Source organism: Citrobacter sp. RHBSTW-00859 (assembly GCF_013729795.1).
Classification (GTDB): Bacteria; Pseudomonadota; Gammaproteobacteria; order Enterobacterales; family Enterobacteriaceae; genus Citrobacter; species Citrobacter braakii.
Genome location: NZ_CP056284.1, coordinates 2,063,331 through 2,121,001, shown reverse-complemented (window position 1 = coordinate 2,121,001; position 57,671 = coordinate 2,063,331). Strand labels below are relative to the sequence as shown.

Annotated in this window: 57 protein-coding genes and 1 pseudogene (2 of these 58 cut by a window edge); 18 read left to right on the top strand and 40 right to left on the bottom strand. The window is 51.7% G+C overall.

Annotation, left to right across the window (positions count from 1 at the left end; genetic code table 11):
• The 8 genes in view from HV302_RS10530 to cmoB are tightly spaced (at most 55 nt apart) and all read left to right on the top strand, a layout consistent with a single transcriptional unit that may run on beyond the window.
• Window positions 1-161, top strand: the 3' portion of a protein-coding gene (locus HV302_RS10530) for a hypothetical protein (protein ID WP_121540172.1). Its footprint begins 151 nt before the window's first position; the window shows 161 of its 312 coding nt (coding positions 152-312); its start codon lies beyond the left edge, outside the window; the stop codon is at window positions 159-161.
• Complete coding sequence (locus tag HV302_RS10525; RefSeq protein ID WP_191212345.1) at window positions 158-307, top strand: hypothetical protein; 150 nt, start codon at window positions 158-160, stop codon at window positions 305-307. The genes HV302_RS10530 and HV302_RS10525 overlap by 4 nt, the downstream gene beginning before the upstream one ends.
• 9 nt (window positions 308-316) lie before the next feature.
• Window positions 317-553, top strand: a complete 237-nt coding sequence (locus tag HV302_RS10520; RefSeq protein ID WP_019077032.1) for an excisionase family protein — start codon at window positions 317-319, stop codon at window positions 551-553.
• Between the two features lie 55 nt (window positions 554-608).
• Window positions 609-1,922, top strand: a complete 1,314-nt coding sequence (locus tag HV302_RS10515) for a tyrosine-type recombinase/integrase (protein WP_181627306.1) — start codon at window positions 609-611, stop codon at window positions 1,920-1,922.
• Window positions 1,901-2,674, top strand: a complete 774-nt coding sequence (locus tag HV302_RS10510) for a DUF72 domain-containing protein (protein ID WP_181627453.1) — start codon at window positions 1,901-1,903, stop codon at window positions 2,672-2,674. The genes HV302_RS10515 and HV302_RS10510 overlap by 22 nt, the downstream gene beginning before the upstream one ends.
• A gap of 52 nt (window positions 2,675-2,726) precedes the next feature.
• Window positions 2,727-3,122, top strand: a complete 396-nt coding sequence (locus tag HV302_RS10505; protein WP_016153418.1) for an MAPEG family protein — start codon at window positions 2,727-2,729, stop codon at window positions 3,120-3,122.
• Window positions 3,123-3,162: 40 nt separating this feature from the next.
• Window positions 3,163-3,906, top strand: a complete 744-nt coding sequence (gene cmoA / locus HV302_RS10500) for a carboxy-S-adenosyl-L-methionine synthase CmoA (RefSeq protein WP_016153419.1) — start codon at window positions 3,163-3,165, stop codon at window positions 3,904-3,906.
• A complete protein-coding gene (gene cmoB / locus HV302_RS10495) occupies window positions 3,903-4,871 on the top strand; it encodes a tRNA 5-methoxyuridine(34)/uridine 5-oxyacetic acid(34) synthase CmoB (RefSeq protein ID WP_181627305.1) in 969 nt (322 codons plus the stop codon). Before cmoA ends, cmoB begins: the two co-directional genes overlap by 4 nt.
• Window positions 4,872-5,037: 166 nt before the next feature.
• Here cmoB and cutC read toward each other — a convergent pair whose 3' ends face one another.
• The gene (gene cutC, locus HV302_RS10490; protein ID WP_046275030.1) at window positions 5,038-5,784 is read right to left on the bottom strand and encodes a copper homeostasis protein CutC; all 747 of its coding nucleotides are present in this window, start codon (window positions 5,782-5,784) and stop codon (window positions 5,038-5,040) included.
• Window positions 5,785-5,786: 2 nt separating this feature from the next.
• Window positions 5,787-6,353 (bottom strand): VOC family protein, encoded by a 567-nt coding sequence (locus HV302_RS10485; protein WP_016153422.1) that lies wholly within the window; start codon window positions 6,351-6,353, stop codon window positions 5,787-5,789.
• Between the two features lie 238 nt (window positions 6,354-6,591).
• On the opposite strand from HV302_RS10485, the gene argS reads away from it, so the two are divergent.
• Together argS and mrdA are read left to right on the top strand one after the other, a co-directional pair.
• A complete protein-coding gene (argS, locus tag HV302_RS10480) occupies window positions 6,592-8,325 on the top strand; it encodes an arginine--tRNA ligase (RefSeq protein WP_016153423.1) in 1,734 nt (577 codons plus the stop codon).
• A 183-nt stretch (window positions 8,326-8,508) separates the two neighbouring features.
• Window positions 8,509-10,428, top strand: coding sequence for a penicillin-binding protein 2 (mrdA, locus tag HV302_RS10475; RefSeq protein ID WP_016156805.1), 1,920 nt, complete (start codon window positions 8,509-8,511; stop codon window positions 10,426-10,428).
• Here the strand turns inward: mrdA and bglB are convergent.
• The 15 genes from bglB to tar all read right to left on the bottom strand — a co-directional run bounded on the left by bglB (window position 10,400) and on the right by tar (window position 28,883).
• Entirely contained in the window at window positions 10,400-11,539 is a 1,140-nt protein-coding gene (gene bglB, locus HV302_RS10470; RefSeq protein ID WP_131379505.1) for a beta-galactosidase BglB, read from the bottom strand. The two genes, mrdA and bglB, sit on opposite strands and share 29 nt — an antisense overlap.
• Window positions 11,540-13,126 (bottom strand): MFS transporter, encoded by a 1,587-nt coding sequence (locus HV302_RS10465; RefSeq protein WP_181627303.1) that lies wholly within the window; start codon window positions 13,124-13,126, stop codon window positions 11,540-11,542.
• A gap of 262 nt (window positions 13,127-13,388) precedes the next feature.
• Window positions 13,389-13,781: a flagellar protein FlhE gene (flhE, locus tag HV302_RS10460; RefSeq protein WP_016153427.1), complete on the bottom strand. Its 393-nt coding sequence runs from the start codon at window positions 13,779-13,781 to the stop codon at window positions 13,389-13,391.
• Entirely contained in the window at window positions 13,781-15,859 is a 2,079-nt protein-coding gene (flhA, locus tag HV302_RS10455) for a flagellar biosynthesis protein FlhA (RefSeq protein WP_016153428.1), read from the bottom strand. Before flhA ends, flhE begins: the two co-directional genes overlap by 1 nt.
• The gene (flhB, locus tag HV302_RS10450) at window positions 15,852-17,003 is read right to left on the bottom strand and encodes a flagellar biosynthesis protein FlhB (protein ID WP_016153429.1); all 1,152 of its coding nucleotides are present in this window, start codon (window positions 17,001-17,003) and stop codon (window positions 15,852-15,854) included. The genes flhA and flhB overlap by 8 nt, the downstream gene beginning before the upstream one ends.
• 140 nt (window positions 17,004-17,143) lie before the next feature.
• The gene (locus tag HV302_RS10445; RefSeq protein WP_181627302.1) at window positions 17,144-19,810 is read right to left on the bottom strand and encodes an alpha-L-rhamnosidase; all 2,667 of its coding nucleotides are present in this window, start codon (window positions 19,808-19,810) and stop codon (window positions 17,144-17,146) included.
• Window positions 19,811-19,834: 24 nt separating this feature from the next.
• Window positions 19,835-21,085: an MFS transporter gene (locus HV302_RS10440; RefSeq protein ID WP_326928707.1), complete on the bottom strand. Its 1,251-nt coding sequence runs from the start codon at window positions 21,083-21,085 to the stop codon at window positions 19,835-19,837.
• Window positions 21,086-21,242: 157 nt separating this feature from the next.
• Complete coding sequence (locus HV302_RS10435) at window positions 21,243-21,902, bottom strand: helix-turn-helix domain-containing protein (RefSeq protein WP_239670072.1); 660 nt, start codon at window positions 21,900-21,902, stop codon at window positions 21,243-21,245.
• Entirely contained in the window at window positions 21,902-22,180 is a 279-nt protein-coding gene (locus HV302_RS28265; RefSeq protein ID WP_326928800.1) for a hypothetical protein, read from the bottom strand. The genes HV302_RS10435 and HV302_RS28265 overlap by 1 nt, the downstream gene beginning before the upstream one ends.
• A 398-nt stretch (window positions 22,181-22,578) precedes the next feature.
• Window positions 22,579-23,223, bottom strand: coding sequence for a protein phosphatase CheZ (gene cheZ / locus HV302_RS10430; protein WP_029139578.1), 645 nt, complete (start codon window positions 23,221-23,223; stop codon window positions 22,579-22,581).
• A 13-nt stretch (window positions 23,224-23,236) separates the two neighbouring features.
• Complete coding sequence (gene cheY / locus HV302_RS10425) at window positions 23,237-23,626, bottom strand: chemotaxis response regulator CheY (RefSeq protein WP_016153434.1); 390 nt, start codon at window positions 23,624-23,626, stop codon at window positions 23,237-23,239.
• A gap of 18 nt (window positions 23,627-23,644) precedes the next feature.
• Entirely contained in the window at window positions 23,645-24,694 is a 1,050-nt protein-coding gene (locus HV302_RS10420; RefSeq protein WP_016153435.1) for a protein-glutamate methylesterase/protein-glutamine glutaminase, read from the bottom strand.
• On the bottom strand, window positions 24,691-25,563 hold the full coding sequence (cheR, locus tag HV302_RS10415; RefSeq protein WP_016153436.1) for a protein-glutamate O-methyltransferase CheR: 873 nt from the start codon (window positions 25,561-25,563) through the stop codon (window positions 24,691-24,693). The genes HV302_RS10420 and cheR overlap by 4 nt, the downstream gene beginning before the upstream one ends.
• Window positions 25,564-25,582: 19 nt before the next feature.
• Window positions 25,583-27,184, bottom strand: a complete 1,602-nt coding sequence (gene tap, locus HV302_RS10410; protein ID WP_181599170.1) for a methyl-accepting chemotaxis protein IV — start codon at window positions 27,182-27,184, stop codon at window positions 25,583-25,585.
• Between the two features lie 43 nt (window positions 27,185-27,227).
• A complete protein-coding gene (gene tar, locus HV302_RS10405; protein ID WP_181627300.1) occupies window positions 27,228-28,883 on the bottom strand; it encodes a methyl-accepting chemotaxis protein II in 1,656 nt (551 codons plus the stop codon).
• Between the two features lie 406 nt (window positions 28,884-29,289).
• Between tar and HV302_RS10400 the strand changes: the two genes are divergently transcribed.
• Complete coding sequence (locus tag HV302_RS10400; RefSeq protein ID WP_016153439.1) at window positions 29,290-30,549, top strand: dicarboxylate/amino acid:cation symporter; 1,260 nt, start codon at window positions 29,290-29,292, stop codon at window positions 30,547-30,549.
• A gap of 75 nt (window positions 30,550-30,624) precedes the next feature.
• Here HV302_RS10400 and cheW read toward each other — a convergent pair whose 3' ends face one another.
• From cheW to flhD, 6 genes and pseudogenes are all read right to left on the bottom strand, one after another.
• Window positions 30,625-31,128: a chemotaxis protein CheW gene (gene cheW, locus HV302_RS10395; protein ID WP_003034638.1), complete on the bottom strand. Its 504-nt coding sequence runs from the start codon at window positions 31,126-31,128 to the stop codon at window positions 30,625-30,627.
• A 20-nt stretch (window positions 31,129-31,148) separates the two neighbouring features.
• Window positions 31,149-33,202 (bottom strand): annotated as a pseudogene (gene cheA / locus HV302_RS10390) (chemotaxis protein CheA).
• 4 nt (window positions 33,203-33,206) lie between these two features.
• Window positions 33,207-34,136 carry a flagellar motor protein MotB gene (gene motB, locus HV302_RS10385; protein WP_016153441.1) on the bottom strand — a complete coding sequence of 310 codons (930 nt, stop codon included), beginning with the start codon at window positions 34,134-34,136 and terminating at the stop codon, window positions 33,207-33,209.
• A complete protein-coding gene (motA, locus tag HV302_RS10380; RefSeq protein ID WP_016153442.1) occupies window positions 34,133-35,020 on the bottom strand; it encodes a flagellar motor stator protein MotA in 888 nt (295 codons plus the stop codon). The genes motB and motA overlap by 4 nt, the downstream gene beginning before the upstream one ends.
• A 124-nt stretch (window positions 35,021-35,144) precedes the next feature.
• Window positions 35,145-35,729, bottom strand: coding sequence for a flagellar transcriptional regulator FlhC (gene flhC / locus HV302_RS10375; protein ID WP_085951062.1), 585 nt, complete (start codon window positions 35,727-35,729; stop codon window positions 35,145-35,147).
• Window positions 35,726-36,067: a flagellar transcriptional regulator FlhD gene (gene flhD / locus HV302_RS10370; RefSeq protein WP_016153444.1), complete on the bottom strand. Its 342-nt coding sequence runs from the start codon at window positions 36,065-36,067 to the stop codon at window positions 35,726-35,728. The genes flhC and flhD overlap by 4 nt, the downstream gene beginning before the upstream one ends.
• A gap of 792 nt (window positions 36,068-36,859) precedes the next feature.
• Here flhD and uspC point away from each other — a divergent pair.
• Complete coding sequence (uspC, locus tag HV302_RS10365) at window positions 36,860-37,288, top strand: universal stress protein UspC (RefSeq protein WP_016153445.1); 429 nt, start codon at window positions 36,860-36,862, stop codon at window positions 37,286-37,288.
• Window positions 37,289-37,305: 17 nt separating this feature from the next.
• Here the strand turns inward: uspC and otsA are convergent, their stop codons facing one another.
• The 6 genes from otsA to HV302_RS10335 all read right to left on the bottom strand — a co-directional run bounded on the left by otsA (window position 37,306) and on the right by HV302_RS10335 (window position 44,174).
• Entirely contained in the window at window positions 37,306-38,727 is a 1,422-nt protein-coding gene (gene otsA, locus HV302_RS10360; protein WP_016156814.1) for an alpha,alpha-trehalose-phosphate synthase, read from the bottom strand.
• Window positions 38,702-39,505: a trehalose-phosphatase gene (gene otsB, locus HV302_RS10355; protein WP_016156815.1), complete on the bottom strand. Its 804-nt coding sequence runs from the start codon at window positions 39,503-39,505 to the stop codon at window positions 38,702-38,704. Before otsB ends, otsA begins: the two co-directional genes overlap by 26 nt.
• A 175-nt stretch (window positions 39,506-39,680) precedes the next feature.
• The gene (araH, locus tag HV302_RS10350; RefSeq protein WP_016153448.1) at window positions 39,681-40,667 is read right to left on the bottom strand and encodes an L-arabinose ABC transporter permease AraH; all 987 of its coding nucleotides are present in this window, start codon (window positions 40,665-40,667) and stop codon (window positions 39,681-39,683) included.
• Between the two features lie 14 nt (window positions 40,668-40,681).
• Window positions 40,682-42,196, bottom strand: coding sequence for an arabinose ABC transporter ATP-binding protein AraG (gene araG / locus HV302_RS10345; protein WP_181627299.1), 1,515 nt, complete (start codon window positions 42,194-42,196; stop codon window positions 40,682-40,684).
• Between the two features lie 115 nt (window positions 42,197-42,311).
• Window positions 42,312-43,301: an arabinose ABC transporter substrate-binding protein gene (locus tag HV302_RS10340; protein WP_003034602.1), complete on the bottom strand. Its 990-nt coding sequence runs from the start codon at window positions 43,299-43,301 to the stop codon at window positions 42,312-42,314.
• Window positions 43,302-43,616: 315 nt separating this feature from the next.
• A complete protein-coding gene (locus HV302_RS10335; protein ID WP_019077051.1) occupies window positions 43,617-44,174 on the bottom strand; it encodes a DJ-1/PfpI family protein in 558 nt (185 codons plus the stop codon).
• Between the two features lie 553 nt (window positions 44,175-44,727).
• Here HV302_RS10335 and HV302_RS10330 point away from each other — a divergent pair.
• On the top strand, window positions 44,728-45,231 hold the full coding sequence (locus tag HV302_RS10330; RefSeq protein ID WP_016153451.1) for a non-heme ferritin-like protein: 504 nt from the start codon (window positions 44,728-44,730) through the stop codon (window positions 45,229-45,231).
• A gap of 138 nt (window positions 45,232-45,369) precedes the next feature.
• On the opposite strand, the gene HV302_RS10325 is transcribed toward HV302_RS10330, so the two are convergent.
• Entirely contained in the window at window positions 45,370-45,621 is a 252-nt protein-coding gene (locus HV302_RS10325) for a DUF2766 family protein (RefSeq protein ID WP_016153452.1), read from the bottom strand.
• Between the two features lie 128 nt (window positions 45,622-45,749).
• Between HV302_RS10325 and HV302_RS10320 the strand changes: the two genes are divergently transcribed.
• Complete coding sequence (locus HV302_RS10320; RefSeq protein WP_181627298.1) at window positions 45,750-47,171, top strand: MFS transporter; 1,422 nt, start codon at window positions 45,750-45,752, stop codon at window positions 47,169-47,171.
• 33 nt (window positions 47,172-47,204) lie between these two features.
• Here HV302_RS10320 and HV302_RS10315 read toward each other — a convergent pair whose 3' ends face one another.
• Window positions 47,205-47,843 carry an RpiB/LacA/LacB family sugar-phosphate isomerase gene (locus HV302_RS10315; RefSeq protein ID WP_047416570.1) on the bottom strand — a complete coding sequence of 213 codons (639 nt, stop codon included), beginning with the start codon at window positions 47,841-47,843 and terminating at the stop codon, window positions 47,205-47,207.
• 268 nt (window positions 47,844-48,111) lie between these two features.
• Here HV302_RS10315 and HV302_RS10310 point away from each other — a divergent pair, with 268 nt between their 5' ends.
• Entirely contained in the window at window positions 48,112-48,447 is a 336-nt protein-coding gene (locus HV302_RS10310; RefSeq protein WP_016153455.1) for a YecR-like lipofamily protein, read from the top strand.
• A gap of 194 nt (window positions 48,448-48,641) precedes the next feature.
• Window positions 48,642-49,139 (top strand): non-heme ferritin, encoded by a 498-nt coding sequence (gene ftnA / locus HV302_RS10305; protein ID WP_016153456.1) that lies wholly within the window; start codon window positions 48,642-48,644, stop codon window positions 49,137-49,139.
• A gap of 45 nt (window positions 49,140-49,184) precedes the next feature.
• Here ftnA and HV302_RS10300 read toward each other — a convergent pair whose 3' ends face one another.
• Entirely contained in the window at window positions 49,185-49,424 is a 240-nt protein-coding gene (locus HV302_RS10300) for a YecH family metal-binding protein (protein ID WP_016153457.1), read from the bottom strand.
• A 225-nt stretch (window positions 49,425-49,649) separates the two neighbouring features.
• Here HV302_RS10300 and tyrP point away from each other — a divergent pair, with 225 nt between their 5' ends.
• On the top strand, window positions 49,650-50,861 hold the full coding sequence (gene tyrP / locus HV302_RS10295) for a tyrosine transporter TyrP (RefSeq protein ID WP_016153458.1): 1,212 nt from the start codon (window positions 49,650-49,652) through the stop codon (window positions 50,859-50,861).
• A 28-nt stretch (window positions 50,862-50,889) separates the two neighbouring features.
• Here tyrP and HV302_RS10290 read toward each other — a convergent pair whose 3' ends face one another.
• The 5 genes from HV302_RS10290 to HV302_RS10270 all read right to left on the bottom strand — a co-directional run bounded on the left by HV302_RS10290 (window position 50,890) and on the right by HV302_RS10270 (window position 54,196).
• Entirely contained in the window at window positions 50,890-51,555 is a 666-nt protein-coding gene (locus HV302_RS10290) for a YecA/YgfB family protein (RefSeq protein WP_019077057.1), read from the bottom strand.
• A 209-nt stretch (window positions 51,556-51,764) separates the two neighbouring features.
• A complete protein-coding gene (locus tag HV302_RS10285; RefSeq protein ID WP_016153460.1) occupies window positions 51,765-52,046 on the bottom strand; it encodes a heavy-metal-associated domain-containing protein in 282 nt (93 codons plus the stop codon).
• Window positions 52,043-52,399: a mercuric transporter MerT family protein gene (locus HV302_RS10280; RefSeq protein WP_047416569.1), complete on the bottom strand. Its 357-nt coding sequence runs from the start codon at window positions 52,397-52,399 to the stop codon at window positions 52,043-52,045. Before HV302_RS10280 ends, HV302_RS10285 begins: the two co-directional genes overlap by 4 nt.
• Complete coding sequence (locus HV302_RS10275; RefSeq protein ID WP_029139580.1) at window positions 52,377-53,519, bottom strand: transglutaminase-like domain-containing protein; 1,143 nt, start codon at window positions 53,517-53,519, stop codon at window positions 52,377-52,379. Before HV302_RS10275 ends, HV302_RS10280 begins: the two co-directional genes overlap by 23 nt.
• A gap of 206 nt (window positions 53,520-53,725) precedes the next feature.
• Window positions 53,726-54,196: an SRPBCC family protein gene (locus HV302_RS10270; RefSeq protein WP_181627297.1), complete on the bottom strand. Its 471-nt coding sequence runs from the start codon at window positions 54,194-54,196 to the stop codon at window positions 53,726-53,728.
• 396 nt (window positions 54,197-54,592) lie between these two features.
• Between HV302_RS10270 and HV302_RS10265 the strand changes: the two genes are divergently transcribed.
• Window positions 54,593-54,934 (top strand): hypothetical protein, encoded by a 342-nt coding sequence (locus HV302_RS10265; protein ID WP_016156827.1) that lies wholly within the window; start codon window positions 54,593-54,595, stop codon window positions 54,932-54,934.
• A gap of 333 nt (window positions 54,935-55,267) precedes the next feature.
• Here the strand turns inward: HV302_RS10265 and HV302_RS10260 are convergent, their stop codons facing one another.
• The 3 genes from HV302_RS10260 to HV302_RS10250 all read right to left on the bottom strand — a co-directional run.
• Entirely contained in the window at window positions 55,268-55,849 is a 582-nt protein-coding gene (locus HV302_RS10260) for a YrbL family protein (protein WP_016156828.1), read from the bottom strand.
• Between the two features lie 281 nt (window positions 55,850-56,130).
• Window positions 56,131-56,556, bottom strand: a complete 426-nt coding sequence (gene arsC / locus HV302_RS10255; protein ID WP_016153466.1) for a glutaredoxin-dependent arsenate reductase — start codon at window positions 56,554-56,556, stop codon at window positions 56,131-56,133.
• Between the two features lie 12 nt (window positions 56,557-56,568).
• On the bottom strand, window positions 56,569-57,671 hold the 3' portion of the coding sequence (locus HV302_RS10250) for an arsenic transporter (protein ID WP_016156830.1). 187 nt of this gene lie beyond the right edge of the window; 1,103 of the gene's 1,290 nt are visible here — the last part of the coding sequence; its start codon lies beyond the right edge, outside the window; it ends in the stop codon at window positions 56,569-56,571.

Here is a 57,671-nt window from a genome sequence, read left to right as displayed (position 1 = left end):
ATGTCAGCAAGAAAGGTATTCCCCGCTCTTTGTGCGCCTCAGTCGCACGCTGCGAACGTGAAGGTGGATACGGACTCAGGTATGACAAGGCTATTTTTCTGATAAAGCCCAAGGCGCGCCAGCATGTAATTGTGACGACGTTATCTGCGGAGGTGGAATGATGCACAAGGCATTTGAAATATGGGTGCGCCAGCGGTACGGAAACCACTACGACCTCTCGAGGGATCAGGAAGGATTCTACTGCCGGGAAGTGGTTAAACGAATGTTCGAAACGTGGTGCCACTGCCGTGGCCTGAACGTGGTGTGAGGCGGGTATATGAGCAATGTTATTCAGTTAGCTCCTAACGATTGGGTTTGTGAAAGTGTTCTGATCGCGGTGACCGGGCTCAAGCCCGGTACCATCCTCCGGGCCAGAAAAGAGTGCTGGATGGTTGGGAGGGAGTATATCCACGTATCACCTGACGGGAATCCAAAACCTTCCAGTGAGTGCATGTATAACAGAAAGGCTGTAGATGCCTGGGTCGCTTCAATGAAAAGCAAGCAGCCAGGATGATTTGATGCCATGAAAAAGGTAAGCTCGTATTGCTCTTGGGCGTCTGGAGGTATTAATGGATAAAATCACATATCCAACAGGCGTCGAAAACCACGGTGGCAGTCTGCGCATCTGGTTTAATTTTAAAGGTAAGCGCGTCAGGGAAAACCTCGGTGTCCCTGACACCGCTAAGAACAGGAAGATCGCCAGGGAACTGCGGGTGTCGGTATGCTTTTCCATCCGCACGGGAAGCTTTGATTATGCTGAACGGTTTCCAGATTCACCTAACCTTAAAATTTTTGGGTTGGGCAAGAAAGAAATCACAGTGAAAGAACTCGAAGAGAAGTGGCTGGATCTGAAAAAGATGGAAATCAGCGCGAACGCGCACAAACGGTACGAGTCGGTCGTGGCAGTTGTTGTACCGCTGATCGGGGCTACCCGACTGGTGACAGCGATTGAGAAAGAAGAGTTGCTGTACATCAGGAAAGAGCTTTTGATGGGTTATCAGTGCGCGGCAAAGGGCAGGATCCCTGTTAAGGGCCGGAGCGCGGTCACCGTCAATTACTACATGACGACTATCGCCGGAATGTTCCAGTTCGCCGCCGATAATGGGTACATAAAGGCAAATCCCTTTGATGGAATAAAGCCATTAAAAAGGGCCAGGGTGGAGCCAGATCCGCTCAGCCGTGATGAATTCATCCGTCTGATAGATGCGTGCCGGCATCAGCAGACGAAAAACATGTGGTCACTGGCGGTGTACACAGGTGTTCGTCACGGAGAACTGGTTTCCCTGGCATGGGAAGATATAGACCTTGAAGCGGGTACAATAACAATTCGCCGTAATTATACAAAACTGGGCGAGTTCACACTACCGAAAACGGACGCCAGTACGGATAGAGTGATACACCTCATTCAGCCAGCCATCGATGCGTTAAGGAATCAGATGGAAATGACTAGACTCGGGCAGCAGTATCACATCAACGTGCAATTGCGTGAATATGGTCGAACAACGCAGCACAGCTGTACATTTGTCTTTAACCCTAAGATAGTCCGTCGAAGTAAGGATGTGGGGGTTATCTACAAGGTTGATTCGTTTGGTGACTCGTGGGACGCAGGGTTAAAAAAGGCGGGGATCAGGCATCGAAAAGCTTACCAGTCGCGCCACACTTACGCGTGCTGGTCACTGGCTGCTGGCGCCAATCCAAGCTTTATAGCCAGTCAGATGGGGCACGCTAGTGCGCAAATGGTTTTCAATGTGTACGGCGCATGGATGGCAGACAATAACGCAGAGCAGATCGCAATGCTGAATCAGAAGCTGGGTGATTTTGCCCCATTGATGCCCCATAGACCACAAACTAGCAGTAGAGGATTATTAAAATCAGCAAGTTAACCACTAACGCCCGTCATGTTAACTGTGTGGAGGGCAATACCACGCTGTACGCGCTGCCAAAAGCCGACATTGTGGCCCGCTGGCATGCGCAGACTACCGATGCGTTTCGATTTTGTTTTAAGTTTCCGGCCACCATTTCGCATCAGGCCGCGCTGCGTAATTGCGATGACCTGGTACAAGAGTTTTTCACGCGCATGTCGCCACTTGAATCACGCATTGGGCAATACTGGCTGCAATTACCCGCGACTTTTGGCCCGCACGACCTGCCTGCCTTGTGGCAGTTTCTTGATGCGCTCCCCAAATCCTTTACCTACGGTGTGGAAGTTCGCCATCCGGACTTCTTTGCCAAAGGCGAAACAGAGCAACGATTCAATCGAGGCCTACATGAGCGCAGGGTAAATCGGGTGATTCTGGACAGTCGACCGGTACATGCCGCAATACCACATACTGAAGCGATACGTGACGCCCAGCGCAAGAAGCCAAAGGTTCCGGTGCATGCAGTGGTGACGGCAAACCATCCGATGGTACGCTTTATCGGCAGCGATAATATGGCACAAAACAGCGCGCTTTTTGCCGTCTGGCTGACCAAGCTGTCGCAATGGCAACAAACCACAACGCCGTATCTGTTTTTACATACCCCGGATATCGCGCAGGCCCCGGAGCTTGTCGATACGCTATGGGCAAATTTACGCAGCGCCCTGCCAGAGATCGGATCAGCTCCGTCTATTCCACAGCAATCTTCTCTTTTCTGAAAATGCCACCTATCATAGTCAATGCCATCAGCCATTTTAAAAGGGAGTTTGTATGGTAAGCGCGCTTTATGCCGTATTGGGTGCGTTATTGTTAATTAAGTTCTCCTTTGACGTCGTTCGCCTGCGCATGCAATACCGCGTTGCATATGGTGACGGAGGTTTTAGCGAACTACAAAGCGCTATCCGCATTCACGGTAATGCGGTGGAATATATTCCCGTCGCATTGGTGCTGCTGTTATTTATGGAAATGAACGGCGCAGAAACGTGGATGGTGCATATTTGCGGGCTGATTTTGATTGCCGGGCGACTGATGCATTATTACGGATTCCACCACCGGCTTTTCCGCTGGCGCCGTTCAGGCATGAGCGCGACCTGGTGTTCGCTGTTGCTAATGGTGCTGGCGAATCTTTGGTATATGCCCTGGGAGTTGGTTTTCTCCCTGCATTAGCGCACAATACGCCACTTTATTTTTCCCGGATTTTTACGTTATGTCTCACCGCGACACGCTTTTTTCTGCGCCTATCGCCAGTCTGGGTGACTGGACCTTTGATGAACGGGTAGCTGAAGTCTTCCCGGATATGATCCAACGATCCGTTCCTGGCTATTCCAATATCATTTCTATGATTGGGATGTTGGCCGAACGTTTCGTACAGCCCAACACACAGGTCTACGATCTGGGCTGTTCTCTGGGCGCGGCGACGCTCTCGGTGCGTCGCAATATTCATCACGAGAATTGCAAAATTATTGCCGTTGATAACTCCCCGGCCATGGTTGAGCGCTGCCGCCGTCATATTGACGCCTATAAAGCGCCGACACCGGTTGACGTTGTCGAAGGCGATATTCGCAACATTACTATCGAAAACGCCTCGATGGTGGTGCTGAATTTTACCCTGCAATTCCTTGAGCCACCTGAGCGCCAGGCATTGTTGGATAAGATTTATCAGGGGCTGAACCCCGGCGGCGCGCTGGTACTGTCTGAAAAATTCAGTTTCGAAGACGCTAACGTTGGCGAACTGCTGTTCAACATGCACCACGATTTCAAACGGGCAAATGGCTATAGCGAGCTGGAAATCAGCCAAAAGCGCAGCATGCTGGAGAACGTGATGCTGACCGACTCGGTCGAAACGCACAAAGCGAGACTGCATCAGGCGGGCTTTGAACACAGCGAATTGTGGTTCCAGTGCTTTAACTTTGGTTCTCTGGTGGCACTGAAAGCTGAGGTTAGCGCATGATCGACTTTGGTAACTTTTATCAACTGATTGCCAAAAATCACCTTTCCCATTGGCTGGAAACGCTCCCGGCGCAAATCGCGACCTGGCAGCGCGATCAGCACGGCTTGTTTAAGCAGTGGTCAAATGCCGTCGAGTTTCTGCCCGAGCTGACGCCGCATCGCCTGGACTTACTGCATAGCGTTACCGCCGAAAGCGATGAGCCGCTCAGCGACGGTCAGCTCAAACGTATCGACCCCCTGATGCGTAACCTGATGCCATGGCGTAAAGGGCCGTACTCGTTGTACGGCGTCAATATAGATACCGAGTGGCGCTCGGACTGGAAATGGGATCGCGTTCTGCCGCACTTGTCTGACCTCACCGGGCGCACCATTCTTGATGTCGGCTGCGGGAGTGGATATCACATGTGGCGCATGATTGGCGCGGGGGCGCATCTGGCGGTTGGCATCGATCCTACCCAGCTGTTTCTGTGCCAGTTTGAGGCAGTACGTAAACTGCTGGGCAATGACCAGCGCGCTCACCTGCTGCCGCTGGGTATTGAGCAGCTTCCGGCGCTCAACGCCTTTGATACCGTATTCTCCATGGGAGTGCTTTATCACCGCCGTTCACCGCTGGAACACCTGTGGCAGTTGAAGGATCAGTTGGTGAAAGATGGCGAACTGGTACTGGAAACGCTGGTCGTCGAAGGTGATGAAAATACCGTACTGGTGCCGGGCGATCGCTACGCGCAGATGCGTAACGTTTACTTTATTCCTTCTGCGCTGGCGTTAAAAAACTGGCTGGAAAAATGTGGGTTTGTTGATGTGCGCATTGCTGATGTCTGCGTCACCACCACCGAAGAGCAGCGCCGCACCGAGTGGATGATAACCGAATCACTGGCCGACTTCCTCGACCCGAACGATCACAGCAAAACGGTGGAAGGCTACCCGGCCCCATTACGCGCGGTATTGATTGCACGTAAGCCGTAATCATTTTGCCTGATAGCACACTTTCTGCAAAATAGTTCAACTTGCAGCAAGGCAGACAACTACGCTGCGGCTTGAAATATGCAGGATAAAAAAAGGCCCCTGTTGAAATTGCAGGGGCCTGGTACGAGCAAGCATCATATTGGGCGACATGATGCAACGGTAAAAATCAGTTGGCCTGGTGGTGTGCAATGATTGCTTTCATTTCCGCAACCGCCGCCCCGTCTACTGCATAGCGTGAATACTCATCCGCCTGTGCATCCGAAGACATCGACAACCCCGAATTGCGATAACGCATGGGGGAAGCCAGCCATACTCCGGCAGAACTGTGGACTTCCTGCACTCCAGCATCAAGGAACAGGGACAAATTCGAGGCGCGAACCCCCGCTCCGGCCATAATGATTGGAGCATCCCCCTGCGCAATAAGTTCCATAATTTTTGTTAAACCTTGCGCCGCATCTGATTTTTGCCCGGAAGTCAGCACTCTGGCGATGCCCAAATCAGCTAATTTTTTTAGCGCATTGAGTGGGTTAGCGCACATGTCAAAGGCCCGATGAAAAGTGACGTGCAGCGGTCCCGCCGCGATCATTATTTTCTCCATGCGCGGCATATCGACATCACCCTCTGCATCTAAAATGCCGGTTACCAACCCTGAGAACCCCAGATCTCTTACCATTGCAATATCATCCAGCATTGCAGCGAATTCACCGTCGGTGTAACAAAAGTCGCCCCCGCGCGGGCGAATAATGGGATTGACCGGAATCGAGATATACTGGCGAACCGAACGCAAGACGCCCAGGGACGGCGTTAAGCCCCCTTCTTTGGGCGCCGAGCAAAGCTCAATGCGATCCGCGCCGTTTTGCTGCGCCGTGCGCGCGCACTCCATGCTGTAACAGCAGATTTCCAGTAATGCCATACTCACTCCTGACGTTCGCTTGCCACAATGGCTTCAATCGACCACGGATGGAATTTTATCGTCACGCTGCCATCGCTGACCGCCAGCGTTGGATTCGGTAAACGTTCGCGCTCGCCTTTTGGCGAACTGGTTTTTACAAATATGCCCGGCTGGCTCAGCCCGTGATCTGAAAGCAGCGCCAGCGCTCGTGCATTCAGCGTCTCCACCTCACCCGGCAGAACAATTTCAACATGCTCCCAACCTTCATGCGGATAACGCTTTTCGCCCGGCCACGGCAGTTCTACGATAGTAAATTGCCAGTGTTGCACACAAACTGGCTCATCGAGTTTGAACAAGCAAATCGGTCGGCCATTGATGATATTTTCTGACAACAATTCGCCGCACTGTTCAAACCCACGACGCCAGCGCTCTGCGGTGGTATTTTGATGACAACGCAGAGAAATGTGATCGGCTTCAAGCGATGAGATATCCAGCCCAAGGCGAGTGGAAAGATCCGTTAACGCCTGAATGAAATGCGGTAAATCTGCGGAAATATCATGCAGTTCTGCAACTGTTTGCCAGTTCGCCATAATGAAAGCTCATATCCATATTCAAAGCCGCTAATTTACCCTGTTGCGCAGCCCCAACCAACTGCTGATTTTCTTAAGCGCAATATGAATAATTATACGTAATGACAATGTTTATATTTCAGGCTGCTGGCGATACTCGCAATGCTGACGGCAACGGGCATTTGCAGTATACTCCCGCCCTTAATTCTTAAACTGGTGCGGTGCATTTTAAGCCGCTTCATAAATGTAAGGTATTCCGGTGAATATTCAGGCTCTTCTCTCAGAAAAAGTCAGTCAGGCCATGATTGCTGCAGGCGCGCCTGCAGATTGCGAACCGCAGGTTCGTCAGTCAGCAAAAGTACAGTTCGGCGACTATCAGGCTAACGGCATGATGGCTGTCGCTAAAAAACTGGGTATGGCGCCGCGACAACTGGCTGAGCAGGTGCTGACTCATTTGGATCTCAACGGGATCGCCAGCAAAGTTGAAATTGCAGGCCCGGGCTTTATCAATATTTTTCTCGATCCGGCATTTCTGGCGCAGCACGTTCAGCAGGCGCTGGCTTCCGATCGTCTGGGCGTCACCCAACCGGCTAAACAAACCGTTGTGGTTGATTACTCCGCACCTAACGTAGCGAAAGAGATGCACGTTGGTCACCTGCGTTCCACCATCATCGGTGACGCTGCGGTGCGTACGCTGGAGTTCCTCGGTCACAATGTTATCCGCGCCAACCACGTCGGCGACTGGGGTACTCAGTTCGGTATGCTCATCGCATGGCTGGAAAAACAGCAGCAGGAAAATGCTGGCGAGATGGCGCTGGCTGACCTTGAAGGTTTCTACCGTGATGCGAAAAAACATTACGACGAAGATGAAGCCTTCGCGGAACGTGCCCGGAGTTATGTCGTGAAGCTGCAAGGCGGCGACGAGTACTTCCGTGAGATGTGGCGCAAACTGGTCGACATCACCATGTCGCAAAACCAGTTAACCTACGATCGCCTGAACGTCACCCTGACCCGTGACGACGTCATGGGTGAAAGCCTGTACAACCCGATGCTGCCTGGCATCGTGGCCGATCTCAAAGCTAAAGGCCTGGCTGTTGAAAGCGAAGGCGCTACCGTCGTATTCCTTGATGAGTATAAGAACAAGGAAGGTGAACCGATGGGCGTTATCATTCAGAAGAAAGATGGCGGCTATCTCTACACCACGACCGATATCGCCTGCGCCAAGTACCGTTATGAAACGCTGCATGCCGACCGCGTACTTTATTACATCGACTCCCGTCAGCATCAGCACTTAATGCAAGCCTGGACCATCGTGCGTAAAGCCGGTTATGTGCCGGATTCTGTGCCGCTGGAACACCACATGTTCGGTATGATGCTGGGTAAAGACGGCAAGCCGTTCAAAACCCGCGCGGGCGGCACGGTTAAACTGGCCGATCTGCTGGATGAAGCGCTGGAACGCGCACGCCGTCTGGTAGCGGAGAAGAACCCGGACATGCCTGCCGACGAGCTGGAAAAACTGGCGAATGCGGTCGGTATCGGCGCGGTGAAATATGCCGATCTGTCCAAAAACCGTACCACCGACTACATCTTCGACTGGGACAATATGCTGGCGTTCGAAGGGAATACTGCGCCGTATATGCAGTACGCTTACACCCGCGTACTGTCCGTGTTCCGTAAAGCGGATATCGACGAAAGCGCGCTGGCAAATGCGCAGGTGATTATCAGTGAAGATCGCGAGGCTCAGTTGGCTGCGCGTCTGCTGCAGTTTGAAGAAACGCTGACCGTTGTTGCACGTGAAGGTACGCCGCATGTGATGTGTGCTTACCTGTACGACGTTGCCGGTCTGTTCTCCGGCTTCTACGAGCACTGCCCAATCCTTAGCGCTGAAAACGAAGAGATTCGTAACAGCCGCCTGAAACTGGCACAGTTGACGGCGAAAACCCTGAAGCTGGGTCTGGATACGCTGGGTATCGAAACCGTAGAACGTATGTAAATCAGCTCACCTATCAGGCCTGACTCCGAAATTCGGACTCAGGCCTTTTTTATTTCTGTAACAGGCCATCTGTAACAACTCACAAGGAATGACACATTTCCGTAGAGATATGGAACATTTTTTGCCTGTCATCCCGTTTAAGCCTCCGTATCATGAGGCGGCGAATTAATCGGGTACGGGTCAATGACATTCAGAGATTTTGAGGCGGAGGAAAAACTCTTCCAGCGGCGTGTATTGGTGGCCTTTGGCCTGGTGGTCATCTGCTTTGGCATCCTGATTTACAATCTCTACAACTTACAAATCTGTCAGCACCAGTATTACACCACCCGCTCGAATGCAAACGACATCAAAATGCTCCCCGTGGCCCCGACGCGTGGCATGATTTACGATCGCAACGGCATCCCGCTGGTACGCAACGTAACCTGGTACGACATTTCCGTTACGCCTTATAAAATCAGTGATATGAATGCCCTGATCAGGCAGCTCACGCCTATCATTGACCTCACTCCTGATGACATTGACCAGTTTCGCCATGCGCTGAAAGCCAGCAGCCGCTATCGCCCGGTCGTGCTAAAAAATGCGCTGACCGATGTGGAAATCGCCCGCTTCTCGGTTAACCAGTTTCATTTCAGCGGCGTCAATATCAATAGCTATGAAGACCGCCAGTACCCTTATGGCGCAGCGCTGGCGCATGTCCTTGGCTATGTGTCAAAAATCAATGACAACGACCTGAAAGCGCTGGATCAAAAAGGCCTGACAGAGAACTACGCCGCCGATCACAACATCGGTAAGCAGGGTATTGAGCACTACTATGAAAATGAACTGCATGGGAAAACCGGTTATCAGGAGGTCGAAGTTGATAACCACGGACGCATCGTACGCCTGATCAAAGATGTGCCGCCCGTTGCCGGAAAAGATATCCATCTGACGCTGGACCTCCATTTACAGCAATATATTGAGAGTCTGTTGGTGGGCCAGCGGGCCGCCGTTTTGGTTGAGGATCCGCATGACGGTTCCGTGCTGGCAATGGTTTCGAACCCCAGCTATGACCCCAACCCGTTTGTCAAAGGTATCAGCTATCAGGACTATAACAAGCTGCTTCAGGATAAGGACCTGCCGTTAATCAACCGCGTCACGCAGGGGTTGTATCCTCCCGCCTCCACGGTCAAACCGTATATGGCGATGTCAGCATTACTGGACGGAGTGATCACGCCGCAGACCCGTTTCTTCGGCGCCCCCACCTGGACGCTCCCCGGCACGGAGCGACATTACCGTGACTGGAAAAAAACGGGCCACGGTATGCTGGATGTCACCAAAGCAATTGAAGAATCTGCCGACACGTTCTTTTATCAGGTGGCGTATATGATGGGGATCGACCGTATTAACAGCATGCTCAGCCAGTTTGGCTATGGCAAGCCGACCGGCATCGATCTTGGTGAGGAGTATAACGGCCTGCTCCCGAGCCGCGAATGGAAGCAGAAAGTACATAAAAAAGCCTGGTATCAGGGAGATACCATTTCGGTTGGCATCGGCCAGGGCTACTGGATTGCCACGCCGATCCAGATGGTTAAAGCCATGGTCGCGCTGATTAACAACGGCAAGGTTATCGCCCCTCACCTGCTACGTGATGAAGAGAGCGGAAAAGTCATCACGCCGTACCAGGCACCCGAAGCACCGTCACAAATTGCCTCTGCTTCGTCCCCCTACTGGGGACTGGTGCGTCAAGCGATGTTCGGCATGGCGAATGAGCCAAACGGTACCGGTTATAAGTTCTTTCACACCGCGCCTTACGGCATTGCAGCGAAAAGTGGCACATCACAGGTCTTTAGCCTGAAAGAAAATCAGACCTACGATGCGAAAATGATCCCCGTACGTCTGCGCGACCACGTGTTCTATACCGCATTTGCGCCATATAAGAACCCAAAAGTCGCCATAGCGTTAATTCTGGAAAACGGCGGCAGCGATGGCGTCACCGCCGCACCAGTCATGCGTCAAATCATGGATCATCTGTTTGCTGCGCAGGACGACGACGCACAAGCGGGTCCGATAGCCGCAACGCCATCGGACACCGATATCAAAAATACTTACGCAAGTATTCGGTAAGGCATAGCATCGCCATCGCCTGACCGTAAGGCATGGAGGTCCGTGGGATGTTGCGGTAGAAATCGAGATTGTGGCCCATCCCGGTACCAAACGAGGTATGCAGCAATTCACCTTCCGGCGAAATATGTTGCACAATGCCTCTGATGGCTTTTTCGGCTACAGCCGCATAGTCTTGTCCGACATAGCGTTTACGTACCGCTTTGAGGATCCCATAGGCAAATCCGGCGGTTGCCGAGGCTTCAAGATAGGACTGCGGGTCGTCCAGCAAGGTGTGCCACAGTCCGCTTTCATCCTGGCACTTCGCCAGCGCCGCGATTTGCGCGTTCAAAACTTGCACCAGATAGCGGTGCACTGCATTGTTTTCCGGCAAATCAAGTAATTCGAGGAAATCCGGGATGACTATAGTTAGCCAGCTGTTGCCACGCGCCCAGCGAGCGTTGGCGAAGTTATGCTGTCCTTCATAGCTCCAGCCGTGGAACCACAGCCCCGTTTCTTTATCCATCAGGTTTTGCACGTGCAGCAGGAACTGATAGGTTGCCTCTTCAATATACTCGGGACGGTTGAGCAACTTGCCAATCTTCGCCAGCGGTAAGACCGTCATCATCAACGTGTCATCCCACATCTGCTGGTGATTTTCTTCCGCCAGCGTAATGTGCTGCATACCGCCGAATTGGGTACGCGGCATGTCATGCATTGCCCACTCAGCCCAGCTGTCGAGCCACGGCAGATACGCGGGATTACGCGTCTCTTCATAGCGATATGCCAGCGTTAAAAACGGCGCCATGGTGTTGACGTTTTTGGTCGTTGCACCTTCCGCAAAGCGATCGGCAAACCAGCTGTCGATAATATCGCGCATCGTGGCATCGCCGGTTTGCTGATAATACTGATACATCCCGTACAAGCCGATGCCGTGCGTCCACTCCCATCCCGCCCAGCCTTTGGTATCAATAACGCGTCCGTCATCCAGACGTAGCAAGAACTCGCCGGTCTCGTCATGAATATTGACCAGGTTATGCGTCACCTTTTTGATCAACGCTTTTAATTCATCCCTGGCAATAAAATGTTCTGGCTGGCGCAACAATGGACTGTGTTTAACCGGATAAACAATCATTTACTTAACCTCTGTCAATGTCGAATTCAATACAGCACCCTTTTCCAGTTTTGGTGCCGCTGGTTTATTACGATTCAGGTAACCAATATTGTTGTTACCCCAAAGTGATTCATAAGGCATGCCCGATAGCATCTCTACGGTCGCGCGTCCTTTAGCAGAAAGTCCTTCCAACACGGGTTGCCCGGACTCACGCATTTTTGCTGTCTCTTCGCGCAGGGTGCTGTGCGTTTGCAGGTTCAGTTTGAAGCGCAAGGAAACCAGGAAACCCAGCGCCAGAACAATCAGCGTTCCGCAGCTCAGAATTAACAGGATGGTATGGCTGACCGCCGCGGGCTGTGCGCTCTGACCGGAGACAAAACCAGACAACTGCATCACAATCCCCACCAGCATCACCGCTCCCGCCTGCGACGCTTTTCGCGTTAACGTCATAATGCCGGCGAAGATCCCTTCCCGACGCTGACCGGTGATCACTTCATCAACATCGGCAATATAGGTGTAGATATTCCAGGGAACGTAGTTGATACCACCGCGTCCCAAGCCCGCAACGGCGGAAACCAATAGCAACAGAGAATAAACATCGCTTAATCCGGCGTAATACAGCCCCGCATAGGAGAGTGAACTGAGGCCAAACAGGACGACCACCATGCGATAAGACGGCGCAGGTCCGAAACGGATGCACAATGGGATCATGGCGATAACGGCAATAAACTGGAAGATAGCCATCGTACCCAGCAGGTTTGACGCCATCGATGCTTCCTGCATCAGCACAAACACCACATAGTAAGTAAAGACGGCGTTAAAGACGTCCTGGGCAATATAGCCGCCAAGATACATTCCTAAATGCTGGCGAAAGATACGGATGCGCAGTGTTGAACTCAGTTCCACAAATAAACGGTTCATACTCTGACTCAAGGTCAGGCTTTTCTTCTCTTCTTCGGCTCGCAGCGCCGCCTCAGTCCACTCTTCCCGTGGGCGTTCCCAGGTAAAGAACCAGACGAAGGTCAGCATCAGTGCACACAGCACAGAAAACACCAGGCTGGCGTAGAAAAAAGAGACGGGGTTGTCCTTGCCAAACAGCGTCAGCAGAACGCCAGGTAATAATGAGGCCAGAATGGCAGACATTTGCGCCATCGAAATGCGCGCGCCGGAGAATTTGGTTTTCTGTTTAAAGTCATCGGTCATTTCGGGTACCAGCGTTTCGTATGGCACCAGAATCATGGTGTAGACCACGTCAAAAATCAGATAGGTGAGCAGGTAGTACCAGAACCCCATATCACCCACCCACATTAGTGAGTAGCTAAAGACACAGGGTATCCCCAACAGAATAAAAAACTTGCGTCGCCCAAAGCGTTTTCCGAGCCAGGTGGAGCCAAAGTTATCGGTTAAAAAACCCATTAATGGGCTAACAACGGCATCCAACACTCTGGCGGTAGCGAAGATAAAGGTTGCTTCGATTGGCGTCAGGCCACAGAACGTCGTGTAAAAATAGAGTAGCCAGGCCGCGGTTAACGCCGTGGTGCCTGCGCCTAAAAAATCCCCCGAACCGTAGGCAAAATAGTTAACCAACCCAATTTTACGTGTATTCATTGCCGTTACCCCTGCACATTATTGGGAGGCCCCGCAATCCTCGCTTTGACATTGGGCCTCCTTACAGGGCCACAGTAAAAGCTAACAGCAAGTGAAACCTTTCTATTTTTGCCAGGGGTATTCGTGAAATGGCAACAGCACAAAGAGTCCGGCAACGTATGTCACCTATTTTATAAAACAGCGTTTCTATTTAATCAAAGAGGCGGACTAGAATTGCGAAGCAGCCAGCAGTTTCTGCTGCTGGCCGGAATGAAGGGAGGCGTTAACGATAGTTCACAATCACCTGATTGCTCTGAACCTGTAAGGCGGGGATCAGGCGACCGCCACCGGGTACTTCCCAGACAAAATGCATCGGTTCGATGGCGGGAACATTATTGAATCCGTTGGTGGTCCCGCTTTGCCCGTCCAGCTCAACACAGCGGGACTGAGAACATAAACGCACCCGTAAACCCGCGGGCGTTGGGCCATTGAGCTCATAGCGCCAGGCCACCAGCGTCATCAACCCCGAGACCGGCTGGCTGGGCGTCAGAGGTGAAGACGAGGCTGACTGGCCGCGGTGATTTAAAGTAATCCCCATACCGCTGGCCTGCCAGGCGCCTTCTCCGGCAGCCTGCGCTACCAGAGGAAAAAACAACAACCACAGTAATTTACGCATTACTTACCTCCAATAGTCGCCGTCATACGGATATGGCGGTTGTCAGACAGCTCCATGTTCGATAACACCACCAGTTGCGGAATGCTGCGACGTAAAAAGCGTGCCAGTAACGGACGCAACGCGTGGTTGACCAGCAAGACCGGCGGCGCACCCAACATTTCCTGACGGGACAGCGCTTCCTGAGTCTGGGCCAGCAGTCGGTCTGCAAGACCCGGCTCCAGACCGCCGCCGCCCTGCAGCGCCTGCAGAAGCAAACGTTCGAGCGGAGTATCAAGGCCGATAACCTGAACTTCTTCATTACCCGGGAACCACTGCTGAGTGATGGCGCGTCCCAACGCAACACGTACCACCGCGGTAAGCTCATGCGGATCGTTTTGCAGCGGTGCATGTTCAGCCAGCGTTTCGAGAATGGTGCGCATATCGCGAATCGGTACTTTCTCATCCAGTAAGTTCTGCAGCACTTTATGCAGCGTAGTGAGCGTCACGACGCCCGGGACCAGGTCTTCTGTCAGTTTTGGCATCTCCTGCGAAACGCGGTCCAGTAGCTGTTGCGCCTCCTGACGGCCAAACAGCTCAGCAGCGAACTGCCCAATCAGGTGATTAAGGTGCGTGGCGACAACGGTACTGGCTTCAACAACCGTAAAGCCCTGAATCTGCGCCTGTTCCTTCAATGCGCTTTCAATCCAGATAGCGTCCAGACCGAAAGCCGGATCGACCGTTTTCTCGCCCGGCAGCGACCCGGCGGCGGTACCAGGGTTAATGGCCAGCCAGCGTCCCGGATAGGCGTCACCGCTGCCAATTTCCACCCCTTTCATCAAAATACGATAGCGGGCCGGCTGCAGATCCATATTGTCGCGGATATGTACCACCGGCGGCAGAAAGCCCATATCCTGGGCAAATTTCTTACGAATACTGCGGATTCGCCCCAGCAACTCGCCATCTTGCTGAAAGTCCACCATTGGGATCAGTCGGTAGCCTACCTCCATCCCCAGGGAATCCTCCAGCTGTACATCATTCCATGTTGCTTCCACCACGGAGTTGTTTTCCGGCATTTTCACCGGCTGCGGCTCATCGGGAGCTTTTTGCTCACGACCACGCATCCACCAGGCCAGACCCAGTAACGCGGCGGTAAACATCAAAAACACCAGGTTCGGCATCCCCGGAACCAGACCCAAAAGACCAAGCACCGCCGCACTAAGCAGCATGACACTAGGATTACTGAACAGTTGGGTCACCATCTGTTCGCCTACATCCTGGTCGGTACTCACGCGGGTCACGATAACCCCCGCCGCGGTGGAGATTACCAGCGCAGGAATTTGCGCCACCAGCCCGTCACCGATGGTCAGCAGGGTATAACTTTCCGCTGCGCTACCCATGCTCATACCATGCTGCAACACCCCGACTAACAGACCGCCGACCACGTTGATCACCATGATCAAAATACCGGCGATGGCATCTCCACGTACGAATTTACTCGCACCGTCCATAGAGCCGTAGAAATCCGCTTCCTGCGTCACCTCCGAGCGTCGTTTTTTGGCTTCATCTTCGCCAATCAGACCCGCATTCAAATCCGCATCAATCGCCATCTGCTTGCCGGGCATACCATCCAGCACAAAGCGCGCGCCAACCTCGGCGATACGTCCGGCACCTTTGGTGATAACCATAAAGTTGATAATGACGAGAATAACGAAGACCACGATACCGATCGCAAAGTTACCGCCCACCAGGAAGTGACCAAAAGCTTCAACCACCTTTCCCGCCGCCGCCGCGCCGGTATGCCCTTCCATTAAAATGATACGCGTCGACGCAACGTTCAGGGCGAGGCGTAATAATGTGGTAAACAGCAAAATCGTCGGGAATGCGGCAAACTCCAGCGTACGCTGGGTGAACATCGCCACCAGCAGCACCATGATCGACAGCGCAATGTTAAACGTGAACAGCAAATCGAGGACGAAAGCCGGCAACGGCAACACCATCATCGACAGGATCAGCAGGATAAGGATCGGTCCGGCAAGGATTTGCAGTTGCGTGGATTTCAGGTTGCTGGGCAAACGCAACATCGCGACCAGATTAGCCATCAGTATTCTTCTCGTTCATGAAATCCAGTGCTTCAGGCACCGGAAGGTTTTCAGGTTGTGGTGGACGCTTGCCGCCGGCGAGACGCCAGCGTTTTAGCTGCCATACCCATGCCAGCACTTCGGCAACGGCGGCATATAATTGACCCGGTATTTGTTGACCAATCTCAGCATGACGGTATAGCGCACGCGCCAGCGGCGGCGCTTCTAACGTAGGGACTCGATGTTCAGCGCCAATCTCACGAATGCGCAGCGCCACCAGCCCCGCGCCTTTGGCAACAACTTTCGGCGCACTCATTTTGTTCTCGTCATACTTCAACGCCACCGAATAGTGCGTGGGGTTGGTAACAATCACGTCCGCTTTCGGCACATCCGCCATCATGCGACGCTGCGCGGCCGCGCGCTGCATTTGGCGTATTTTGCCCTTAACGTGCGGGTCGCCTTCGCTTTGCTTAAATTCGTCACGGATATCCTGACGCGACATGCGCAGCTTTTTCAGATGGCTGTAAATCTGGAAAAAAACGTCGAACCCCACCATCGGAATAACGCCAAGCACCACCAACAGCGCGCACATACCAACTAAATCCAGGGCGTTGCCCATCGCCGTAATCGGCGATTCCGCCATCAAACGCATCATCGCCGGCCAGTTATGCCAGAGATAAAATCCGGCCACGCTCCCCACCAGCGTGGATTTCAGTATCGCTTTGAGCAGTTCCGCTCCGGTTTGCGCTGAAAACATGCGTTTAATGCCCGGCAACGGATTCAGCTTAGAGAACTTGGGCTGCAGAGATTTACCGCTGAAAATCAAGCCGCCAAGCATCACCGGGGAGATTAATGCCACCAGAACGACGCCGGTAATCAACGGTAACAGCGCAATCATCGCGTCTTTAATCAGCAGGATGATTTGGCTGAGGATCAGGTTAGGGTCATTGACCATACTGTGGTCAAAACGTAATCCGGCCGACAGCATACCGGCCAGTCTGCGGGCAAGCGACTCCCCGCCAATCCAGATAATGCACACGCCCACCAGCAAAATAAGCAGTGAGGTCAGCTCTTTGGATCGGGGGACCTGCCCTTCTTCCCGTGCTTTTTCAAGTCGGTGGGGTGTGGGGGCTTCTGTTTTGTCGTCGTCGCTTTCTTCTGCCACGGCATTACTCTCGTCGTCACGGTCACGAGTATTATCGCGACCGCAACCATTGCCAATGCGTCGAATAGCGAAACGAAAACAGAGGAATTCGAGCGTTCGTTTGCCACGACAGCGCGAAAGCTGCCGTGACAACCGCGCGGTTAGCGCTGCCAGATAACGCGATAATGGCCCGATCCCACCTGCGCGCTATAGCCGCCGTCTACTGGCGCGAAGTCGAGGCCATCGGTATCGAGCAGCGTTTGTGCGCCATCGAGGATCACCATTGAGTGAGTATTCGGCGGAATATCTACCTCAAGGGTGATGGACTGTAAGCCATCGCGCGCCGGTTCCTGCGTCCAGTGGACGGCAATATCACCATATACCGAGCCGTATCGCGCTTTCAGCCATGTCAGGCCACCGCCCGGAATAGGCCGCAGTACCGAAGATTTAAAGCCCGGCGCGTGTTCTTCGGTATTTATTCCCGCCGCCACGCGATACAGCCATTCACCGATCGCCCCGTAGGCATAATGGTTGAAAGAGTTCATGTCCGGGCTCCACATTGTGCCATCCGGTTTCACGCCATCCCAGTGTTCCCAAATCGTCGTTGCCCCGGCCTTTACCTGATACAACCAGCTTGGGAAGTCCTCTTTCATCAGTAATTGCCACGCCGCGTCGGCCTGTCCGTTTTCGCTCAATGCGTGACAGAAATAGGGGGTGCCGACAAACCCCGTCACCAGATGACCGTCATTTTCCGCCAGCAGTTCCAGCAGCGTTTGCACGGTGCGCTCGCGGTGCGCGTCCGGCACTAACTGGAAGTAAAGCGCCAGAATATGCGCCGTTTGCGTGCGCGCCGCCAGCCGCCCGGTGGCGGTAAAAAACTCATTGCGGAAGCTTTCGACAATCGCGGTATGCAGCGCCTGATAATGAGTGTGGTCAACGTCATTTCCCAGTGCTTTGGCTGATTTCGCCAGCAGCAACGTGGACAACGCATAGTAGGCCATGCAGGTCAGTTCATTCGGCGTTGCACCAAAATAGCTGCCCTCTTTGGCATCCAGCGCAACCCAATCGCCAAACTGCAGTTTCCACGACCACTGGTTCTCAACAGCGTTGTCATGCATAAACTCCACCCAGGCTTTCATGCTTTTGTACTGGCGGGCCAGCGTCTGTTTATCGCCGTACATCAGGTACAGCGTCCACGGGTTAATCACCGCCGCATCGGCCCAGGCTGCGGCGGAATGGGTGCGCCCGTGGGATAAAAAGCGGTCGTTGTCGCATTTGCCGGTGAGGATATCGGGAATGACGTGCGGCACACCGCCCTCCGGCGTTTGGTCATGCTGAAGATCGGTCAGCCATTTGGCAAAAAAAGTGCGCGTCTGCATCAGATAACTCGCAGTGCGGCAGAAAATTTGCGCATCGCCCGTCCATCCCAGACGTTCATCGCGCTGCGGGCAGTCGGTTGGGATATCGACGAAATTGCCCTTAAGCCCCCACATGATGTTGTGATGCAGTTGGTTGAGATCCGCGTTTGAGGTTTCAATGTGACCCGTCGGCATCATCGCGGAATGCAGCACGACCGCGACAAAATCATCCCGCGTCGGCGTACCAGGCCAACGTTCAATCAGCACATAACGGAAACCCTGAAAGGTAAAATGCGGGTGATAACATTCTTCACCCTCGCCGCGTAAGGTGTAATCAATGCACTGTTTGGCGGTGCGCAGGTTCGCCAGATAAACATTGCCTTCGGCATCCAGCACTTCAAAATGGCGCAGCACCACGCGCTCACCTGCCGCACCGCGCACCCGAAACTCCACCCAGCCGCTGAGGTTCTGGCCAAAATCAAGCACCGTCTCACCTTTTGGCGTCGTGATGATTGAGCACGGCGCAAGCCGTTCTATTTCTTGTACCGGGCAGGCCGTTTGCGGTTGCAGCACCGACGTCTCTGCCGCAAGCGTCGTCACCGCGCGCCAATGCCCGGCGCTAAACGCAGGCTCGCTCCAGCCGCGCAGCTCCCGACGTGCGTCATACACTTCGCCATCATAAATTTCAGCAAACAAAATGGCGTCATCGCTGCCCTGCCAGTGTGCATCCGTGGCGATTATCCGCTGGCTACCATCGCGGAGCTTCACCACCATATGGCAAATAAACCCCGTCTGCTGGCCGTAATAGTTGCGATAGCGGTTGAAGCTCATATCCCCTTTATACCAACCCGCCCCCACCATCGCGCCAATCACGTTTTCGCCTTCTCGCAGGTGCTCGGTCACATCCCAGGTTTGATACAACAGATGGTGGTGGTAGCTCGTCCAGCCGGGCGATAACTCATCACGCCCGACTTTTTCGCCGTTGACCCACAGTTGGTACAACCCCAGCGCGCTGGCATGTACCACCGCCGAAACAATGTCATCACCGTCGGGCAAACTGAACGCATGGCGCAACAACGTGCCTTTTGAGTTGTCTTTATCCTGCGGCGTTTCAGCCGAGATAAACACCCCTTGCCACGCTTGCGCTGGCAGGCCGGTAATAAACGTTGCCGCCGGGCTCCAGCCGCTCTCTTCACCGTGGTTGTCGGTAATATGCACCCGCACAAAATAGCGCGTCGAGTGCTGGCAGGCGACGTCGGGCAATTCGATATTACTGGAGCGGTCATCGTGCATTTCGCCGCTGTCAAACAGGCATTGGGCAAAATCTTCTTGCGCTGACAGCTGCAAACGCCAGCTACGCTGCTGTACGTCGCGCAAGGTACTGGTGATTATCCAGCCGAAAACCGGCAACGTTTCGCAGCCCGTCAGCGTGGTTTCATAGTTGAGCGTAATCTTTTCTACTGCCAACATAATTTTTCCCTCAGTGGCTCATATTCAGGCTTTGGCCCGCAAAGTATCGTGCGATGCCTGTCCGTTATCAGGCGTCGCCACCATTTCTGTTTCTGCATTAAATTCATTACGTTGCTTGCCGTGGAAGCACAGCCAGCCGATAACCATGCCTATCGCCACAATCGCCGTCAGCAGGCAATAAAGAACCACTGGCCCCGCGCTCAACAGCACAGGAGTGACGAACGCCAACAAGCCGCAGGTCAGACGGGCGACACCGACAATCACTCCTTGCGCGGTGGCGCGTAGCATGGTGGGGAATGACTCTTGCGCCCACACTTTCATGATGCCTTCGAAGGCAAATCCTGTGCCGATATTGGTAAACAGCAGGCAGCAGAACCAGGAGAGCGGTGAGAAATCAAACAGTACCGGCACGAAATAACCACCGGACATCATCACCGCGCCAAAAATAAAGAATGGAACCCGTTTTGAGGTATCAACGACGCGCATAAACATCAACCCAGACGCCACGCTCACTGGCAGAATCAACAGCCCCCACAGCGAGTGCGTGCTGACCGAAATGCCCACCACATTTACCGCTACATAAGCCCCAAACTGCCCGCCGGTATTGGCCGCCAGATTGGTGAAGGTATAAAAGATGCACAGCGAGATAAACGGCCACAGGTATTTGCCTTCGAGCAGATCGCGCCAGCCGGTTTTCTGCGCCCGCACGGTGGCGATGCCACGACGCAGTTCATCCTTTGCCGCCAACCACAGCGGCGACTCAGGGATAGACCAACGCAGGATCATCAGCACAACCGCCACCAGCCCAACGTGCATATACATGATTTGCGCGCCAATCAGCCCCCAGTCGCCGACGATAGCGGAGATCCCCATCGTGGCGCCAATTCCCACCAGCCAGAGTAAATTGGACAAGCCGATAATCTTGCCGCGGTTTTCATCGTTCGCCGCTTCGGAGATAGTCGCCAGAGAGACAGGTAAATCAGCCCCTGTCGCCAGCCCCACCAAGAGTGTGCCCAGCACCAGGAACGGGAAGTTCAAACCAAAGGCCAGCGCCAGCGTGCCGATAAAAATCATCGCCATCGTAATAATAAAAACATTACGACGACCAATACGGTCTCCAAGACGACCGCCACCAAAAGCCCCAGCGGCAATACTCAGCGTTAATAATCCAGATAAAATGCCAATTTGTAGTGCAGTAATACCCATTGTTTTTTGATAAATGACTAAGGCTGTACCACTGGAAACAATAGCCGCCGAATCAATATATGATGCCATTCCAGACACCCCCCCAATATACCAGGGGTTAGGTGTTTTATTTTTTGACATAACGATTCCCTTAAATTTACAGACAGTATGGCGAGAAATAAGCGTATGGCCTACCCCCGTCACGATGGATAGTAGTAATAATTTTTTATTGTTATTAACCTAACAATTAAATCGCTATTAAAACTCGTGAATGAAGTTCACGTTCATGGCTTGGAGGATAATGAAAATACCGTCGGTACGATTCAGTCAACCTGATCGCATTCATAAAACCACAACGTGCCGCAATTTCACTGATGGTTTTATCCGTAGTGCGCAGTAATTCTTGAGCTTTTAATACACGATATAACATCTGGAATTTAACCGGAGTATAACCGGTCACTCGCTTAATTAAGCGATACATCGTGCGCCTGGCGACACCGTTATCATCACTCAACACATTCCAGTCTAAATGACGCAAGCTACTGGTCTTGAGCATACGGATCAGGTTGGCTCGCCCTCGCTCATCAGGGCTAAGCGCCTCGGTTTGGCGGTCGCACTGGCAAAGCGTGTTGATGATGTTCAGCAAAGCGACTTCACACAATGAAAAATAGAGCACGTCATAGTTACTCTCGTTACGTGAGATTATCTCCTGGCTCAATACCTCAATACGCGCCAGCGCTCCCTGAGTTAACGCCAGCGCGGTAGGCTGTAGAAGTTTTTCTTTTATACAATCGAGCAAATTATCAATGTGCTGTAAAAAATGAAAACTGCGCGGGCGACGAATCAATATATTAATAACCGACAGATTATTAGTTGAAACATAACTATGGGTATCGTTAGCGGTCACTAAAAAAAGTCACCCTGGCAGATAAAACGAACCAAGTCATTAACAATATGAAACCCGCTACCGCTACGGACAATCACCAGTTCATCAAAATCATGCCCGTGCACACCTTCCATTAATTGGTTATTCATCGAAAAAAGACAAAACGCATGTTGCTCTGAATGAAAAAAATCATTCTCACGTAAAATTCGCATATCTCCCCCGCCGCTATTCGAGTAAAACACTCGGGATATCGATAAATAACCTACTGACATAATATATTGCCTTGCACCGATAACCATTTAACTGCAATTATTATGACAAGTCTATATATCGCACTGTCACTCAGGCGTAACCTGCTGTGACCTCAGCATCATTTCGGCAAATAACCGCCAAGTTATGGCATAAAAAAGAGGATATACGCCGTGCAGATGAACCCACGTCATCCAGGCATTCAACCGTGTACGAATCATAGTGCAGGGCACATTGTGCCGACTGGCGGCCCAATAACCCTGCGGGATCCACAGAAGCGCCGCGCTCGGTATGCAGCGTTCGAACCCGTTCTGGCAACGTCACCGTAAAATGGATAGTAAATAAAGAGAACGATAGGTATCTGTAGGCCGGATAACGCGCAAGCCGTTATCGGTTAGAATGCCCGGCTGCGAGCGCCTGCCGGGCCAGCAAATAAAAACGCTACGGATCAGAACCCGAGGCTATCCAGCAGGTCGTCAACCTGATCCTGACTTGCCACCACGCCAGCTTTTGAGGTGTCAACCTGCGGGCCGTTAAGCAAGCTTTCGTTTTCACGTTTTGGACGAGCGCCCTGTTCTGGAATGTTTTCCAGCAGAACCATCAGCAGCTGACGTTCAATCTCCTGGATAACATCCATCATGCGCTTGATGACCTGACCGGTGAGGTCCTGGAAATCCTGCGCCATCATGATGTCCAGCAGTTGAGCGTTAGTAAAGCTGGTATGCCCTGGCACATCACCCAGGAACTGGCGGGTATCGGTGACCAGTTCACGGGCGTCAGACAGCTCGATCGGATTTTCGAACCATTCATCCCAGCGTTTGGTCAGGTCTTTGGCCCCTTTTTCCATCGCGTCCTGGTGCGGCTGCGAAGCTTCCACACTGTTCAGCGCGCGCTCTGCCGCCTGTGCGGTCATCTGCACAACGTAATCAAGACGATCGCGGGCATCGGGAATCGCTTCTGCCGCTTCGGCAATAGCCTGATCCAGCCCCAGTTCACGCAGGCTGTCGCGCAGCATTCGGGTCAAACTGCCGATGCGCGCGATGATGTCCCCGGCTGAATGTTCGTCAGCAGGTTTAATTTGTGGTTGCATCATCATTATCACACCCTCACATGCCCAGTTTCTCAAAGATTTTATTGAGTTTCTCTTCTAGCGTCGCCGCCGTGAACGGTTTCACGACATAGCCACTGGCGCCAGCCTGTGCCGCCGCAATGATATTCTCTTTCTTCGCTTCTGCCGTAACCATCAGCACCGGCAGGGCGGACATTCCGCCATCAGCACGAATGGTTTTCAGCAGTTCCAGGCCATCCATGTTCGGCATATTCCAGTCGGAAATGACAAAACCAAATCCCCCAGCCTGCAGCTTATTCAGCGCGTCCACGCCGTCTTCGGCCTCTTCAACATTGTTGAAACCCAGTTCTTTGAGCAGGTTACGCACGATGCGACGCATGGTGGAAAAGTCATCCACAACCAAAAACTTAAGCTCTTTATCCGCCATAAAAAATAAACTCCTGATTCAAATACGTATTGCCTGTCCGGCACTGATTTTCGCCAGCATTTGCTGGCTTACCTGGCTAAGATCGACCACTTCGCTTACGCCACCCATATTGATGGCCTCGCGCGGCATGCCGAACACCACACAACTTGCTTCGTTTTGCGCAATGGTCCAGGCACCCGCCTGGTTCATCGCTAACATTCCGGCGGCGCCATCGTTGCCCATACCCGTCAGGATCACTCCCACGGCATTACGCCCCGCATGTTTTGCCACCGAATGGAACAGCACATCCACTGAAGGCCGATGCCGGTTAACCGGTGGACCATCATGAATTTTGATCTGGTAGTTCGCCCCGCTGCGCGCCAGTTCCATATGCTTGTCACCAGGGGCGATATACGCATGCCCTGGGAGCACGCGCTCCCCATCTTCAGCCTCTTTCACGGTGATCTGACACAGTTTGTTCAGACGCTCGGCGAATGAGCGGGTAAATCCTGGCGGCATATGCTGGGTAATAAGAATACCGGGACTTGAAAGCGGCAATGGCTGGAGTACATGGCGAATTGCCTCTGTTCCTCCGGTTGAGGCGCCAATCGCCAGCAGTTTTTCAGAACTGAGTAACGGCCCCGCTTTCAAGGTCACCTGTGCCGTCATGGGTTTGTGGGCTGCCAGTTTTGCCCGCGACGCGGTGCGGATCTTCTCAGCGATCATTTCGCTGTAGGCCAACATCCCTTCACGGATCCCCAACTGTGGTTTGGTGACAAAATCAATCGCCCCCAACTCCAGCGCCCGCAGCGTGACCTCAGAACCTTTACCGGTCAGCGAAGAGACCATAACCACTGGCATCGGACGCAGACGCATCAGTTTCTCAAGAAAGTCGAGGCCGTCCATGCGCGGCATTTCCACATCCAGCGTCAGGACGTCGGGATTGAATTTTTTGATTAAATCCCGGGCAACCAACGGATCCGGCGCCGTCGCCACCATTTCCATATCACTGTGGCTGTTAATAATTTCGGTCATGATTTGACGCATCAGTGCAGAATCATCAACCGATAAAACCCTGATTTTACTCATGCTTTATCCTTACCTGGCGCATGCGCATACACCGTCTGTCCACGCAAGCTAAACTCGCGCACGAGGTTGCTAAAGTTTTCTGAATGACCTGCAAACAGCAGCCCATCTGGTTTAAGAAGTGGAACAAAACGGTGCAAAATGTCCTGCTGCGTCGTTTTATCAAAATAGATCATCACGTTACGGCAAAATATGGCATCGAAGGGGCCTGGCACGTTGTACTGCTTATCCAGTAAATTCACGCTGGAAAATTCAACATGCCCCGCCAGTTCCTGCCGAACGCGTACCAGTCCTTCATGCGGTCCGGTGCCACGCATGAAATAACGCTGTAGCTGCTGCGGTGACAGCGTCTTTAGCTCATCAAGGCGGTAGATGCCGCTTCTGGCTTTTTCCAGCACTTCGGTATCAATGTCGCTGGCAAAAACACGCCAGCGGCCCGGAGCCATACCTAAGGTATCGGCGAGCGTAATCGCAATGCTGTACGGCTCTTCTCCGGTTGACGCCGCCGCGCTCCAGACACGGTATTCACCGCTGCGCCGACGAGCATGATCTGACAGCACTGGAAAATGATGCCCTTCGCGAAAAAACGCGGTCAGATTGGTAGTCAGGGAGTTAATAAAAGCCTGCCACTCAGCACTGTTCTGGTTAGCTTCCAGCATGCTGAGATAGCGACCAAAGTCATCCAGTCCCAGGGTTCGCAAACGGCGGACCAGGCGGTTATAAACCATGTCCCGCTTATGGTCGGCCAGTACGATCCCCGCACGCTGGTAGATTAATTGACATATCCGACGAAAATGCGCGTCAGACAGCGCGAGGCGCTGTGTCATCTGTAACAATAATGACGTTTGCCCAGGGGGCAGAGATGATGTCATAGCGCCTTCTCAATCACATTCAGGATACAACGGGCACAACCTGCGGCTGCGCCAATTCTTGTTTTGCTACGGTTTGCTCTTCAAGCTTAAAAAATGCGACACAGGCAGAAAGATTATCGGCCTGCATGGCAAGTTGTCCGGTGGCGGATGCGGCTTCTTCCACCAGCCCGGCGTTTTGCTGCGTCACGGAGTCCATCTGGCTGACGGCCTGCGCCACCTGCTCGATGCCTCTGCGCTGTTCATCAGAAGCAGAAGCAATCTCGCCCATGATGTCGTTAACCCGGGTAACCGAGCTGACAATTTCCGTCATGGTGCGCGCTGCCATATCAACCAACTGCGAGCCCTGATGCACTCGGGTGACAGACTCCTCAATGAGCCCCTTAATTTCTTTCGCCGCCTGTGCGCTACGGCTTGCCAGATTGCGCACTTCGCCCGCAACCACGGCAAAACCACGCCCCTGCTCACCCGCGCGAGCGGCCTCAACCGCAGCATTCAGCGCGAGGATATTGGTCTGAAAGGCAATGCTGTCAATCACGCCGATGATGTCGCCAATTTTCTGCGAGCTCGCGGAAATCTCATGCATGGTGCTGGCGACCCGGGACGTCTGTTCGCCGCCTTTATGCGCTGTATCTGCCGCACTTTTGGCAATTCCTGACGCCTGGCGCGCGTTATCCGCATTCTGCCCAACGGTGGCGGTCAGTTGTTCCATGCTGGCTGCCGTTTGCGCCAGCGCGGCCGCCTGCTGTTCAGTGCGCGAAGACAAATCGTTATTGCCCATCGCGATTTCTGAAATACCGCTATGCATGGCTGAGCTGCCCTGGCGTACTTCGCTTACCGTTTCACGCAGTGCCTGCTGCATCTTCTTCAGACTGGCAAAAATGGCTGAGATCTCATTGCGCCCATAAACCGCTACCGGCCGGGCCAGATTACCCGCGGCAATGCTGTCGAAATGACTGCCCACGATCGCCAGCGGCTGGACAATCATCTTGCGCGACCAGTACAGCGCACCGCTGGTGAGCAGTGCCGCCAGTACCACCATGGTGGCGAAAATCACCCCCGACATATGGTAATTTCGCTGGCTCTGCTCTCCTGCCGTTTGCAACACGCGATCGATGTTGCTCTGCCACGCATTCACATTTGCATCAAAAGCATCCTGAGCAGCCTGCACCGGCGCGGTCAGAAAATCTGACAACTGATTGTTTTCAAGCCAGGTGGCCTGATGCGCAAGAGCGCTGTGCCATTGGCTGAAACTTTGCTCCGTTGCGCCAAACAGCGCCTTCCCTTGTGCCGTCGTATCCGATGTCGCCATAAAGCGTTTAAACATCAATTCAGACTGCGCCAGGCTATCACGTGCGAGAGTCATCAGCGTGTTGATATCCTCTGGCGGATAGCTCAGGGCGGTCAGCGTCCCTGCCTTATTAAGGGCCGTACTGGCCTGTAATAACACAGCGCGGGTTTGGGCCAGCGCAGCGCGTTGCTGATTACTTCGTTCGACCTGATTCAGGTTCTGAAAACCGTCCCGAAATGCCCAGAAGGACAAGCCATTACTGCCAATCTGCAAAACACCGCAGAGGATTAAAATCAAAAACAGCGTGGTCGAAATTCGAATACGATTAAACATCAACGCTCCCATTGGGCGGCACTGGCCGCGGTTTAACTATCAGTCAAAATGTTTCCCAATTCGTATCTTGTTCATTGTTCTGGCGCGGATAGGATGCGGCCGCCGTTGCAGGTAATCGTGTATCGCGCGGCTTAGCCGACGCCGGACGTGACGCAAGGCGGAAAGTCGACACCGACTGCGTCAGGCGGCTGGCCTGTTCTTCAAGAGCAGCGGCAGCGGCAGCCGATTCCTGTACCAATGAGGCGTTCTGCTGCGTAACGCGATCCATCTCGGATACCGCGAGCGCCACCTGATCAATCCCCCGACTTTGCTCGTCGGAGGCCGAGGCAATCTCGCCCATAATGTCGGTCACCCGCGTTACGGCATTTACGATGTCGTTCATCGTTTCGCCTGCGCTTTCTACCAATACGGACCCGGTATCCACTCGGGAAACCGAATCCTCAATCAACGCTTTGATCTCTTTCGCTGCCTGCGCACTGCGACTTGCCAGATTACGCACTTCGCCCGCAACCACAGCAAAGCCACGGCCTTGTTCACCGGCACGCGCCGCTTCAACCGCCGCGTTCAGTGCGAGAATGTTGGTCTGAAAAGCAATACCATCAATAACGCTGATGATGTCGGCGATTTTCTTCGAGCTATCGGCGATTTCGTGCATGGTGTTCACCACGCTATCAACCACTTTGCCGCCATGCTGTGCGGTATCGGAGGCGCTTTTCGCCAGTTGCGAGGCCTGACGCGCGTTGTCCGCATTTTGCTTCACGGTTGCGGTCAACTGTTCCATGCTGGCTGCGGTCTCTTCCAGCGCAGAGGCCTGCTGTTCAGTACGAGATGAAAGGTCGGTGTTCCCGCTGGCAATTTCGCTGGTCCCGGAATAAATCGCATCAGAACCTTCACGCACCAGGGTGACGGTTTCCGTCAGCGAGCGCTGCATATGATCAACCGTACTGGCCAGCTCGCCGATTTCATTACGACCGTTGACGGCCAGGGTCGCGGTCAGGTTACCGCTGGCGATTTCCCGAATATGGGCAATGACGCGAGACAGAGGATTAAGCAGGGTATGGCGGATGCCGTACCATACCACCACCAGAATCAGCACCAGCACTACGGCCAGCACGCCAAGCTGCCATTGGGCGAAGTGGTAATCCCGCGCACTTTTATCGAATGCCTGAGCGTAAAGTTTTTCGCTAACGCTGGCGTACTTGCCCAGCGCCTCACCGAGCGCGTTTTGCATTCCCTGAGTCGGTTGCGCGAAATAGGCGTCCATATTGCCGTTCTCCAGAAACTGAACCAGTTCGGTTAAGGCCGCATGGTACTGCTGATATTTCTCCTCAACGTTGCCGCTGGCTTCTGCCATCTCGGGTAACGGTGTGATGTTTTTAAATTTTGCGTAATGTGTTTCGGCCTGCGCCAACGATGCTTTCGCATTCTTCAGCAGATCGTTTTTCGCGCTGCTTTGCTGGTTGGACGCGTCCATCATCATGCGTGCAGAAGAACGGCTTAAATTGATACGTGTTTGCAGCATCAGATCCCATGTTGAGGTGAGTTCACTTTGCTGCTGTCGAAGATCGTTAGAAATAACAAAACTTTGCTGATTCTGCTGCAATGAAGAAAACAACAGACCACCGGAAACAAGCTGTAGCAGTGCGAAAACCCCCAGCACCATCATCAGCATTGTGACAACGCGGATACGGTTAAACATAAGGCACCTTCCTGAAAACGAGTTATCAACGTTATCGGCAGTCGCTGAGATAACTTTACGTTTGCGAAAAGGAAATCCTGAAGGGACGTGAAGCCTCGCGGAAGGAGGGGAAGACGGGTGTACGGCAACCACAAATCATTCACATAAAAACGTCACAATTATCATGTGAATAACATTCAAATTTATCTGTGGGCGCGGTCATATTGGATGAAATAGTCATTATTTCGTGACCAGGATCACAAATACATATCCTCTGCACCACAACAAAATGGATAAAAAATTAAAAAAAGTTGTATCAGCTGGCGCTTTAATTCAATTTATATGATGAATACTTAGTTACCAATTAATAAATATAAAAAATGAGTAACCGAACAATAAATGTTAAATCCTTACTGAGGGCTTTTTAGTGGCAAATGCAAACAAACTCACGTTGTTTATCGTGATCTTCATGTTGGCGGGGATCCTGTCAGGGGCGGTGATCCACTCTTATGCCGCCCCCGGCGTAGTGACCGCCTGGGCCGATAATATTACGCTTCTCACCGACATCTTTTTGCGCCTGATTAAAATGGTGATCGCACCTTTAGTATTCAGCACCCTGACCGTCGGTATTATGCGCCTGGGGGAAACGTCCACCATCGGGCGCGTAGGCGGCAAAGCGATGATCTGGTTTATTAGCTCTTCCATACTGTCTATTCTGGTCGGTCTGTTTGTGGTTTCTCTTGAGCAACCCGGCAGCGGGCTGAACCTGGCGATCCCGCTGGAAGCCACTGATACCGGCCTGGCCGTGAGCGGCATGAGCCTGAAAGGTTTCCTGACTCACACCATCCCAACCAGCATAGCCGAGGCGATGGCCAACAATGAGATCCTGCAAATTGTGGTGTTCTCGATGTTCTTCGGTATTGGTGGCGCATCCCTTGGTGAGAAGTTCAATGCCCCGCTGGTTGCCGCGCTGGATGTGGTATCCCACATTATGCTGAAGGTGACTGGCTACGTGATGTACGTTGCGCCGCTGGCCATTTTCGCCGCCATTTCCTCCGTTATCTCCACCCAGGGTTTGGGGATCCTGCTTAACTATGCGTCGTTCATCGGCGGCTACTATGTGGCTATTTTGCTGACCTGCCTGGTTCTGCTGGCGGTCGGTTATGTCATGCTGAAAAAAGAGGTTTTTCGTCTGGTAAGCATGCTGAAAGATCCGGTTCTGGTCGCATTTACTACCAGCAGCTCGGAAGCCGCCTATCCGAAAACGCTGGAGCAATTAACCAAATTTGGTTGCTCGCCCAACATCGTGTCATTTGTATTACCTATCGGTTATTCATTTAACCTGGTCGGCTCGATGGTTTACTGTTCATTTGCCTCGATGTTTATCGCGCAGGCCTATAACATTCACCTCTCCTTTGCAGAAATCACCGTCCTGATGCTGACGCTGATGCTGGCGTCAAAAGGGATTGCCGGCGTGCCGCGTTCTGCGCTGGTGGTGCTGGCAGCAACCATTCCGAGCTTTAATATTCCGGTTGCCGGGATTCTGTTACTGATGGGTATTGACCACTTCCTGGATATGGGACGTTCAGCAATCAACGTATTAGGTAACGGGATTGCAACGGCGATGCTGGCACAAGATGAGGGTTTACTGGAAGAAGAACCGGAGCTGGTTGAGCGGGAAGCGTAAGGGGAAATCTGCCGGATGCGCTACGCGTATCCGGCCTACAACAGCAATCATTGTAGGCCGGATATGGTATAGCGGTTACGCGACGTGACTGGCGGCAATATCCAGCAGCGCCATTTCTTCGCTATTGAGCAGCTTCTCAATGTTAACCAGAATCAGCATCCGGTCACCCAGCGCCCCCAGTCCCGTCAGGTATTCCGTCGACAGCGTTACGGCAAATTCCGGTGCCGGACGGATTTGATCCGTTGTCAGCGACAGCACATCCGAGACGCCATCGACCACAATCCCGACCACCCGCTGGCCCAGATTCAGCACAATCACCACGGTGTTTTCGTTGTAATCCACATCGCTCTGGCTAAACTTCACGCGCAGGTCAACAATCGGCACAATCACACCGCGCAGATTGGTGACACCTTTGATAAACGCAGGCGTGTTAGCAATACGCGTCACCTGATCGTACCCACGGATTTCCTGCACTTTCAGGATATCGATACCGTACTCTTCATCCCCCAGTGTGAACACGAGGAATTCCTGACCTGACGGTTCGCCGGCCAGTTTAGTTACATTACTCATACCGGTCATATTATTCCCTTCTCACTCAATCAGGCGGCTGTGATCGCCACACGTTGTTCGCGGTTTAATCCCTGCAATGCAGAGACATCGACAATCAGCGCGACGCTGCCGTCGCCGAGGATCGTTGCTGCAGAAATACCTGGCACTTTGCGGTAGTTGCTTTCCAGGTTTTTGACGACCACCTGGTGTTGACCAATTAACTGATCGACCAGCAGCGCGTAACGACGCCCTGCACTTTGCAAAATCACCACAATACCTTGAGTCGCTTCGGTTTTTGCGCCTTCAACCTCAAAGACTTTCCACAGCTCAACCAGCGGTAAATATTCGCCACGCACTTCCAGCACGCGCTCTCCTCCGGCCAGCGGATGGAGATCTTCTTCGCGCGGTTGCAGTGATTCCATAACGGCATTCAGCGGCAGAATAAAGACTTCGTCGGCCACGCGCACGGACATGCCGTCGAGGATCGCCAGCGTCAGCGGCAGCAGAATTCGGATAGTCGTCCCCTGTCCCTGTTTGGACTGGATCTCAACATGGCCCCCCATCTCCTGGATATTTCGCTTCACCACATCCATACCCACGCCGCGGCCAGAGACATCCGTCACCTGTTCAGCAGTCGAGAAGCCCGGAGCGAAGATCAGCATACCGACTTCGTCATCGCTCATGTTTTTGTGGATCGGCATCCCCTGGGAGATAGCTTTGGCGAGGATTCGTTCACGGTTCAGACCGGCGCCATCATCGGTGACTTCAATACAGATATTCCCGCCCTGGTGCTCCGCGGAAAGCGTCAGATTACCGATTGGGCTTTTCCCGGCTTCAAGGCGTTTTTCCGGCAGTTCAATACCGTGATCGAGGCTGTTACGCACCAGGTGCGTCAACGGATCGATGATGCGTTCAATCAGGCTCTTGTCGAGTTCGGTTGAGCTTCCCACCTGTGTCAGTTCGACCTGTTTACCCAGCTTACCGGCCAGGTCACGCACCAGACGCGGAAAACGGCTGAACACATACTCCATGGGCATCATACGAATCGACATCACCGACTCTTGCAAGTCGCGGGCGTTACGTTGTAACTGACCCATACTGGTGATGAGATCGCCATGATTGACGGGATCCAGTTCGTTAGAACGTTGTGCCAACATAGACTGGGTGATGACCAACTCACCGACCAGGTTAATGAGCTGATCGACCTTCTCAACCGCTACGCGGATACTAGTCGACTCGCTGGCGCGGGCGGGTTTGTCGCGTTCCGCGCGTCCGTTTGGCGCTTCACTGGCGGCGGCTTTTGCCGCTGGCGCAACGGCAACCGGCTGCGGCTTCGCGACAACGGCTACCGTTTCAGCTTCTGCTTCAGCTTCAGTTTCAACGGCTACCGGCGCTGCGCTGACGGTTTCGAATTCAATCTGATCAGCTTCAATCACAAAGCACAGCACCGCGATGATGTCATCTTCTGCGAGGTTGCCATCAAGCGTTGCTGACAACGTGTCGCTCCCTTTCACCACATCGGTTAAGGTCGCCAGATTCCCCAGCTCCTCTTCCAGTAAATCCACTTCATTGGCTTTCAGGCGCGTGAGAATAATGCGTTTCTTGCTCTCTTCACTTGCAGACTCAGGCTGTGCAACCGCCTCTTCCTGCATTGCAGCGCTGTCAACAACGCTCAGTTTTGCGGTGTTGACGACTGCCGGTGCGGTTTCACCTTTCGCTTCGAGCGCTAACTGTCGTAACGCATTACAAATGTACTCAAAGCTGGCGGCATCCGGCTCCTCTGAGTTTTTATAGGCGTCGAGCTGTTCCTGCATAATATCTTTCGTTTCCAAAAACAGGTTGATAATGTCGGCATTGAGCTGCATCTCGCCACGCCGCGCTTCATCCAGCAGGTTTTCCATCAGATGGGTCGTTTCCTGCAAAATGGTAAAGCCGAAGGTGCCGCCCCGCCTTTTATCGAGTGCGCAGCACGAAAAATTGCATTCAGCTGTTCGGAATCCGGGGCTTCAGGAACCAAATCAAGCAGGTGTTGCTCCATGTCAGCCAACAGTTCGTCAGCTTCATCAAAAAATGTTTGATAAAAATCGCTTATATCCATGCTCACGCTATCACCTCGGATTGGCTGGTGGCGATGTGGGAACGCTTGCCGGCGGGAGTTCCGCTGGCTGTTGTAAGACACTTACCGGCTCATTCTGGCTTTCAGCGTTTTCATGCAAAATGGCCTCTTCCGCCTGCTTATTGAGAACCAGCAGGCTAATACGGCGGTTGATAGCGTCTTCAGGACCGCGATCGCTCAGACGCATCGTGGCGGCCATACCTACCACACGTAATACTTTTCCATCATCCAGACCGCCGCTAACCAGTTCGCGACGCGACGCGTTAGCGCGATCGGCGGACAACTCCCAGTTGCTATACCCTTTTTCACCATTGGCGTAAGGGTAATCATCCGTATGGCCGGAAAGGCTGATTCGATTAGGAATGCCGTTAAGCACTGGCGCTATGGCTCGCAGGATATCGCGCATATACGGTTCCACCTCAGCGCTACCGGTTTTAAACATCGGGCGATTCTGACTGTCGATAATCTGTATCCGCAGCCCTTCCTGAACTAAATCAATTTTCAAATGCGGGCGCAGCGCACGCAGTTTGGGGTCAGATTCAATCAACTGATCGAGATCGCCGCGAAGTTTGCTCAAGCGGCTTTGTTCCATGCGTTTTCTCAGATCATCGATATTCGGCTGCTTGTTCACCTCTCCCTGCTGCTGGGTGTAATCATCCCCGCCGCCTGGAATGGGACTTTGGCTATTCGAAATACGATTTCCCCCGGTTACCGCAGTAGCCAGCGGCGTACGGAAATATTCGGCAATCTGGATCAATTCTTTAGGGCTAGAGATGGAAATGAGCCACATCACCAGAAAGAAGGCCATCATCGCGGTCATAAAATCGGCGTAGGCGATTTTCCACGAACCATGCGCCCCACCACCGTGACCTTTATGCTTGCGTCGCTTTACAACGATAATGGGATGGGCCTGATTTTTCATGCGTCCTCGGTCGTCTGCTGCGCAGTTGGATTTCTCACCGCACGAACATGCTCTTCCAGTTCGATAAACGATGGACGTTCGCTGGAATACAGAGTCTTACGACCAAATTCGACGGCAATTGGCGGCGCGTAACCATTCAGATTGGAGAGCAGAGTTATCTTCACACACTGCATCATTTTGGTGGTTTCAGCGCTTTTCTGGCGCAGAACGCTGGCAAGCGGAGAAATAAATCCATAGGCCAGTAAAATACCGAGGAATGTCCCTACCATGGCATGTGCAATCAGCGAACCCAGTTCAGCCGCCGGACGATCGGCAGAAGCCAGCGCATGGACAACCCCCATGACCGCCGCCACGATCCCGAACGCCGGTAATGAATCCCCCACCATCGCCAGACTGTTGGCCGGGACTTCGGCCTCACTTTCGTGCGTCTCAATCTCTTCATCCATCAGCGCTTCAATTTCAAACGTGTTCATGTTGCCGCTGATGATCAGACGCAGATAATCGACAATGAAATCAAGCATCACGGCATCAGCAAGAATGCGCGGATAGCTGGCGAAAATTTCACTCTCTTTGGGGTTTTCGATATCGCGTTCAAGCGAGAACATGCCCTGCTGACGTGACTTGGCCATCAGGCGATACAACAGCGCCAGCAGATCCATATACATCGCTTTGGTGTATTTTGAACGACGAAAAAGCATCGGGATGGCTTTCATCGTCCCCTTAATGGCTTTCCCGTTATTGCCGACGATGAATGCCCCAATACCCGCGCCACCGATAATCACCAGCTCAGCCGGTTGATAGAGTGCCCCAAGGTGTCCGCCGGTCATCATGTAACCGCCGAAAACTGTACCAATAACAACCAGGTAACCTAATAAGATAAGCACGACATCATCCTTTCGCAATTGACTATGACAGGATGCGCAGTCGGGCAGTTAACTCAAGGTCAGGACAAAAAAAAGCAGCGGTAATTGCTTACCGCTGCTGGAGTGTTTGTCCACACCGTATCAGTTAAACAGCCTGTTCGATCTGTTCATCCAGCAGTTGTGGAATAATATCGGCAGCATTCTGGGAAAGTTTACGTCTTTTTACGGCGCGTGATGGCGGTTGGCATAAACTGCAGGCAAAGCTGCCTGCAGGTTGGTGAGCGTGGGTAATAAAATTCCCACCGCAGCAATTGCATCGGGACAACTCCAGCAATCCGCTGTCGACAAAACGCACCAACGTCCATGCGCGAGTTAACGCCAGCAGTGGCCCTTCTTCTGGCTGCGGGCACTGCTCAAGGTATAAACGATACGCTTTGATCACGGCATCCACGCCGCTGCACAAACCAGTTTTGAGCAGGAATTGCCATGCGTTGCAAAACATCGAAGCATGAATGTTTTGTTCCCACGTCATAAACCAGTCGGTGGAGAAAGGCAGCATCCCTTTTGGCGGAGGGCTGCCGCGTAATTCTTTATACAGCTTGATAAGTCGGCCACGGCTTAATTGCGTTTCGCTTTCCAGCATTTGCAAACGGGCGCCCAATGTGATTAATTCCATCGCTAGCTGGATATCACGCGCTTCCTGAACAATGCTTTTTTCGCTCATCATCAAGCCCTTTTCTTGCGCGCTGCTTCATCGATGTCGCTTAACAGTCGCGTTGAAAGCATGATACCGGTATGAATTTGCTGAAGATCGTCAACGCGGGAGTCTTGCGTCAGGCGAGTAACGGTCTGGTGATCGTCGAAACGGAAATGACAGACCAGTTGGTTTGTTTCAGCCAGTTTGACCATTTGTGGAAGTGTTAATGTTGCCAACGTGTCCGCCATTTCTTCGCTGATACCAAGGCGAAACATCGCAGATGCTTTGTCCTGAACGATCAAACGCTGTGCAAGCAATAAATATGACAAATTGATGTCATAGATGTGTTTCAGCAACTCGGATGTATGCATTATTTGCATCCATAATAACCAACATTGTTTTCATGCGGTGAAACCGCACCCCGTGATGTCGCCGGGAAGGCCCGGTAAAAAAAAGCAAAAGGTCAAATACATAGCAGCGTGACGGCACTTACGCGTTGTCTAAACATTCCCTTTTCAGAAAGCCGCGCCCCTTACAAGCTCACATCAATTCTTACAAATGTCTAAGATTTTTCCTAATTCGACGCAACTCTACCCGCCGCCCGTTACACATACAACGTAGCTATGCTGCGAATTTGAAGAATATGTGACATAGATCACATAAACCAGCTAAACACTTAACATAAATCCATCAGCACAGCTTTTACTTTGCTTATTTTTTAATCTCAAGTTCGCCATTTCAATTCCTGACATACGAATATTCTTGCAATAAAAGCGAATAGTATTTTGTTCACAAACGTTAATATCACCTTGTGAAATAGCGAGCTTGATCACATATTTAATGTAAAACACTATTTTAATTAAATCCTTTATAAACAATGACTTAAATATTAAGGGTGATTAATTAATACCGGGTAGTGATAACCCGTTAAATGTTAACTTATGTTAATTTTTAATTAACACATTGTTTTCATTAGCGGTGAGTTTTACTTAAGTAAGCTGAACGTATTTCCAAGTTATATGACGCAATTATTCTATTTATAAGAATAATTAATGAATAAGCATGATGACATTCACACTATCCGGGAAGGAAACGTTGCAGTATGGAGTAAGCCGAGCAATGCTGAGAAACCCTCTCATAATTCTTGAAAAAAGGAGCGAGTTATGAGCTATACACACATTCTTGTGGCCGTTGCCGCCACCCCTGAAAGCCAGCAGTTGTTAGCCAAGGCGGTTTCAATCGCTCGCCCTGTCAACGCTCGTATTAGCCTGATAACCCTGGTCTCAGACCCTGAACTGTATAATCAGTTTGCAGCACCTATGCTGGAGGACCTGCGTGAAGTGATGCAAGAGGAGACTCAGGATTTTATCGACAAGCTCAGCAAAGAAGCACAGTACCCCATTGAGCATACCTTTATTACCTATGGGGCACTGAATGAACATATTCTGGATGTATGCCGTAAACACGCGGTCGATCTGGTCATTTATGGCAACCATAACCACAGCTTCTTTTCGCGCGCATCCTGCTCAGCAAAAAGCGTGATCGGTGCCAGCCACGTGGATGTTCTGCTGGTTCCACTGGCTGGAGATTGACCTGCGTTTTCTGAGCGTTACGCCAGTTTAGTGCAGGGAGAAACGTTGTCTGGCAATGGCTGTTTACTCTGACGTTGGATAACTTTTTCCAGATCGCAAATGAACCTCGCCTGCCAGTTGTCGATATCGTTTTTAATGATAGTTTCGAGCATCTCAGCGTGGCGGGAGATACGCTCAGCAAGCGGCATCGTCAGAGCCTGGTTTAATGCGCCAGCCACTTCGTCGCGGTCATAAGGATTAACAATAAGCGCGGCAGTTAGCTCATTCGCGGCCCCGGCAAATTGTGATAACACCAGCACGCCGGGGTTGGCAGGATCCTGCGCGGCCACGAATTCTTTCGCAACCAGGTTCATACCATCTCGCAGCGGCGTCACCAGCCCTACATCAGAGTAGCGGAAGATTTTCATCAGCAATTTACGATCAAAGTACTGGTTCAGATAATAGAGCGGCGTCCAGCCCAACTGCCCATATTTACCGTTAATCCTCCCCGCTTCAGTCTCCAGTTGGTGCCGAATATCCTGGTAGGCCTGCACCTCTTCACGCGAAGTTGGCGCTATCTGGGTGTAGCGAATTTTACCATGGTGCTGCGGATAGTGTTCCAGCAGAGCCTCATAGGCCTGAAAGCGCTCCGGCAAACCTTTAGAATAATCCAGACGCTCAACGGAGAAGATATTCTGCACATTTTTAAGTTCTGCTTTCAGTTGCGCCAGCTTCGGCGGCAAAGGGCCGGAAGCCTGACGGGCGATCTCATCCGGCTCAATACCGATGGGATAGACCTGGGTACGAAACGCTTTTCCCCATGCACGGTGGTGTTGCTCGCTCTGAGTGGTTACCTGAGTCTGGGCTGCCAGACAATCCAGAAAAGCCTGACGATCGTTTTCGGTCTGGAAACCGAGTAAATCAAAGTCACACATCTGCTCAAGTAGCGTCTGATGTGGGGGTAAGGCATTAAAGATTTCCGGCGTCGGAAAAGGGATATGCAGGAAAAAACCGATACGGTTATTCACGCCGCGTTTACGCAGCTCGCTGGCAAACGGCAACAGATGGTAATCATGAACCCAGATTATGTCGTCATCGTTGAGCAGCGGCAGCAGTTTATCTACCAGCAAGGCATTCACCCGCTGATAGCCCTCCCATGCAGGACGCTGAAACTGCACCAAATCGAGGCGATAATGAAATGCAGGCCATAAAACCGCATTAGAAAACTGGCAGTAATACTCTTCGTAATCCTGTTCACTCAAATTAAACGAAGCCCAGGTAATGTTGCCACGCGTGACTTTTTTTAATGGTTTGTCCTCATTACCCGTGTCGCCACTCCAGCCAAACCACAGGCCACCAGCAGCCTTCAACGCGCCAAGCACACCGACGGCAAGCCCACCTGCGCTCCCTTTGTCATCGGGTGAGGCGATACGATTAGATACTACGACTAAACGACTCATAGCCACCTCTTCTGTTATTCGTTGCTTTCGATTCTTGCTGCGAAGAGTTAATTTGTTCCAGCCAGTGCCAGACATCACTCACGCCATCCAGACGCCATGTCGCCTGCGTCGCTCCATTCCCCACCTTCACGGAAATGCCCCCTGCGCGATTAACCACGCCAAATCCTGTTTCGTCCGTCAGATCGTCACCAAAAAAAACGGGGATCCGTCCGGCAAAAGGTGCTTCCTGCATAAATGCGGCAATTGCGTCGCCTTTGTTCGTACCCTTTGGTTTTATCTCCACAACGCATTTTCCGTGCTGTAAAGCCAACTGCGGCCATCTGTGCGTGATGCGCTCAGCCAGATTAATTAGCGCCGCTTCATGTTCTGGGGCCTGGCGATAGTGCAGTGCGAACGCCATCCCTTTTGCTTCAAGCGTTGTACCCGGCATCGTCGCCAAGGCGGTACTTAATAGCTCTCCTGCTTCGCGCTCTATTGCCGCAGCCAGGCGCACTATATGAGTTTGACCATTGATGTCACGGCGCTCTGCCCCATGCACTCCGGCGAGCGGAAAACGAAAGGGAGTGGTAAGCGCGTCAAGCTCAGCCATCGAGCGCCCTGAAATCAATGCCAGCGCACCCGCATTATGCGTCGCCAACTGATGTAATAACTGCAGGATTGTCTGAGGGACAACGACCTGGTCAGGATAAGGTTTGATCTCAGCCAGTGTCCCATCGAGATCAAAAAAATAAGCACAGCTTGCAGATTGTTCAGGGGGTAAGATCAGTGATGCTGTCACCCGGTTATCCTCCTCATCATGGTCTGTACGCCGCGCGGATCGCGCCGTATATATGATGTATGACGGATATAAGTATAGACAGTGTGACCATGCTCGCCATTTGGAAAAACAATCGCCAGCCGGGTAGCGGCTGGCGATGAGCTAAAGCTAGACTAAAAAGTTGGGGTTAAAATCATCAAACAGTACGCTTCGCTTTTTGCTTGTAACGGTCGAAGATCACCGCCGCCAGCAGGATCAGACCACGTACGACATACTGTGCGAACGGAGAGATGTTCAGCAGGTTCATTGCATTCTCAACCGTTCCCAGAATCAACACCCCGGCTACCACATATGAGATTTTTCCGATGCCGCCTTTAAGCGAAACGCCCCCTAACACGCACGCGGAAATCACGATCAGCTCATAGCCGATTGAGGTCATTGGCTGGCCGCTGGTCATACGTGATGCGAGGATAATCCCGGCGATGGCGGATACCAGCCCGGACAGAATAAAGATAATAATTTTGGTACGAACGACCGGAACCCCAGCCAGACGTGCCGCCTCTTCATTCCCCCCAATGGCCAGCGTGTTACGACCAAACGTGGTTTTATTGAGCAGTAAGCCAAAAACGATGAAACAGACGACCGTGATCCAGATAGGTGCCGGCAGACCAAACCAGTTGGCGTAGCCGAGAGTGAAGAAGCGCTCGTCTTCAATCCCTACCGCCTTACCGTCGGAAATAATGTAGGCCAGACCACGCACAATCTGCATCGTCGCAAGGGTCGTGATCAGGGCGTTAATTTTCAGCCGCGCAATCACGAACCCATTCACCAGACCACATAGAATACCGAGCAGTAGCCCGGCAGCCACGCCAATCCACAGGCTTTCGGTCATATTAATGACCACGGCTGTAGTAACCCCGGCGCAGGCAATCACGGAGGCAACGGACAGGTCGAAGTCACCGGATGCCAGGCAAAACAGCATCCCACACGCGACCATACCCGACATCGATACCGCCAGCCCCAGCCCCTTCATGTTGATGAAAGTGGCAAAGTTAGGCACAAAGAGGGAACAAACCAGGAACAGCGCGGCGAACACGACCAGCATCCCGTATTGATCCCAAATGCGACCAAGATTTAGCGCCGACTTTGCAGCACCTGAACCCGATGTTGAAACGGAAGACATCATTCTCTCCTTATTCAGGCTACAGCCTGGCTAACTTTTGGCATAGCAAGGCTTAACGCCTGGCGCTCATCCGCCTGTTCATGAAGTAACTCACCGGCAATTTCGCCTTCTCTCATCACCACAATACGGTCGGCGACACCGAGCACTTCTGGCAGATCGCTGGAAGCAAACAGCACGGCCACGCCGCGCGCCGCGAGGGCATAAATCACGTTATAAATTTCATGCTTGGCGCCCACATCAATACCGCGTGTAGGTTCGTCCAGCAAAATCACTTTCATCTCTTCCGATAACCAACGGCCGAGAATAGCCTTCTGTTGATTACCGCCGGAGAGGTTCATAATCAGTTGCTCCGCGCCCGGCGTTTTAATATTGAGTGAGCGAATATGGTGATCGGCATTGGTCTCTTCCCAGCCGTTGTTGATCACGCATCCGCCCAGAACATGTTTACGACGGGCACTGATGTTGATGTTGTTACGCACCGAATGGACCGGAATGATCCCTTCAGCCTTGCGATCTTCCGGGCACAGCATCATCCCCGCTTCAATGGCGTGGCTCGGTTTACGGATATCAATAGGCTGTTCATCAATAAACACCTGGCCTGCCGTGATACGCGTGCCGCCAAACAGACCTTTCATTAATTCGCTACGTCCGGCGCCCACCAGTCCAAACAATCCGACAATTTCACCACTGCGCACTGATAAACTGATCGGGGTACGCACGCCTGGGGCTTTGACTTCATGCAAACGCAGGCGCTCTGCACCATAAGGTCTGGATTTCCAGCCATAAATATCACCGAGGTCGCGCCCGACCATCGCCTGCACCAGCGCGTCGTGATCGACCTGCTGCATATCCGTGAACGTTTTGACGTAATGACCATCTTTAAACACGGTGATGGCATCGCTAAGGGCAAAGATCTCCTCCATACGGTGCGAAACGTACAGGATGATGCGCCCTTCGTTGCGTAGCTCACGGATGACGCGAAACAGATTCTCAATCTCGCGCGCTGAAAGGGAGCTGGTGGGTTCATCAAACGCGATAATTTTGGCGTTGCGCGCCAGCGCTTTCGCAATCTCCACCATCTGCCATTGCCCAATGGAGAGGTATTTCAACGGCGTATCGGGATCGATATCCATGCCCAGATGCTTAAGCTGAAGCCCCGCTTCATAGTTCAGCAGCGAGCGGTTCACAATCCCGCCTTTGTGCGGCATCTGCCCTAAATAAATATTCTCGGCAACGGTCATTTCCGGGACGAGATGCAGCTCCTGGTAAATAATGGCAACACCGGCGTTCAGCGCGGCATTGGTGTCCGTAAACGAAACCTCTTGTCCACGGATCGCCAAAGATCCCGTCGTTGGCGCATAGTTGCCGCTGAGAATTTTTAATAGTGTTGATTTCCCGGCGCCATTTTCGCCCATCAGCGCATGCACCTGACCGGCATAGCAGTCGAAACTGATATCCGTGAGCGCTTTAACGCCGGGGAACGTTTTGCCAATGCCGCGAAATGAGAGATACGGGGTAGACTGTTGCATAACGTCTCCGTGAGTCAGATCTTTATGCCGGATAGCGGCTTTGCCTTATCCGGCCTACTGAGTACGCAATTCGTAGGCCGGATAAGACGCGTTGGCGTCGCATCCGGCATTTGTGTTATTTACCGCCTAAGCCTTTCTTCGCCAGTTCTTCTTTAAAGTTATCGCGGGTAATCAGCACCACATCCGTCACTTCAGTAAACGCTGGTGGCTCTGCACCTTTCGTTACCCAGTTGTAGAGCATCTCACTTGATTTGTAGCCGTGAACGTCCGGGCTTGGCAGGAGTGAACCGTAGAACCCGGTCGCTTCGCCTTTGGAAAGTTCGCTCACGGCATCAACGCCGTTGATGCCGATACCAATCACATTCGGCGCTTTGAAGCCCTGCCCTTCGGTCGCACGTACGCCGCCCAGCACGGTGTTGTCGTTCATGCCAACAATCAGCCAGTGTTTGACTTCAGGGTGCTGAACCAGCATGGAGTTAGCGGCATCGAATGCCCCGGGGATGTCATTCGATTTAGTGGGGACCTGGTAGATCTGTTTTTCCGGGAAGCCTGCGGCTTTAAGCGCTTCCATTGAACCCGATGTACGGCGACGCGCGGTATCGAGTTCATTCGCGGTAATGGCCATTACGGCTGTGGATTTCACATCCCAACCGCGCTTTTGCATCTCCTTATACAGCTCCTGGCCCTGGCGCTCACCAATTTTGGTTGCAGCCATCATCACCAGCGGCACGGTATCCATCGGCTTACCTTTGGCGTTAGCAAACTGGTCGTCGACGGCAATGACTTTCATATCGTAGCCACGCGCCTTGGCCATAATGGCAGGCCCGAGTTTGGGGTCCGGCGTACAAATCACAAAACCTTTTGCGCCACTTGCAGCCAGGCTGTCGATGGCGTTAAGGGTCTTCTCACCATCCGGGACGGCAATTTTAATCACCTCAAAGCCAAGGTCTTTACCGGCTTTATCGGCAAATTTCCATTCAGTCTGGAACCACGGTTCTTCCGGTTGTTTGACCAGGAAACCGAGCTTCATGGATTCAGCGATAGCGGATTGTGACATAATGGCAGCCAGACCGATGGCAGCCAGCGCTTTAGTGAATTTGTGCATGGTTAACTCCAGCTTTAACGTTCTTTTATGTAGGGTAAAATCAGACGATTTTTTGTAATTCGGACGTAAAACAAGGCATTACCTTTTAGTGATAAGATCAATGCCAGTGCTGAGAGTAGTTTTAGCGGGAAATTGATTCTCCATAAGAGAGCGGCATCACACCACAGAATTACAGTAATTGCGTACATAAATTCAGCGGGAAATGACATAAAAAAACGCGGTTTTGTCGACGGGAAAAAAGAGGGATAGCAGATTAATCCATAACATCAGCCAACGAATCCTTGTTCCCGAATACCGAAGCATTCGGGAACATGATTACCATCGGTAATAAATGTGGTCAGCGTGATCGCGAACCGGAATGTCATCTCCCAGCAGGCGCGCCGCAAGCGTCAACGCAAAATCGAAAATATGCCCTAACCCTTTGCCGCTGATCAGATTGCCATCTTCAACAACCGGCGCATCGATATATTCCCCGTCCGTGACGTTTTGCCACAGATCTCCTGAGCAAACATAGCGACGCCCCTTCAGCAGACCGTTGCCGCCCAACACGCGCGCGGCCGCAGAACATACCGGGCAAATGAGCTTTCCTGCCTGATCATGACGAGATACAAACTGGATGACCGCCTCACTGGCGGCAAGATTAACGCTGCCCTGCGGCCCGCCTGGCAATACGACGGCATCGTAGAGATACGTCTGGCGCGCGGCCAACGTGCTATCCATCACCATCGGTACGTCATGATAACTCACCACCGCACGTGACTCTGCGCAGGCCAGGGTTTCGACTTCGATATTCAGGCGACGCAGAATATCCAGGGTAACAATCGCCTCCGCCTCTTCAAAACCGGGTGCCAGCAGCACCGCAACCTTCTTCATATGTAACTCCTTGCTTAATCCACATAAACGAAACAATTAATGACGACCAGTGCAGACTGTTAAATTTCTCAATTTGATTAAAACTGATCTGGCGCAAAAAATTAGCCATCAGATAATTTGTACTAATCCATCCCGATCGTGAAATTGCCTTTCAACTTGGGCAGATAATCATCAGATGCCAGACAATACCTTATTGTGGAATTTAATTTTGTGATATGAAACACCATTTCATTATCGTGAAAATCATTTAATGACATAAATTTCAACCCCTTACATTCATGTCATCTATATGCCAAAAAAGCAGAAGCATGAATACTGTTATGACAATATGTAAAAAAACATAAATACGCAGATTTAAGGATTTTCTTATACCAGAGCAAGCGTTATGCTGAATCTCGATCGGAGCGAATATAATTCGTGATCACTAAAGGACCGGCGGAACGGATTTATTCTGCTAACAGTTTTAATTGTACGTAGAGGTGAAGTGCAGCGGCAGCCCGCTGTACTGGCGTGAGTAACGTACATCCCCCTTTCTGGAAATAAGGATATTGATATGGCTGCAGTTGGAATTGTTCATAAACTCAATACACAAATGAACCTCGAGTTCTACGCCTCGAATCTTTACCTGCATCTCAGCGAATGGTGCTACGAGCATAGCCTGACAGGTACAGCCACGTTTCTACGCACGCAGGCGCAAGGTAACGTGACTCAAATGATGCGTATGTTCAATTTTATGAAAAGTGCCGGGGCTAATCCCATCGTCAAGGCCATGGATGTGCCGGGTGATGAACTGAGTTCCCTTGAAGAATTGTTTCAGAAAACGTTGGATGAATATCAGCAGCGTTCGAGTAAGCTCTCGCGTTTAACCAATGAAGCTGAAGCATTAAACGATGCGCCAACCATTGATTTTCTTCACGATCTGGAAAAAGAGCAGCAGCAGGATGGCGTGCTGTTACAGACGATTCTTGATGAAGTCCGCAGCGCCAAACGCGCGGGGTTGTGCATGGCGCAAACCGATAAGCACTTGCTCAACGTCGTTAACTACCAGCATCACTAATCTTCAGTTTTCATCGCGTTAATGCCGGATAGCGATGCTGCGCACCTTATCCGGTCAACCTCTGATTTTCCCTGGCACGCGCCTCCCATTCTGCGAGGCGCAAAAAAACCTTTCTAAAACCTGAAACAACGGTTTATTTTAGTGGGATTCATTCTGCGGCGTGAATTTCAACTCGATCAAGGCAACCGCTTTTTGTATTGCGCGCATAGTGACCGGATCGGCCCCTGCAGGATGGCTGGAAAAATCGATGTTTTTCAGTTGGCTGGACATTTTTTCCCGAACTTCTACCGGGGCAATAACATCAAGAACATCCAGAATTTGCTTGATAACCAGCTGACAGGCAACAACGTCCGAGAGCAGTTCCTGATCGGCATTCAATGTTTGGGACATAGTGAGCTCCTTATAGAAAGGTCGTCATAGTACCTATTCAGCGATCGAAACGATAGCCGCGCACACATTACAAATGCGCTGAAAATAAAAAAGGTCCAGTCAGTTTCTTTTGAGATGGCAAGCACAACATGAGTGAACAGTTAGCGGTTGAGAACCAACGCGGTCTTTCCCCGGCAGCATTACTTGTTGCCGGGGCTTTCTTTATGGAATTTATTGACGGCACGGTGATTGCCACAGCCCTACCCGACATGGCCAAAAGCTTTGGCGTACAGGCGGTAGACCTGAACATTGGTATCAGCGCCTACTTGATCACCCTCGCGGTGCTTATCCCCGCCAGCGGCTGGATTGCGGATCGCTTCGGCGCCCGAAAAGTGTTTACCCTGGCGCTGGCGATTTTTACTCTCGCTTCGGTTTTATGCGGTTTGTCCGAAAGCCTTGAGAGCTTTGTAGCAATGCGAATTTTACAGGGTGTGGGTGGCGCGCTAATGGTTCCTGTTGGCCGTCTCGCGGTACTGCGCACCACGCCTAAACATCAGTTGATCACCGCCATAGCGACCCTGACCTGGCCCGCGTTAGTCGCGCCTATCATCGGACCACCGCTTGGAGGATTCATTACCAGCTATGCTAACTGGCGTTGGATCTTCTTTATTAACGTACCGCTGGGAATTTTGGCGATCGCGCTGGCGCTACGTTTCATCCCGGATATTCATGACGACGAGCACCGTCCATTTGATATAGCGGGTTTTATCGCGACCTCAGTTGCGATGGTTAGCCTGGTGTATGCCATGGAGTTACTGGGAACCCAGCAGCCGCAGGGCTGGCTAACCGCCGGGCTGCTGGCGCTAGGAACCGTGACCTTTCTGTTTGCCCTGCATCATTTTCGTCACACTACCTGGCCGATGATTCGTCTTGATGCCATGAGCGTCCCTACTTTTCGCGTCACCCTGTACGGCGGGTCACTATTTCGTGCCTCTATTAGCGCTGTACCATTTCTGCTGCCGTTAATGTTCCAGGTCGGTTTTGGCATGAACGCTTTTCACGCGGGTTCGCTGGTTCTGGCGGTGTTTGTGGGCAATCTGACGATAAAACCTGCCACCACGCCGTTGATACGCTGGCTGGGCTTTAAGAAACTGCTGTTAATCAACGGTGCGTTAAACGTCCTGGCGCTGTTGGCCTGTGCATTAATTACGCCGCAGACCCCGGTGTGGGTTATTTTGTTGGTGTTGTATCTGGGCGGCGTGTTCCGCTCAATTCAGTTTACCGGTATCAGCACGCTTGCCTTTGCGGACGTCCCCGGACCACAAATGAGCTACGCCAATACGCTGTTCAGTACGGCAACACAATTAGCGGTAGGCTTGGGCATTTCATTGGCCGCTATCGGAATTCGTATCGGCGATGAGGTGAGTGAATGGCTGGCGTTAGGCAATATTCCGGGTATCAGTTTCCGGCTGGCCTTTGTCGCTATTGCGATTATTTGTCTGGTAGGTATGGTTGATACGCTGCGGCTTGCCCATGATGCTGGAAGCGCGGTTTCTAACAAGAGCAAATAGCCCGGCAGGCGAACACCGCCGGGCCAACAGGATTTAGCCAACTATCTCGCGAACAAACGATTCGATTGCTTTGTCCTGGCAGTTTTCAAAGAAGCACTGCTGGAAGCGCGGACCAGATACGGCGGTTTTTACCAGTTCAGGATCGATAGCGCGCAGAGTGTCCAGATAGTTTTCTTTTACCACCGCTGCTTTCACCTGGTTCAGAATACCCGCGTTACGCACCTGCGGTTCTTTACGCTCTGGTGGATACCCTTCGCCGTTACGACCAGTGAATGCTTTTTCAAACATATAGCGCACATTCAGCTCAGCACCCCAGCCAAAACCTTTGGCGAATGCCAGAGAAAGCGCATTCCCGTTGTTGATCTGAGAGAACAAGAATGCGTCTGCCGGATCGAGACAGTAACCGCACACCACGCCCGGATGAATATTCAGTGACATCATTGCCCCCTGACCCGTACCGCAACCCGTAACCACAAAATCCACGGCTTTGGAATTGAGCAGGATGCTGGCCATAATCCCTAAATGGATGTAGGTCAGATGATGGTCATTTTCGTCGCTCATCCCAACGTTATACACTGGAAAACCTTTCTCATCCGCAACGGCTTTAAGCTCGTTATGAATGATGGCATTTTTGCTTGCCTGGCTGTTTTCCATCATCAATGCAATTTTCATTCTGTAATCTCCTGAATGCGCTGCGGAGGCCCGCTGAAAGTCATAACATTCAGGCCACATTACTATTTTGCAAACTCAATTTCAAATTTAATGAAATTTTGTTTTATAAAATAATGAGGTGCTCACATTTTTCCTGAGACAGCTCAGAATAGCCTCAATAAAATGACGTCGTTGCGATTAATCGCAGGTGATCTTCGGGCTATTCAAGCCATTGATGCGCCACCACATATGCCATGATAGCCTATCTCCGAACTTTCAGAGCGATCACATGAAGACCTTTATCCTTGCCCTTTTGCCGCTCGTGCTGACAGGATGCACTATTACTAAACAGGCGCAGGTCAGCGAAGCCAGTGCCATCACCGGCGTCGTTCGCCTGACCTACAACCAGGCCATGCTACAAACGGCGCGTACCGATGATTACGTGACCCAAGGCACAGCCACCAAAGAGTGTCAGCGCCTGGGTTATGCCAACGCAATGGCGTTTGGTCAGCCGGTATCAACCTGTAGCGTATATGCCGGTTCTCTGTGTTTAAATACCAAAATCACGCTCGCCTGGCAGTGTCACGGCGTTGCGGTATCCCAATCGCCTGCCTTCAATTATTAATATTTTCGACCAGCACATTATTGCTGGTCTTCTGCCTTTTCATTATTTATATTCTCCGCTTAATAGCGTTAATGCGTTTTATTCCCATTCGCATTTTTAATAAATAAATTTATTATTTTACCTTTTGCAAATAATTAAATAACAAATTATAGTGACGCCACGCTAATATATAATAACGTTTGTGGAGCACAACCATGCTGAAAACAGAAATGATCGACCAACTGAATGAGCAAATGAACCTTGAATTATATTCATCTCTGCTCTACCAACAGATGAGCGCGTGGTGCAGCTATCACAGCTTTGAAGGTGCCGCCGCGTTCCTGCGCCGTCACGCCCAGGAAGAGATGACGCATATGCAGCGTCTGTTTGACTACCTGACCGATACCGGCAGCTTGCCGTGTATTAACACCGTTCCTTCCCCCTTTGCTGAATATGCGTCTCTGGACGAACTGTTCCGTGTTACTTACGAACACGAGCAGTTGATCACCCAGAAAATTAATGAGCTGGCACACGCGGCAATGACCCACCAGGATTATCCGACGTTTAATTTCCTGCAATGGTATGTTGCCGAGCAGCATGAAGAAGAAAAATTATTTAAATCTGTCATTGATAAGTTATCGCTGGCAGGGAAAAGTGGCGAAGGTCTTTATTTCATCGATAAAGAACTGGCTACGCTTGATACACAGAATTAATGTTGTGGGGTAATGAAGGCAACCCGCCATCATTACCCGCTAAAATCAGTGACGGCAGATCTTGCTTTCGTGCGTAGAGAAGCCGTCTTCTTTTGCAATAAACTTTCCCTTCGCCGCTAAAAACGCCACCAGCTCAGCTGCCGACATATCCGCCGCAGAACAGGTGTGAAAACGAGCCTGCTCGCCAAACCGTGCCGTTATCGCCGCTTCAAGGCTGGCATTTGAATACTGCTCGCCAGATTCAATCATCATGTTGAGCACTTCGTGACCGTGAATAGATTCCATACTACCTCCTCAATAAAGTCCGTAGCCTAATGTGAACGGCACGGCCTTGCTTTGCGCTAACGCAGGTTTACCCGCAGATAAATATCATTTGTGATACATCTTAACGCGCCAAACATCGTAAAGATTAATGTACATTCATTGTAACGGTGATTTGACGAAAATAGCGTTTTGCCTTAACCTGCGCCGCAGATATAACCGTTGATTATCTCTGGGACAGAGGAAAGCGTGAAAAACAGAACCCTGGGTAGTATTTTTATCGTGGCGGGAACCACGATTGGTGCCGGTATGTTGGCAATGCCGCTGGCCGCGGCAGGCGTGGGGTTTAGCGTCACGCTGGTATTGTTAGTGAGTCTTTGGGCGCTAATGTGCTACACCGCGCTGTTGCTGCTTGAAGTGTATCAACACGTACCGGCAGACACCGGGTTGGGTACGCTGGCAAAACGTTATCTTGGTCGTTACGGACAATGGGTAACGGGCTTTAGCATGATGTTTTTAATGTACGCGCTGACGGCGGCGTATATCAGTGGCGCTGGTGAGTTGCTGGCTTCCAGCATCAGCGACTGGACCGGGACAACGCTCTCCCCGACAACAGGCGTACTGCTGTTCACCTTTGTTGCCGGTGGCGTGGTTTGCGTTGGCACATCTTTGGTCGATCTGTTCAACCGTCTGTTGTTCAGTGCCAAGATAATCTTCCTGGTGGTGATGCTGGCCCTGTTAATGCCGCATATCCATAAAGTAAACCTGCTTACGTTACCGCTTCAGCAGGGGCTGGCACTGTCTGCAATCCCGGTTATCTTCACTTCGTTCGGTTTTCACGGCAGCGTCCCCAGTATCGTCAGCTATATGAACGGTAACATCCGTAAACTGCGTTGGGTGTTTATCACCGGTAGCGCCATTCCGCTAGTCGCCTATATCTTCTGGCAACTGGCCACGCTTGGCAGTATTAACTCCTCAACGTTCATGGGGCTGTTAGCCAACCACGCTGGTTTAAACGGTTTATTACAAGCATTACGTGAAGTCGTGGCTTCGCCGCACGTCGAACTGGCGGTGCATCTGTTTGCCGACCTTGCGCTGGCAACCTCTTTCCTCGGCGTCGCATTGGGATTATTTGACTACCTGGCCGACCTCTTCCAGCGCCGCAATACCGTAGCAGGAAGAATGCAAACCGGCGTGGTGACCTTCCTGCCGCCGCTGGCATTCGCGCTGTTCTATCCGCGTGGTTTCGTCATGGCCCTGGGGTATGCGGGCGTTGCCCTGGCGGTGCTGGCGCTGCTCATTCCCTCGATGCTGGCATGGCAGAGCAGAAAACAGAATCCACAGGCTAACTACCGCGTGGCAGGGGGTGCTCCGGCGCTGGCGCTGGTATTTTTGTGCGGCATTGTGGTGATAGCCGTACAGTTTTCTATTGCAGCAGGATTACTACCGGAAGTGGGTTAAAACAAAAGGGGCTTAACGCCCCTTTTTCTTAATGCAAACAGCACTGCTTATATTTTTTGCCGCTACCGCACGGACAAGGGTCATTGCGCCCTACCTTGGCATCCACTTTGACCGGTACTTTAACGGGCGTTTCCTGAGGATGCGCCATCCAGTAAGCATGCAGATCCAGCGCCGCCAGGCGGATGGCATCCACGCTCTCTTCGAACGCTTCTGGCGTCATTTTCTCAACGACCGCAAAGTTTTCTTCCGTACCGTGCAGCGCAATAGCCTCGAGCGCTGGTTTTAACGAGTCTGGTAACGCGGACCAGTCCGACAGCGCGACGCCGCGCATATAACCAAAACACCACTCTTCAACGATGGTCAGTTCATGCTCGTCAATTTCACGCAAACCAAACAGCGGCTCAAACTGCTCAGGATATTCATCCAGGCGATCGGCCGTATCCGCCATATGTTGAAACGCCAGGTTCATGAAACGCGTCATTTCTTTTTCGGAGGACCAGCGAGGAACATACTGCGCGCCGCCCCAAATAGCGACCAGCCACTGCTCCGGTTCAATTTCATACGGTGAACTCAGTACCGCCGTCAGTAAACCATCCAGTTCTGACACATCCAGAATAGCCTTATCCGTATTGTACTTAGTCAGTACATCATCCAGCCATTCCAGTTCGCTCTCGTTTAATGGTCCCGTTTTCATAACGCTTTTCCTTAGTCAAAAAATCTTGCCTGTGATCATCCTACATGGCTGGAGGGATAACAGATATAAATGGGCATATGCGGCTTACAGCAGCCGCCTGTTCAGGTTAACAGGAAAAGAGGGGAATTCCGGTAGTTAACGCACAAAAGAGAACACTAAGCCGCCGGGCATCATACCGGGAAAACACAATAAAACCACCCGCAGGTGGTTTACTGTTGTTCAATACGGTTGAGCGTTGCGGTATAGCCCGTTTTCGCTACTGCGTTAAGTAGAGTATCGGTTGGGAAACCTTCTGGCACGATGGCTTCTGCCTGCCGGGTTTTGAGAGAGGATTTTGCTTTAATCACGCCGTCAGTTTCACGTAGCGCCTGATTGACCGAAATAACGCATAACGAGCAGGTCATATTTTGTATATCCAGCACCACTTTTTGATTGGCCGCCTGAGCCCACAGCGGCAACAGCAAGCATGCAACTAACGCGAAGATCTTCATTCAAATACCTCATAAAACCAGGCAACAAGCGTTGGGTAAAATAGCACCGGCAAAATCAATGCCAGCGCGCACCAGTAGAGAACGCGCGCTTGCTTCAGAGTTAACCACCCGGAGCACCACAACCGTTTGGAAAAATAGAGCCGCCAGAAGACACGCAGTAATAATCCCAGGGACAGCAGTACCAGAGGAGTTCGCAAAAACTCAAACCGGGTGAAAACGGCGAAGCTCGCCGCCGAAATACCAAACAGCAGGTAAAGTAGCGGTCCAACACAGCATAAGCCAGCGGTGACGGCGGCCGCAGCAGCCGTCAACAGGGTAATCCCCGCACCTTTAGCGTTGTTCTGTGGCGACATAGCTGTAGGAGAACGCTTTAGGATCATAAAAATTGATCGGGTCACCATCGACTTCAGCGTAAGGATAACCAAAGTTATTCATGGCCCCCTGCTCCGTTGCCGGATACAACTCGAAATCACGTCCGTAGTTGAATCCAACCCAGTTCATTTCCCAGTTACCAAACAGGTAAGCGTTAACCGCCTGGACATCGGCATCCTGATGCGTTTTTTTCTCTGCCAGACGCATTTTGGTCACGTCAGCAGGATCGCACGGTAACCAACCGTAACCTGCCAGATAGAACTCAGCACGGCAGTGTTGACCGCCGCTCACATTGGCAACGCCTGCACTGTCGGCTGTGCCAAAAGCACTTTTCGAGTAACGTTCGAGCTTATTGGCCTTGCCCAGACGGATGCCAAACAGTTCGCGCGCCGGAATACCGCTGGCTCGCGCCAGAGCAACAAAAACGGAACTCATGTCGGTGCATTTTCCTTTGAGCTTACCGCTTTTTAATATCTCCGCCACATCCCCCGTGCCGCAGCCAATAACGTCGTTGTCACGCTCCATATGGCTGCTGACCCATTCGTAAATCAGGCGCGCTTTTTTCAGCGGATCCTGCTCATTACCGGTGATTTTACGCGCGGTTTCCAGGACCAATCCATCAACTGGAGTATGTGCCGTCGGCAACAGATACGGTTTTACATCCAGCGGATAAATAATCTGCTCAGGTGCCTGCCAGTTTTTCAGCGCGTCCTGCTTCAGCGGTTCCCAGTCGGCGGTTTCAATGTCGATATCAACGTTAACCAACAATTCACCCTGCGAGTCAGCCCAGGTGGCAAACAGCGTTTTCGCGCCATAGGTATTATTGGTGGTGACGTACGCCTGCTTATAGTTTCCGCTAAAGGCAAGCGCCGTCATTTGTTGAAACGCGGTATCCACCGGTAGCGGGATCCACAGTTTCACCACGCCGCTCGATCCCTTAGGAGGATTAAGTTTATACGTTTGAGATAAGACAAAGCGTCGACGAGCTATTGGCGCAACGGATGGCTCAGCGGCACGTACCGTCTGGCTAATGACTGCAGGGCCGACTAATCCGGCGGCGGAAAGGAGAACGCTATTTTTGAGAAACTGACGACGTTGCATTGCTGTCTGTCCAGGTTGTAAGAGTTGAGCTACGGCTAAAGGGGAAACCGTACGCGATCATCACAGCAGACAGAGGCTGGCATAAAAAGGCGAGTCGATGGAGATTATTCATCAATAACAGACCTGTTAACTGTGAATGAAGTGAGAAACTGCAAGGTCGCTATTAAGCCATTTACAGCCAAAAAAGTACAGTAGCGGAGATACGTTCAGACTATATACACAGTCGTTGCCAGTTTGCGGGCTAACCCTCTTTCCCCCTCGCGCATGACCGTATTGTGATTCCAGCGAAATACAGGTGCTGCCAGCGGGGCAAGATAATTCATCCAGCGGATCGTGGTACGCACATTCCAGTCATATCTGACAATAGTCGCTGTACCATTGGCAGTAAAAGACCATACCCCTCGCCCTTCCACCGCGCCGCTGGCTTGTCCTTCAAGCAGTGTGCAAGGCCGTATTTTCAACACATTGATATCAAAGGTTAAGCGATAAGGAAGCGCCCCTTTCCAGGTATAACGATGCAACGCCCCAATACCCCGTAAATCCCCTTTCCTTATCTCAACGATGCGCTCCAGACTTCCCCACCATTCAGGCCACCTATCCGGATGGGAAAAAACATCCCATACCTCCTGAACTGAAGCCTCAACCCGCCAGATTGTGGAAAACTGATAGTCAGCCATAGTGCAGGCTCCCTCAAGGCGTGAAAAAATTGACGGGGAAACGGGTGTTGATAACCATAGCATCCAGCAGAACAGTTTCTAATCGCTGCCCATCTGGCGCATAGCTGATCACTTTGGCAGGGAGTCCGTGATAATTATCCAGCCAGATGTCGTAGCGGTGAACGCAACTCGCGGAGAAAATGAGACGCGCATAACCGCCCCCTGTATCGGTACTATCTGTAAACTGGAGTCATCATCTGTCGACTGTTTTTATTATAGTTCTTAATTGCGCGGCACTCCTCTCCCACCCCCTCAGACTCCGTACAGGCAACAGGCTTAAACTGTTCATTTTCTATTCAGATGAGATGACGACATAAGACTATACTTTAATAGCCATACTTTTAATGGGTATTAATCATGAAACTGCCACCGGTATTTTCATGCGCCGTCCTCGTATTGCTGCTGGCGTCATCGTCTGCCGCAGCCAGCGCGTTACAAAACCAGGCCGCAAGAGAGCAAGAGTTAAGCGCGGCACTTCTTGCAGGAAATGGCGTCATCATCATTGGCGGGACGGATGATTTCGCTTTCACATTCAGGACACGTAACCGAATCCACAGACATTTGGCGATTCAGGATGGCATAGGCGATCCCATCATGATGAATGGTTTTCAGGACCACAACTATAACCCCGCCCGGGATGGCTTTATCAACAACCCAGCCCGGGGAAGGTTTATGTTTAATGCACCGATTCGTCGATAGATTGATTGGCAATGGGGAGTGTGTAGCGGGCGGCTTAACGTATCTGGCAGGCTTACTTGACGCAAAATACCTATGGTTCGTCAAAAGCCGGCACAAAAAAACCACCCGTAGGTGGTTTCGCGACACTGCTTATTGCTTTGATTCTTCTATTCTTTCCCATGGTTCCGGTGTGGGATTTGCCCCCACACAGCACGAACGCCGAGCAGTTCAGAATATTTTTCAAGAAGTTAATATGTAACTTACTTCTGCGTAAACACCTTTGTTAATCAGGTATGCGGGGTCGGAAGTCCGGCAACAGAAAACTGGTGATTCGATTATTTTTAACCTGCGTGGTTAAGCTTGTTGCAGACCGTTCAAATCGTTAAGCATCCGCTTGAGACATTTGATTTTATTCTTATCGCGAACTGATTGCGAAAGCTTACTGAGTTGAAAAAACGTTTTGTCACCAAACCCGTCAATGACTTTGAAGCGATAATCCTGACGCTCGCTATCCCAGGCATAAACAATGTTTTTACAATGCAAGGAGTTAATAATGACTTTGGTGCTGACAAACCATGCTAAAAAAGCATTCAGCTTCTGCAATTTGCTGTCATCGAGTTCTTTTTTGAGAGCAAGCTGATAAAGAGTTTGAGCAAGGTTGCCATGCTCATCGCACTCCTTCACAGTGATCTGCCCTAGACCTTTATTTGTTTCAACAAGGCCTTCGATCTTTTGCATATAAAGAGAGTCTGTTTGATGACCAGGCTTGCATTCTTTGAGGTCCCGGAAGACTTCCCGTAACTTGCTTTTATAGTTCGCAATATCTGAAATAACGATTTTGATCAGCAGGTTACTATCCTGTGGATGCTGAAAGACGTAACGATCGTTACCTCGTGCAAGTAAGTCTTCATCTGTCAATACAAGCTCTTGTTTCATGATAGTTTTTGACTCTTACCCTAAGGGAAATGAAATTGCCTCAACTGACCTGCATCGGTAAGTTCTGCTAATCAAAAACTATTATGTATATATTTATTTCAATAATTGATAAACGAAATGCATTCGGAGTGAGACAAATGTCTCTTCAGGCAAGTGGGCAGGCTAATGAACCTGTTTTGATCCCCCGCAAATACGCTTCTCCAGTCGTGAACGAGGGTTATCAGCAAAGAGCAGGCACCGGTATGAAGTCAACAGGCACCCGATAATATTAAGCGGAAAGATTACTTAACCCGTTTCCCCGTTTCGTCAATGACCTTTTCGCCATCCTCTTTGGTAAAAGAGCCTTTCTGAGCTTCAGGTAAAATATCCAGCACAATTTCTGAGGGACGACAAAGACGCGTGCCAAGCGGCGTCACTACAATCGGCCGATTAATCAGGATCGGATGCTGAATCATAAAATCGATCAACTGCTCATCAGAAAACTTATCTTCATCAAGACCAAGCTGCTCATAAGGTTCAACGTTCTTCCGCAGCAATGCGCGTACTGAAATGCCCATATCTGAAATCAGTTTGGTCAGTTCATCACGAGTCGGGGGCGTATCGAGATAATAAATAATAGTTGGTTCGTTACCGCTGTTACGGATCATCTCCAGCGTGTTACGTGAGGTGCCACAGGCCGGGTTGTGATAGATGGTAATGTTGCTCATATCAATATCTCATTACAAAGTGACAGAGAGCCGCCACGCCAGCGCGGCCAGAGTGACGAATAGCACGGGCAGAGTCATGATAATGCCGGTGCGGAAGTAATATCCCCAGGTGATGGTCATATTTTTCTGTGCCAACACATGAAGCCACAGCAGAGTTGCCAGACTGCCTATCGGGGTGATTTTAGGCCCTAAATCGCAGCCAATCACATTGGCATAAATCATCGCCTCTTTGACGACGCCGGTCGCAGCACTCCCGTCAATGGACAATGCACCAATCAGCACCGTCGGCATATTGTTCATCACAGACGACAGGAAGGCAGTCAGGAAGCCGGTACCGAACGTGGCAGCCCATAAACCTTTGTCTGCCAGCATATTGAGTACGGCAGAAAGATACTCAGTGAGTCCTGCATTACGCAGGCCGTAGACGACCATATACATACCCAGCGAGAAAATCACGATCTGCCAGGGCGCCCCGCGCAGCACTTTCCCGGTATTAATGGCGTGGCCACGCTTGGCTACCACGAACAGCACCGCAGCCCCAACTGCTGCTATCGCGCTTACTGGGATCCCCAGCGGCTCCAGAACAAAGAAACCGACCAGCAGGAACAGCAGAACAATCCAGCCCGCCCTGAACGTCGCCGGATCTTTAATCGCACTGGCAGGCATCTTGAGCAGTGAAACGTCATAACTGGCCGGGATGTCGCGGCGGAAGAAGAGATGGAGCATGACCAGCGTGGCAGCAATGGCCGCCAGGTTCACAGGAACCATCACGGAGGCATACTGTGTAAAGCCCAGGCCGAAGAAATCCGCCGAGACAATATTGACCAGGTTAGAGACAATCAGCGGCAGGCTGGCAGTATCTGCGATAAATCCTGCAGCCATGACAAAGGCCAGCGTCGTCGCCTGGCTGAACCCCAGGGCGAGTAGCATCGCAATCACAATCGGCGTCAGTATCAGTGCTGCACCGTCGTTAGCAAACAGCGCAGCAACAGCAGCGCCAAGCAGTATTATCCAGGTAAACAGCAGGCGACCACGCCCGTTACCCCAGCGGGAGACATGCAGCGCGGCCCATTCAAAGAAACCGGACTCATCGAGCAGCAGGCTGATTATAATCA

Excerpts from the sequence above, each read along its gene's own strand:
- cheW (WP_003034638.1), bottom strand. The coding sequence starts at position 31,128 with ATGACCGGTATGAGTAATGTAACTAAACTGGCCGGCGAACCGTCAGGT.
- HV302_RS10440 (WP_326928707.1), bottom strand. The coding sequence starts at position 21,085 with ATGGCATCATATATTGATTCGGCGGCTATTGTTTCCAGTGGTACAGCC.
- cheR (WP_016153436.1), bottom strand. The coding sequence starts at position 25,563 with ATGACATCATCTCTGCCCCCTGGGCAAACGTCATTATTGTTACAGATG.
- flhD (WP_016153444.1), bottom strand. The coding sequence starts at position 36,067 with ATGCATACATCCGAGTTGCTGAAACACATCTATGACATCAATTTGTCA.
- HV302_RS10485 (WP_016153422.1), bottom strand. The coding sequence starts at position 6,353 with ATGGCGAACTGGCAAACAGTTGCAGAACTGCATGATATTTCCGCAGAT.
- HV302_RS10505 (WP_016153418.1), top strand. The coding sequence starts at position 2,727 with ATGGTAAGCGCGCTTTATGCCGTATTGGGTGCGTTATTGTTAATTAAG.
- HV302_RS10285 (WP_016153460.1), bottom strand. The coding sequence starts at position 52,046 with ATGAAGATCTTCGCGTTAGTTGCATGCTTGCTGTTGCCGCTGTGGGCT.
- HV302_RS10260 (WP_016156828.1), bottom strand. The coding sequence starts at position 55,849 with ATGAAACAAGAGCTTGTATTGACAGATGAAGACTTACTTGCACGAGGT.
- HV302_RS28265 (WP_326928800.1), bottom strand. The coding sequence starts at position 22,180 with ATGGTTATCGGTGCAAGGCAATATATTATGTCAGTAGGTTATTTATCG.
- HV302_RS10465 (WP_181627303.1), bottom strand. The coding sequence starts at position 13,126 with ATGAATACACGTAAAATTGGGTTGGTTAACTATTTTGCCTACGGTTCG.
- HV302_RS10315 (WP_047416570.1), bottom strand. The coding sequence starts at position 47,843 with ATGAAAATTGCATTGATGATGGAAAACAGCCAGGCAAGCAAAAATGCC.
- HV302_RS10335 (WP_019077051.1), bottom strand. The coding sequence starts at position 44,174 with ATGAAGAAGGTTGCGGTGCTGCTGGCACCCGGTTTTGAAGAGGCGGAG.
- HV302_RS10265 (WP_016156827.1), top strand. The coding sequence starts at position 54,593 with ATGAAACTGCCACCGGTATTTTCATGCGCCGTCCTCGTATTGCTGCTG.
- HV302_RS10310 (WP_016153455.1), top strand. The coding sequence starts at position 48,112 with ATGAAGACCTTTATCCTTGCCCTTTTGCCGCTCGTGCTGACAGGATGC.
- araH (WP_016153448.1), bottom strand. The coding sequence starts at position 40,667 with ATGTCTTCCGTTTCAACATCGGGTTCAGGTGCTGCAAAGTCGGCGCTA.
- flhE (WP_016153427.1), bottom strand. The coding sequence starts at position 13,781 with ATGCGTAAATTACTGTGGTTGTTGTTTTTTCCTCTGGTAGCGCAGGCT.
- tap (WP_181599170.1), bottom strand. The coding sequence starts at position 27,184 with ATGTTTAATCGTATTCGAATTTCGACCACGCTGTTTTTGATTTTAATC.
- cutC (WP_046275030.1), bottom strand. The coding sequence starts at position 5,784 with ATGGCATTACTGGAAATCTGCTGTTACAGCATGGAGTGCGCGCGCACG.
- cheZ (WP_029139578.1), bottom strand. The coding sequence starts at position 23,223 with ATGATGCAACCACAAATTAAACCTGCTGACGAACATTCAGCCGGGGAC.
- HV302_RS10520 (WP_019077032.1), top strand. The coding sequence starts at position 317 with ATGAGCAATGTTATTCAGTTAGCTCCTAACGATTGGGTTTGTGAAAGT.
- bglB (WP_131379505.1), bottom strand. The coding sequence starts at position 11,539 with ATGATTGTTTATCCGGTTAAACACAGTCCATTGTTGCGCCAGCCAGAA.
- HV302_RS10320 (WP_181627298.1), top strand. The coding sequence starts at position 45,750 with ATGAGTGAACAGTTAGCGGTTGAGAACCAACGCGGTCTTTCCCCGGCA.
- cmoB (WP_181627305.1), top strand. The coding sequence starts at position 3,903 with ATGATCGACTTTGGTAACTTTTATCAACTGATTGCCAAAAATCACCTT.
- motB (WP_016153441.1), bottom strand. The coding sequence starts at position 34,136 with ATGAAAAATCAGGCCCATCCCATTATCGTTGTAAAGCGACGCAAGCAT.
- HV302_RS10325 (WP_016153452.1), bottom strand. The coding sequence starts at position 45,621 with ATGTCCCAAACATTGAATGCCGATCAGGAACTGCTCTCGGACGTTGTT.
- cheY (WP_016153434.1), bottom strand. The coding sequence starts at position 23,626 with ATGGCGGATAAAGAGCTTAAGTTTTTGGTTGTGGATGACTTTTCCACC.
- uspC (WP_016153445.1), top strand. The coding sequence starts at position 36,860 with ATGAGCTATACACACATTCTTGTGGCCGTTGCCGCCACCCCTGAAAGC.
- tar (WP_181627300.1), bottom strand. The coding sequence starts at position 28,883 with ATGTTTAACCGTATCCGCGTTGTCACAATGCTGATGATGGTGCTGGGG.
- araG (WP_181627299.1), bottom strand. The coding sequence starts at position 42,196 with ATGCAACAGTCTACCCCGTATCTCTCATTTCGCGGCATTGGCAAAACG.
- otsA (WP_016156814.1), bottom strand. The coding sequence starts at position 38,727 with ATGAGTCGTTTAGTCGTAGTATCTAATCGTATCGCCTCACCCGATGAC.
- HV302_RS10300 (WP_016153457.1), bottom strand. The coding sequence starts at position 49,424 with ATGGAATCTATTCACGGTCACGAAGTGCTCAACATGATGATTGAATCT.
- HV302_RS10270 (WP_181627297.1), bottom strand. The coding sequence starts at position 54,196 with ATGGCTGACTATCAGTTTTCCACAATCTGGCGGGTTGAGGCTTCAGTT.
- HV302_RS10290 (WP_019077057.1), bottom strand. The coding sequence starts at position 51,555 with ATGAAAACGGGACCATTAAACGAGAGCGAACTGGAATGGCTGGATGAT.
- flhA (WP_016153428.1), bottom strand. The coding sequence starts at position 15,859 with ATGGCTAATCTGGTCGCGATGTTGCGTTTGCCCAGCAACCTGAAATCC.
- arsC (WP_016153466.1), bottom strand. The coding sequence starts at position 56,556 with ATGAGCAACATTACCATCTATCACAACCCGGCCTGTGGCACCTCACGT.
- HV302_RS10330 (WP_016153451.1), top strand. The coding sequence starts at position 44,728 with ATGGCTGCAGTTGGAATTGTTCATAAACTCAATACACAAATGAACCTC.
- HV302_RS10275 (WP_029139580.1), bottom strand. The coding sequence starts at position 53,519 with ATGCAACGTCGTCAGTTTCTCAAAAATAGCGTTCTCCTTTCCGCCGCC.
- ftnA (WP_016153456.1), top strand. The coding sequence starts at position 48,642 with ATGCTGAAAACAGAAATGATCGACCAACTGAATGAGCAAATGAACCTT.
- mrdA (WP_016156805.1), top strand. The coding sequence starts at position 8,509 with ATGACATTCAGAGATTTTGAGGCGGAGGAAAAACTCTTCCAGCGGCGT.
- HV302_RS10445 (WP_181627302.1), bottom strand. The coding sequence starts at position 19,810 with ATGTTGGCAGTAGAAAAGATTACGCTCAACTATGAAACCACGCTGACG.
- HV302_RS10525 (WP_191212345.1), top strand. The coding sequence starts at position 158 with ATGATGCACAAGGCATTTGAAATATGGGTGCGCCAGCGGTACGGAAAC.
- HV302_RS10280 (WP_047416569.1), bottom strand. The coding sequence starts at position 52,399 with ATGTCGCCACAGAACAACGCTAAAGGTGCGGGGATTACCCTGTTGACG.
- HV302_RS10420 (WP_016153435.1), bottom strand. The coding sequence starts at position 24,694 with ATGAGTAAAATCAGGGTTTTATCGGTTGATGATTCTGCACTGATGCGT.
- HV302_RS10515 (WP_181627306.1), top strand. The coding sequence starts at position 609 with ATGGATAAAATCACATATCCAACAGGCGTCGAAAACCACGGTGGCAGT.
- HV302_RS10340 (WP_003034602.1), bottom strand. The coding sequence starts at position 43,301 with ATGCACAAATTCACTAAAGCGCTGGCTGCCATCGGTCTGGCTGCCATT.
- cmoA (WP_016153419.1), top strand. The coding sequence starts at position 3,163 with ATGTCTCACCGCGACACGCTTTTTTCTGCGCCTATCGCCAGTCTGGGT.